The 57,671-nt window shown below is 36.3% G+C and carries 62 protein-coding genes and 2 pseudogenes (1 of these 64 running past the window's edge); 23 read left to right on the top strand and 41 right to left on the bottom strand.

Features of this window, described 5'->3' with window-relative positions; genetic code table 11:
- The 5 genes from fabF to ACXVYO_RS03815 all read right to left on the bottom strand — a co-directional run.
- Positions 1-104, bottom strand: partial view of a beta-ketoacyl-ACP synthase II gene (fabF, locus tag ACXVYO_RS03835; protein WP_000412652.1) — the beginning only. Its footprint begins 1,135 nt before the window's first position; only the first 104 of its 1,239 coding nucleotides appear in the window; the start codon lies at positions 102-104; its stop codon lies off the left edge, out of view.
- Positions 105-135: 31 nt separating this feature from the next.
- The gene (gene fabH, locus ACXVYO_RS03830) at positions 136-1,068 is read right to left on the bottom strand and encodes a beta-ketoacyl-ACP synthase III (protein ID WP_001100534.1); all 933 of its coding nucleotides are present in this window, start codon (positions 1,066-1,068) and stop codon (positions 136-138) included.
- A 229-nt stretch (positions 1,069-1,297) separates the two neighbouring features.
- Positions 1,298-1,474, bottom strand: a complete 177-nt coding sequence (locus ACXVYO_RS03825; RefSeq protein WP_001986215.1) for a ComZ family protein — start codon at positions 1,472-1,474, stop codon at positions 1,298-1,300.
- 53 nt (positions 1,475-1,527) lie between these two features.
- The gene (locus ACXVYO_RS03820) at positions 1,528-2,400 is read right to left on the bottom strand and encodes an NAD-dependent epimerase/dehydratase family protein (protein ID WP_458466079.1); all 873 of its coding nucleotides are present in this window, start codon (positions 2,398-2,400) and stop codon (positions 1,528-1,530) included.
- A gap of 29 nt (positions 2,401-2,429) precedes the next feature.
- Entirely contained in the window at positions 2,430-3,164 is a 735-nt protein-coding gene (locus ACXVYO_RS03815) for a lipase family protein (protein WP_147807464.1), read from the bottom strand.
- 156 nt (positions 3,165-3,320) lie between these two features.
- On the opposite strand from ACXVYO_RS03815, the gene ACXVYO_RS03810 reads away from it, so the two are divergent.
- Positions 3,321-3,503 (top strand): YjzD family protein, encoded by a 183-nt coding sequence (locus ACXVYO_RS03810; RefSeq protein WP_001211113.1) that lies wholly within the window; start codon positions 3,321-3,323, stop codon positions 3,501-3,503.
- A gap of 37 nt (positions 3,504-3,540) precedes the next feature.
- On the opposite strand, the gene clpB is transcribed toward ACXVYO_RS03810, so the two are convergent.
- Positions 3,541-6,141: an ATP-dependent chaperone ClpB gene (gene clpB, locus ACXVYO_RS03805; protein WP_073517551.1), complete on the bottom strand. Its 2,601-nt coding sequence runs from the start codon at positions 6,139-6,141 to the stop codon at positions 3,541-3,543.
- A gap of 211 nt (positions 6,142-6,352) precedes the next feature.
- A complete protein-coding gene (locus ACXVYO_RS03800) occupies positions 6,353-6,532 on the bottom strand; it encodes a YjzC family protein (RefSeq protein ID WP_000531421.1) in 180 nt (59 codons plus the stop codon).
- Positions 6,533-7,024: 492 nt separating this feature from the next.
- Here ACXVYO_RS03800 and ACXVYO_RS03795 point away from each other — a divergent pair, with 492 nt between their 5' ends.
- The 3 genes from ACXVYO_RS03795 (at position 7,025) to ACXVYO_RS03785 (ending at position 8,277) form a co-directional block, all read left to right on the top strand.
- Positions 7,025-7,834, top strand: coding sequence for a Cof-type HAD-IIB family hydrolase (locus tag ACXVYO_RS03795; RefSeq protein ID WP_458466077.1), 810 nt, complete (start codon positions 7,025-7,027; stop codon positions 7,832-7,834).
- A gap of 104 nt (positions 7,835-7,938) precedes the next feature.
- Positions 7,939-8,079, top strand: coding sequence for a hypothetical protein (locus tag ACXVYO_RS03790; protein ID WP_000516816.1), 141 nt, complete (start codon positions 7,939-7,941; stop codon positions 8,077-8,079).
- Complete coding sequence (locus tag ACXVYO_RS03785) at positions 8,080-8,277, top strand: DUF3813 domain-containing protein (RefSeq protein WP_458466076.1); 198 nt, start codon at positions 8,080-8,082, stop codon at positions 8,275-8,277. It abuts the gene before it with no gap.
- A 25-nt stretch (positions 8,278-8,302) separates the two neighbouring features.
- Here ACXVYO_RS03785 and ACXVYO_RS03780 read toward each other — a convergent pair whose 3' ends face one another.
- A complete protein-coding gene (locus tag ACXVYO_RS03780; protein ID WP_098682216.1) occupies positions 8,303-9,160 on the bottom strand; it encodes a YitT family protein in 858 nt (285 codons plus the stop codon).
- A 100-nt stretch (positions 9,161-9,260) separates the two neighbouring features.
- On the opposite strand from ACXVYO_RS03780, the gene ACXVYO_RS03775 reads away from it, so the two are divergent.
- Together ACXVYO_RS03775 and prsA are read left to right on the top strand one after the other, a co-directional pair.
- Positions 9,261-9,392, top strand: coding sequence for a DUF3941 domain-containing protein (locus ACXVYO_RS03775; RefSeq protein ID WP_001120851.1), 132 nt, complete (start codon positions 9,261-9,263; stop codon positions 9,390-9,392).
- 128 nt (positions 9,393-9,520) lie between these two features.
- The gene (prsA, locus tag ACXVYO_RS03770) at positions 9,521-10,378 is read left to right on the top strand and encodes a peptidylprolyl isomerase PrsA (protein WP_458466075.1); all 858 of its coding nucleotides are present in this window, start codon (positions 9,521-9,523) and stop codon (positions 10,376-10,378) included.
- A gap of 54 nt (positions 10,379-10,432) precedes the next feature.
- Here the strand turns inward: prsA and ACXVYO_RS03765 are convergent, their stop codons facing one another.
- Complete coding sequence (locus tag ACXVYO_RS03765; protein WP_458466074.1) at positions 10,433-11,287, bottom strand: CvfB family protein; 855 nt, start codon at positions 11,285-11,287, stop codon at positions 10,433-10,435.
- 359 nt (positions 11,288-11,646) lie between these two features.
- Here ACXVYO_RS03765 and ACXVYO_RS03760 point away from each other — a divergent pair, with 359 nt between their 5' ends.
- Positions 11,647-12,138: a YajQ family cyclic di-GMP-binding protein gene (locus ACXVYO_RS03760; RefSeq protein ID WP_001040146.1), complete on the top strand. Its 492-nt coding sequence runs from the start codon at positions 11,647-11,649 to the stop codon at positions 12,136-12,138.
- A 603-nt stretch (positions 12,139-12,741) separates the two neighbouring features.
- On the opposite strand, the gene ACXVYO_RS03755 is transcribed toward ACXVYO_RS03760, so the two are convergent.
- The 3 genes from ACXVYO_RS03755 to ACXVYO_RS03745 form a co-directional block, all read right to left on the bottom strand.
- Entirely contained in the window at positions 12,742-13,623 is an 882-nt protein-coding gene (locus tag ACXVYO_RS03755; RefSeq protein ID WP_458466073.1) for a helix-turn-helix domain-containing protein, read from the bottom strand.
- Between the two features lie 215 nt (positions 13,624-13,838).
- Entirely contained in the window at positions 13,839-14,117 is a 279-nt protein-coding gene (locus ACXVYO_RS03750; protein ID WP_458466072.1) for a hypothetical protein, read from the bottom strand.
- Positions 14,114-15,415, bottom strand: a complete 1,302-nt coding sequence (locus ACXVYO_RS03745; RefSeq protein ID WP_458466071.1) for an alpha-amylase family glycosyl hydrolase — start codon at positions 15,413-15,415, stop codon at positions 14,114-14,116. The genes ACXVYO_RS03750 and ACXVYO_RS03745 overlap by 4 nt, the downstream gene beginning before the upstream one ends.
- Before the next feature lie 213 nt (positions 15,416-15,628).
- Between ACXVYO_RS03745 and ACXVYO_RS03740 the strand changes: the two genes are divergently transcribed.
- Complete coding sequence (locus ACXVYO_RS03740) at positions 15,629-16,861, top strand: ammonium transporter (protein WP_458466070.1); 1,233 nt, start codon at positions 15,629-15,631, stop codon at positions 16,859-16,861.
- 204 nt (positions 16,862-17,065) lie between these two features.
- On the opposite strand, the gene ACXVYO_RS03735 is transcribed toward ACXVYO_RS03740, so the two are convergent.
- From ACXVYO_RS03735 to asnB, 4 genes are all read right to left on the bottom strand, one after another.
- Positions 17,066-17,299 carry a hypothetical protein gene (locus tag ACXVYO_RS03735; protein WP_458466069.1) on the bottom strand — a complete coding sequence of 78 codons (234 nt, stop codon included), beginning with the start codon at positions 17,297-17,299 and terminating at the stop codon, positions 17,066-17,068.
- A gap of 95 nt (positions 17,300-17,394) precedes the next feature.
- Complete coding sequence (gene katB / locus ACXVYO_RS03730) at positions 17,395-18,861, bottom strand: catalase KatB (protein WP_063260220.1); 1,467 nt, start codon at positions 18,859-18,861, stop codon at positions 17,395-17,397.
- 58 nt (positions 18,862-18,919) lie between these two features.
- Positions 18,920-19,879 carry a ferrochelatase gene (hemH, locus tag ACXVYO_RS03725; protein ID WP_458466068.1) on the bottom strand — a complete coding sequence of 320 codons (960 nt, stop codon included), beginning with the start codon at positions 19,877-19,879 and terminating at the stop codon, positions 18,920-18,922.
- A gap of 187 nt (positions 19,880-20,066) precedes the next feature.
- Entirely contained in the window at positions 20,067-21,914 is a 1,848-nt protein-coding gene (gene asnB, locus ACXVYO_RS03720; RefSeq protein WP_458466145.1) for an asparagine synthase (glutamine-hydrolyzing), read from the bottom strand.
- Positions 21,915-22,153: 239 nt separating this feature from the next.
- On the opposite strand from asnB, the gene ACXVYO_RS03715 reads away from it, so the two are divergent.
- On the top strand, positions 22,154-22,708 hold the full coding sequence (locus ACXVYO_RS03715) for a DUF2777 domain-containing protein (RefSeq protein ID WP_458466067.1): 555 nt from the start codon (positions 22,154-22,156) through the stop codon (positions 22,706-22,708).
- A gap of 54 nt (positions 22,709-22,762) precedes the next feature.
- Here ACXVYO_RS03715 and ACXVYO_RS03710 read toward each other — a convergent pair whose 3' ends face one another.
- Positions 22,763-23,131, bottom strand: a complete 369-nt coding sequence (locus tag ACXVYO_RS03710; protein ID WP_458466066.1) for a YisL family protein — start codon at positions 23,129-23,131, stop codon at positions 22,763-22,765.
- A gap of 150 nt (positions 23,132-23,281) precedes the next feature.
- Between ACXVYO_RS03710 and rocD the strand changes: the two genes are divergently transcribed.
- Positions 23,282-24,472 carry an ornithine aminotransferase gene (gene rocD / locus ACXVYO_RS03705; protein ID WP_000616654.1) on the top strand — a complete coding sequence of 397 codons (1,191 nt, stop codon included), beginning with the start codon at positions 23,282-23,284 and terminating at the stop codon, positions 24,470-24,472.
- A 110-nt stretch (positions 24,473-24,582) separates the two neighbouring features.
- Entirely contained in the window at positions 24,583-24,867 is a 285-nt protein-coding gene (locus ACXVYO_RS03700; protein ID WP_458466065.1) for a hypothetical protein, read from the top strand.
- A 33-nt stretch (positions 24,868-24,900) separates the two neighbouring features.
- Here the strand turns inward: ACXVYO_RS03700 and ACXVYO_RS03695 are convergent, their stop codons facing one another.
- Positions 24,901-25,800 carry a fumarylacetoacetate hydrolase family protein gene (locus ACXVYO_RS03695; protein ID WP_458466064.1) on the bottom strand — a complete coding sequence of 300 codons (900 nt, stop codon included), beginning with the start codon at positions 25,798-25,800 and terminating at the stop codon, positions 24,901-24,903.
- Between the two features lie 246 nt (positions 25,801-26,046).
- Between ACXVYO_RS03695 and ACXVYO_RS03690 the strand changes: the two genes are divergently transcribed.
- From ACXVYO_RS03690 to gerPF, 7 genes are all read left to right on the top strand, one after another.
- Positions 26,047-26,226: an aspartyl-phosphate phosphatase Spo0E family protein gene (locus ACXVYO_RS03690; protein WP_000462840.1), complete on the top strand. Its 180-nt coding sequence runs from the start codon at positions 26,047-26,049 to the stop codon at positions 26,224-26,226.
- Positions 26,227-26,322: 96 nt separating this feature from the next.
- Positions 26,323-26,544 carry a spore germination protein GerPA gene (gene gerPA, locus ACXVYO_RS03685; RefSeq protein WP_001111187.1) on the top strand — a complete coding sequence of 74 codons (222 nt, stop codon included), beginning with the start codon at positions 26,323-26,325 and terminating at the stop codon, positions 26,542-26,544.
- A 14-nt stretch (positions 26,545-26,558) separates the two neighbouring features.
- Positions 26,559-26,765, top strand: a complete 207-nt coding sequence (gene gerPB / locus ACXVYO_RS03680; RefSeq protein ID WP_001012508.1) for a spore germination protein GerPB — start codon at positions 26,559-26,561, stop codon at positions 26,763-26,765.
- Positions 26,766-26,832: 67 nt separating this feature from the next.
- Positions 26,833-27,447, top strand: coding sequence for a spore germination protein GerPC (gene gerPC / locus ACXVYO_RS03675; protein WP_458466063.1), 615 nt, complete (start codon positions 26,833-26,835; stop codon positions 27,445-27,447).
- Positions 27,448-27,453: 6 nt separating this feature from the next.
- Positions 27,454-27,648, top strand: a complete 195-nt coding sequence (gerPD, locus tag ACXVYO_RS03670; protein WP_001052807.1) for a spore germination protein GerPD — start codon at positions 27,454-27,456, stop codon at positions 27,646-27,648.
- Between the two features lie 15 nt (positions 27,649-27,663).
- Positions 27,664-28,050, top strand: coding sequence for a spore germination protein GerPE (locus ACXVYO_RS03665; RefSeq protein ID WP_088095504.1), 387 nt, complete (start codon positions 27,664-27,666; stop codon positions 28,048-28,050).
- Positions 28,051-28,092: 42 nt separating this feature from the next.
- Positions 28,093-28,308 (top strand): spore germination protein GerPF, encoded by a 216-nt coding sequence (gene gerPF / locus ACXVYO_RS03660; protein ID WP_001141570.1) that lies wholly within the window; start codon positions 28,093-28,095, stop codon positions 28,306-28,308.
- An 81-nt stretch (positions 28,309-28,389) separates the two neighbouring features.
- Here the strand turns inward: gerPF and ACXVYO_RS03655 are convergent, their stop codons facing one another.
- From ACXVYO_RS03655 to ACXVYO_RS03630, 6 genes are all read right to left on the bottom strand, one after another.
- The gene (locus ACXVYO_RS03655; protein ID WP_458466062.1) at positions 28,390-28,677 is read right to left on the bottom strand and encodes an RNA polymerase alpha subunit C-terminal domain-containing protein; all 288 of its coding nucleotides are present in this window, start codon (positions 28,675-28,677) and stop codon (positions 28,390-28,392) included.
- A 12-nt stretch (positions 28,678-28,689) separates the two neighbouring features.
- Entirely contained in the window at positions 28,690-32,415 is a 3,726-nt protein-coding gene (gene addA / locus ACXVYO_RS03650) for a helicase-exonuclease AddAB subunit AddA (protein ID WP_458466061.1), read from the bottom strand.
- Positions 32,412-35,927 (bottom strand): helicase-exonuclease AddAB subunit AddB, encoded by a 3,516-nt coding sequence (gene addB / locus ACXVYO_RS03645; RefSeq protein ID WP_458466060.1) that lies wholly within the window; start codon positions 35,925-35,927, stop codon positions 32,412-32,414. The genes addA and addB overlap by 4 nt, the downstream gene beginning before the upstream one ends.
- A gap of 116 nt (positions 35,928-36,043) precedes the next feature.
- Positions 36,044-36,607, bottom strand: coding sequence for a signal peptidase I (gene lepB, locus ACXVYO_RS03640; RefSeq protein ID WP_048567025.1), 564 nt, complete (start codon positions 36,605-36,607; stop codon positions 36,044-36,046).
- Between the two features lie 56 nt (positions 36,608-36,663).
- Positions 36,664-37,257 carry a TVP38/TMEM64 family protein gene (locus ACXVYO_RS03635; RefSeq protein WP_242242232.1) on the bottom strand — a complete coding sequence of 198 codons (594 nt, stop codon included), beginning with the start codon at positions 37,255-37,257 and terminating at the stop codon, positions 36,664-36,666.
- Positions 37,258-37,644: 387 nt separating this feature from the next.
- Positions 37,645-38,226 carry a competence protein ComK gene (locus ACXVYO_RS03630; protein ID WP_458466059.1) on the bottom strand — a complete coding sequence of 194 codons (582 nt, stop codon included), beginning with the start codon at positions 38,224-38,226 and terminating at the stop codon, positions 37,645-37,647.
- A gap of 283 nt (positions 38,227-38,509) precedes the next feature.
- On the opposite strand from ACXVYO_RS03630, the gene ACXVYO_RS03625 reads away from it, so the two are divergent.
- A complete protein-coding gene (locus ACXVYO_RS03625; protein ID WP_458466058.1) occupies positions 38,510-38,695 on the top strand; it encodes a hypothetical protein in 186 nt (61 codons plus the stop codon).
- A 317-nt stretch (positions 38,696-39,012) separates the two neighbouring features.
- Positions 39,013-39,225, top strand: coding sequence for a hypothetical protein (locus ACXVYO_RS03620; protein WP_458466057.1), 213 nt, complete (start codon positions 39,013-39,015; stop codon positions 39,223-39,225).
- A gap of 151 nt (positions 39,226-39,376) precedes the next feature.
- Here the strand turns inward: ACXVYO_RS03620 and ACXVYO_RS03615 are convergent.
- Positions 39,377-39,543 (bottom strand): annotated as a pseudogene (locus ACXVYO_RS03615) (IS5/IS1182 family transposase); the annotation flags it as partial.
- 109 nt (positions 39,544-39,652) lie between these two features.
- Complete coding sequence (gene cspA / locus ACXVYO_RS03610) at positions 39,653-39,856, bottom strand: RNA chaperone/antiterminator CspA (protein WP_000301522.1); 204 nt, start codon at positions 39,854-39,856, stop codon at positions 39,653-39,655.
- 365 nt (positions 39,857-40,221) lie between these two features.
- Here cspA and ACXVYO_RS03605 point away from each other — a divergent pair, with 365 nt between their 5' ends.
- Positions 40,222-41,013, top strand: a complete 792-nt coding sequence (locus ACXVYO_RS03605; RefSeq protein WP_458466056.1) for a phosphotransferase — start codon at positions 40,222-40,224, stop codon at positions 41,011-41,013.
- Between the two features lie 121 nt (positions 41,014-41,134).
- Here the strand turns inward: ACXVYO_RS03605 and aceA are convergent, their stop codons facing one another.
- The 13 genes and pseudogenes from aceA to ACXVYO_RS03540 all read right to left on the bottom strand — a co-directional run bounded on the left by aceA (position 41,135) and on the right by ACXVYO_RS03540 (position 53,264).
- Entirely contained in the window at positions 41,135-42,412 is a 1,278-nt protein-coding gene (gene aceA / locus ACXVYO_RS03600; RefSeq protein WP_458466055.1) for an isocitrate lyase, read from the bottom strand.
- A gap of 22 nt (positions 42,413-42,434) precedes the next feature.
- Positions 42,435-44,024, bottom strand: a complete 1,590-nt coding sequence (aceB, locus tag ACXVYO_RS03595) for a malate synthase A (protein ID WP_458466054.1) — start codon at positions 44,022-44,024, stop codon at positions 42,435-42,437.
- 189 nt (positions 44,025-44,213) lie between these two features.
- Complete coding sequence (locus tag ACXVYO_RS03590) at positions 44,214-44,876, bottom strand: S-layer homology domain-containing protein (protein WP_458466053.1); 663 nt, start codon at positions 44,874-44,876, stop codon at positions 44,214-44,216.
- Between the two features lie 339 nt (positions 44,877-45,215).
- Entirely contained in the window at positions 45,216-45,875 is a 660-nt protein-coding gene (locus tag ACXVYO_RS03585; protein WP_458466052.1) for an S-layer homology domain-containing protein, read from the bottom strand.
- Positions 45,876-46,394: 519 nt separating this feature from the next.
- Positions 46,395-47,051 carry an S-layer homology domain-containing protein gene (locus ACXVYO_RS03580; protein ID WP_458466051.1) on the bottom strand — a complete coding sequence of 219 codons (657 nt, stop codon included), beginning with the start codon at positions 47,049-47,051 and terminating at the stop codon, positions 46,395-46,397.
- Positions 47,052-47,139: 88 nt separating this feature from the next.
- Positions 47,140-48,048 (bottom strand): DMT family transporter, encoded by a 909-nt coding sequence (locus ACXVYO_RS03575; RefSeq protein WP_458466050.1) that lies wholly within the window; start codon positions 48,046-48,048, stop codon positions 47,140-47,142.
- Positions 48,049-48,259: 211 nt separating this feature from the next.
- The gene (locus ACXVYO_RS03570; RefSeq protein WP_458466144.1) at positions 48,260-49,051 is read right to left on the bottom strand and encodes a methyl-accepting chemotaxis protein; all 792 of its coding nucleotides are present in this window, start codon (positions 49,049-49,051) and stop codon (positions 48,260-48,262) included.
- A 156-nt stretch (positions 49,052-49,207) separates the two neighbouring features.
- Positions 49,208-49,987, bottom strand: a pseudogene (locus tag ACXVYO_RS03565) (HAMP domain-containing protein); the annotation flags it as partial.
- A 136-nt stretch (positions 49,988-50,123) separates the two neighbouring features.
- Entirely contained in the window at positions 50,124-51,392 is a 1,269-nt protein-coding gene (locus tag ACXVYO_RS03560; protein WP_458466049.1) for a M48 family metallopeptidase, read from the bottom strand.
- A 134-nt stretch (positions 51,393-51,526) separates the two neighbouring features.
- Positions 51,527-51,715 (bottom strand): hypothetical protein, encoded by a 189-nt coding sequence (locus ACXVYO_RS03555; protein WP_427266561.1) that lies wholly within the window; start codon positions 51,713-51,715, stop codon positions 51,527-51,529.
- 11 nt (positions 51,716-51,726) lie between these two features.
- Positions 51,727-52,026 carry a hypothetical protein gene (locus ACXVYO_RS03550; protein ID WP_458466048.1) on the bottom strand — a complete coding sequence of 100 codons (300 nt, stop codon included), beginning with the start codon at positions 52,024-52,026 and terminating at the stop codon, positions 51,727-51,729.
- A gap of 31 nt (positions 52,027-52,057) precedes the next feature.
- The gene (locus ACXVYO_RS03545) at positions 52,058-52,414 is read right to left on the bottom strand and encodes a hypothetical protein (RefSeq protein WP_458466047.1); all 357 of its coding nucleotides are present in this window, start codon (positions 52,412-52,414) and stop codon (positions 52,058-52,060) included.
- A gap of 1 nt (position 52,415) precedes the next feature.
- Positions 52,416-53,264 carry a CPBP family intramembrane glutamic endopeptidase gene (locus ACXVYO_RS03540; RefSeq protein ID WP_458466046.1) on the bottom strand — a complete coding sequence of 283 codons (849 nt, stop codon included), beginning with the start codon at positions 53,262-53,264 and terminating at the stop codon, positions 52,416-52,418.
- A gap of 140 nt (positions 53,265-53,404) precedes the next feature.
- Between ACXVYO_RS03540 and ACXVYO_RS03535 the strand changes: the two genes are divergently transcribed.
- Together ACXVYO_RS03535 and ACXVYO_RS03530 are read left to right on the top strand one after the other, a co-directional pair.
- The gene (locus ACXVYO_RS03535) at positions 53,405-54,109 is read left to right on the top strand and encodes a response regulator transcription factor (protein ID WP_458466045.1); all 705 of its coding nucleotides are present in this window, start codon (positions 53,405-53,407) and stop codon (positions 54,107-54,109) included.
- A 9-nt stretch (positions 54,110-54,118) separates the two neighbouring features.
- Positions 54,119-55,861: a sensor histidine kinase gene (locus ACXVYO_RS03530; RefSeq protein ID WP_458466044.1), complete on the top strand. Its 1,743-nt coding sequence runs from the start codon at positions 54,119-54,121 to the stop codon at positions 55,859-55,861.
- A 146-nt stretch (positions 55,862-56,007) separates the two neighbouring features.
- On the opposite strand, the gene ACXVYO_RS03525 is transcribed toward ACXVYO_RS03530, so the two are convergent.
- Together ACXVYO_RS03525 and ACXVYO_RS03520 are read right to left on the bottom strand one after the other, a co-directional pair.
- A complete protein-coding gene (locus tag ACXVYO_RS03525; RefSeq protein ID WP_458466043.1) occupies positions 56,008-56,373 on the bottom strand; it encodes a VOC family protein in 366 nt (121 codons plus the stop codon).
- Positions 56,374-56,433: 60 nt separating this feature from the next.
- On the bottom strand, positions 56,434-57,336 hold the full coding sequence (locus tag ACXVYO_RS03520) for an AraC family transcriptional regulator (RefSeq protein WP_060489268.1): 903 nt from the start codon (positions 57,334-57,336) through the stop codon (positions 56,434-56,436).
- Positions 57,337-57,671: the final 335 nt, after the last annotated feature.

Genomic DNA, 57,671 nt, shown 5'->3' with positions numbered 1-57,671 from the left:
ATTCCAGATACACCCTTTTTAATGTTTTCCCACGCTGTTTCAACATCTGTACCGACCGGTGTAACAGCTCCTAATCCTGTAATTACGACCCTCTTTTTTTCCATACAAAATACACTCCTTTTTTTCTCTCAGTCCTTATTTACCCCAACGAAGAGCGACTGCTCCCCATGTTAATCCGCCGCCAAAACCAACAAGTATAATTAAATCACCATCTTGAATACGTCCGTTTTGCAATTCCTCTACCATTGCAATTGGAATTGAAGAAGCTGATGTATTACCAAACTTTTCAATTGTCATACTCATTTTTTCTTGTGGTAAATTTAATCTCTCTCTTGCAGATTCCATAATACGAATATTCGCTTGATGCGGTACTAAGAAATCCACATCCTCTTTCGTAAGACCAGCCTTATCCAGCACGCGAAGACAAGATTCACCAAGTTGACGAACGGCAAATTTAAAGACTTCTCTGCCATTCATCATAACATACTCGTCTTGATATAGATGCTTACCGCCACTTCCATCTGCTCCTAATTCGAAAGATAGAACGCCTCTTCCTTCTGAAACAGCCCCCATTACGATAGCACCGGCTCCGTCTCCAAATAGTACTGCTGTATTGCGATCATTCCAGTCTACAATTTTAGAAAGTTTATCACTACCAACTACTAATACATTTTTATAAGTTCCCGTTTGAATAAATTGCTGCGCTGTAATCATTCCGTACATAAAACCAGCACATGCTGCACCTACATCCATTGCAGCTGCATGTTTCGCTCCAATCGCTTCTTGAATGACACAAGCTACCGCTGGAAACGCACGATCTGGTGTTACTGTCGCCACTAAAATAAGATCGATTTCCTCTCCACTAACCCCTGCATCTTCAAGTGCTTTTTTAGCAGCCTCTACGGCCATATATGAAGTATCTATTGTATCATCGGCAATGCGTCTTTCTGCAATTCCCGTTCTCGTACGAATCCATTCATCGGATGTATCCATTATTTTCTCTAAATCGTGATTTGTGACTACTTTTTCCGGCACATATCTTCCGATCCCTAAAATGCCCACGTTCACATCGCAGCCCTCCGTTTTATATCAATTATTATGACTTGGTACTAATTTTAAAACATAAATGTATTTTTGTCTAGAATATATTTCAGCTAAAACATAAAGCTAGGCATTATTCACTTTATTGTTTATTAAAAGAAACAGAAACATACCTTTCCTGTTTCTTTTGAAATATAAAAAAGCCCGAACCGCTTCTACTTACGGTTCGAGCCTCTCTTCCCTCAAAAAAAAGGTTTTATTCTTTATCTGCTTTCCCAAGCTCATATGCTTCGTTCATAACTTTCATCAATAACTCTAATACTGGTTGTGCTTTCTCCATATCAAGCGCAATTCCATTATCATCTAAAATGGCCTTTGCTTCTGGTAAATGCTTCATTGCGATTTGTAAAAATTGCATGCTTTTCTCATTCATATTATGTTCTTCCTCTCCATTAAAACTTTCACATACATAGTGTAACACGCTCGCTATCCTTCGTATAACTCTTTATATTTTTTCATATGTGCCAATTGTTTATTTAAACCGTATTCTAATGGGGTATTTCTTTTTATCGAAATAACCTCTACAGTTGAATCTCTTTCTTCCTCATTCTCTTTATTCACTTTATCCTCTGCACGTAAAAGGTTCATACCTTTTTTCCATAATGATTTTTTACCACTAAGTAAATTGTATATACCGAGATGCTCCTCGCTCATTCCATTTTCCCATAAGTATTCACATACATCTTCCACGTACAGTAGATCACTTCCGTTTTCCTCACTCGCATAATGGCATTCTTTCTCATCCAGTTCTGATAAAATGAGCTGATGGTACATCATAAAAGATGGTTGCCATGGCCCATATAATGTAGGAACTCGAAATACACTATATTGTAACTCTCCTTTTTTCAATCCTTCTTCCACTTTCGAAAATAGACGTTTATTTTCGGACTCATCTGTGTTTCCTACTTCAATAGAAGAAATTAGATTTAACTTCACTTTATGTTCTTCACACAGTCTTACAATTCGCTTTAAATACTGTAATATGACCCTTTCATTCCGAAAGCCACTTTGTTGATTTGGCTCATACAAGCAAAAGTAAACCGTATCGAACTTCTCTCCTTCTACTGATCTCCATCCATCTTCATCTCTTATCGAATAATACGTAAATAACGCATTTCGCCCAATTAACAATAACTTCTCTTCATTAATTTTTGTCATATTCTCGAATTCATCAAAATCAAGACCGTACACTTCTACTTCTTCTGCAATCATTTTATTCACAAGGTGATAACCTACAAACGTAAGTGCACCTATAATTAGCACGCGCTCCATACCACCAACCCTTTCTCCTTGAAACAAATAGCTCCTCATTTATGTATATGGGAGCTTCACAATTCTTCTTCATATTTTTTAAAGAAATCAGTCGTTTGCCTAACCATTTTATATTTCACATCTTGCAGATGGAATAAAACAGAAGTATCGCATTGATTGAATTGCCTCATTTTCTCATATTTACGTAACAACTGTTTTCTTCCTCTTTTTTCTTGTGTTGATACGAAAACTTTAACAGGTACACAAGACGGAAGAAGCGTAAATGATTTCTTATTTATTTTGGATTCTAACTCCTCTTCTTTGGAGTCATACGCTAAACTTAATTCCTTCACTAATCTTTTGTAAAAAAACTTATGCTCTTTCTCAAACTCCACATATTCTGGTAAATCTAAACACGGATTTAACATAATGACTGAGCGTATACATTCAGGGTATTTGTTCATCATTTCAAGTGCTACAAGTGCACCCATACCATCTGCCATAATGTGCATTTTCGCATTTAATGTCTCTTTTCTCAAAACAACGTCATATAAGCGTTTTGCTAGACGAACAGATTGGTCGTTTCCCCAATGTCTTCCGTATAAATTAGAAGAAAAGACCGTGTAGCCTTTCTCAATAAGGCCATGTAAAAAATAGGATCTACCTGCATGCTGTGTCCATAAACTTGTACCATTCTCAATAAAGTAATTGTAATCACCAAGAAGCATTACAGAAAATCCATTTGGCTTCTCCGGTAAATAAATGACACATGGTTCTTTTTCTAAATAAAAAAAACGTTCTGTAATACTCATTTTTCCCCCGCCTTATTTTCTAAACGTATAAAAGTACTCTTCTATAATGTATGAACGGAATGCAAATTTGCGTTGAAAAATCTACAAATATTTTTCTATATTCTTTTTTCAATTGTGTTACAATAAGGACAGATTGAACGAATAGAGGTGTAAAATATGCGTTTCATTTGGGCATTAATTTGGTCGTTCGCGCTTGTACATATGATGAGCTACGTAATCGGCTCTATGACTGGCGGTACATACGATTTTAACCAAGCGTCTATTTTCTCAGTTGTTCTTGCGGTATTAGTACTAGCAATTTCAGCTACAATTCCAAACGAGCCAGTAGAACAACACTAAAAAAAGAGTCCGGATTTTATCCGAACTCTTTTTTATTTTATTTTACATGAACGACTAATTCGTTATTTTCTACATCAACCACTACGTGACTGTTATCAGTAATCGTTCCTGCAATTAATTCTCTCGCTAATTTCGTCTCAACTTGACGCTGTACATATCGTTTTAACGGACGAGCTCCGTACATCGGATCAAAGCCAGCTTCTACAACAAATTCTTTCGCTGCGTTTGTTAATTCTACTGTAATATGACGGTCAGCTAAACGACCTTGTAATTCTTTTACAATTTTATCCACAATACCTTTAATTTCATTCGTTGTAAGAGGTTTGAATAAAATAATTTCATCGACACGGTTTAAGAACTCTGGTCGGAAATGTCCTCTTAATTGACCCATTACAAGTTCTCTTGATTCCTCTTTAATGGAGCCATCTGCTTCTAATCCATCTAACAAATGAGCAGATCCAATATTTGAAGTCATAATAATAACCGTGTTTTTAAAGTCTACTGTACGTCCTTGCGAATCTGTAATGCGTCCATCATCTAACATTTGTAATAAAATGTTGAATACTTCTGGATGTGCTTTTTCAATTTCGTCTAACAAAATAACTGAATACGGTTTACGTCTTACTGCTTCTGTTAATTGACCGCCCTCTTCATATCCAACATATCCAGGAGGCGCACCAATTAAGCGTGACACAGCGTGTTTCTCCATATACTCAGACATATCGATACGAATCATTTGCTCTTCACTATCGAATAAAGATTGCGCTAACGTTTTTGCAAGTTCTGTTTTACCAACACCTGTCGGTCCTAAGAAGATGAAGGAACCAATTGGACGGTTCGGGTCTTTAATACCAGCGCGTGCACGAAGAACTGCGTCTGATACTAAACTTACCGCTTCCTCTTGTCCAATGACACGCTCTGATAAAATTTGCTCTAAGCGTAGTAATTTCTCGCGTTCACCCTCAACGAGTTTTGCGACAGGAATACCAGTCCAGCGTGAAACAATATCAGCAATCTCTTCTTCACTTACTTCCTCACGTAATAAACGATTTTCTTGCTTATTATGCGCACCCATTTCTTCTGCTTCTTTTAATTCTTTTTCAATAGCAGGAATTTTCCCATGGCGAAGTTCAGCTGCTTTATTTAAATCGTAATTACCCTCTGCTTCTTCTAATTCACGGCGCAGACGCTCTAAATGTTCACGCAAGTCACGAACTTTGTGAATATCTTCTTTTTCTTTCTCCCATTTCGCTCTCATACCACTTGCAACTTCTTTTAAATCCGATAATTCACGTTGCAACGTTTTTAGACGTTCTTGGCTACCAAAGTCCTTCTCTTTTCCAAGAGCTGCTTCTTCAATTTCCAGCTGCATAATGCGGCGCGTTACTTCATCTAACTCTGTTGGCATAGAATCAATCTCTGTTCGAATCGTTGCACACGCTTCGTCAACAAGATCAATTGCTTTATCTGGTAAGAAACGATCCGAAATATATCGATCTGATAAAACTGATGCAGCTACAATCGCGCGGTCATGAATATTTACACCGTGATAAATTTCAAAACGCTCTTTTAAACCACGTAAAATGGAAATTGTATCTTCAACAGTTGGTTCTTCTGCTAATACTTGTTGGAAACGTCTTTCTAGCGCTGGATCTTTCTCAATATATTTACGATATTCATCTAACGTTGTCGCTCCGATACAATGCAGTTCACCACGCGCAAGCATCGGCTTTAACATATTTCCTGCATCCATCGCACCTTCTGTTTTACCAGCGCCGACGATTGTATGAAGTTCATCAATGAATAATAAAATGCGGCCTTCACTCTTTTTAATTTCATTTAATACAGCTTGCAGACGCTCTTCAAATTCACCACGGAATTTTGCTCCAGCTACAAGCGCACTCATATCTAATGCAAAGATTGTTCTATCTTTTAACCCTTCTGGTACATCCTTTTTCACAATACGCTGTGCTAATCCTTCAACGATTGCTGTTTTACCAACACCTGGCTCACCAATTAAAACCGGGTTGTTTTTCGTTTTACGTGAAAGAATGCGAATTACGCGGCGAATTTCACTATCGCGGCCGATAACAGGGTCAATTTTCCCCGCTCTTACTTCCGCCACTAAATCACGACCATATTTCTCTAACGCTTCATAAGTTGCTTCTGGATTTTGACTAGTCACTCTTTGATTCCCCCGAACTGTCATTAAAGACTGTAATAAGTTATCTTTCGTAATATGAAATTTTGTAAGTAATTGATTTATATCGCCTTTTTCCTCAGAAAAAGCAAGCAGTACATGTTCAACTGAAATGTAGTCATCTTGCAATTTCTCTGCTTCTTTTCCTGCTCTTACAAGCAGTTGTTGCAGAGCACCTGTTATATATAATTTACCTGCTTCTGCACCGCTTCCCGTTACTGACGGCTTTTTCTTAATTAAACTTTCGGCGCCTTGCTTTAACGCTTCTATATCGACATTCATTTTTTGAAAAATACGCACTGCTAACCCATCCTGCTCTTCTAATAATGTAAACAAGAGATGAACAGTATCTACTTCTTGATGATGATGAGATACCGCTAAAGATTGGGCACTCATAATCGCCTCTTGTGTTTTTGTTGTCATTTGATTTAAGTCCATCTTTACAGTCCTCCAAATGTTTGACTTTCTTTGACCTTTGATTTGATTATACGCCAACTGACTTTTTTATACAATAATTTTGCTTATGTATTTTCAAACTTATTATTGGAAAAAGAAAAAGAGTGCATTCATTATACAGGTGAAAAAGTTACGGTAAATGAAATTATAATGCCCCATAACAAAAAAGCCGCAATAATGATTGCGGCTTCTGTTACGGTTTTCTTTTATATGTCCACTGACGGTTATGATTTGTGTTATCTGGAAACTTTTCACCTGCAGTTAATTTCACCATTTGCGGATCTTTTACCATACTTCCTGTTTCACCAATTTCTACATAAATGCCATCATTTGGTGCTTTTTGTCCAGAACGAAACCTGCGATTTTGTCCCATTTCCATTCTCCTTCCATGACGTCTTTGCCTCATTAGTATATCCATTTTCAAAGAAAGCTTTTCTGTCATGTTTAGGAAACAAGTACTACATTTCGTTCTTGTACATATACATGAATGACACAAGCTTAGGAAGGAATTTCGTTCCTATTTGTAGAAAAAAAAGAAACCAACCTAATATAGGCCAGTTTCAAAGGAGAGTCAAACATATACGAGAAGATTACATGTTTATTATAAGCTTCCTCACATGAGCAATGTAACCCTTTTCACAATTTGTACATAATGAAAGAAACATTGTTTGAACTTTCTAAAAAGACGTTGACTTTTCGTAATTTCCAGCGAGAAATAGTAGACACCGTAGCACTTTGCGACGTAAGATGGGTATATAGTGAACTTTCCATCTTTGGTGGTCTCACCCAGTTTAACCTCTTATTTCTGCATATTAAAAACGGAAATACAGATAGAAACAAAAAAATTATTATAAGAGGTGAAATTATGAATAAACAACATTTAATCGCATTAGACTTAGACGGCACTTTATTGACAGACAACAAAATAATTTCCACTCGAACGAAACATACAATTGCAAAAGCAAAGGAACAAGGACATATTGTCGTTATTTCAACAGGGCGTCCATTCCGTGCTAGTTTTGATTACTATAAAGAACTCGGTCTGAATACACCAATCGTAAACTTTAACGGCGCTTACGTACATCATCCTCTTGATTCAAAATGGGGAACACATCACTCTCCTCTTGAGCTAGCAACAGCGCAAGAAATTGTCCGAGCTTGCTTTGATTTTGGCGTAAAAAATATATACGCTGAAGTAATGGACGATGTGTATGTTCGTGAAATTGATGAAGATAAAAAACATATTTTCGAATTCGGTTCTCCAAAGATTTTTACAGGAGACTTATTAAATATTTTAAACGATCATCCAACTTGCTTATTAATTGACGCACATGACGAACATTCTATTGCAATTCGTCAACATTTAACTGATATGCATGCTGAAGTAATCGACCATAGAAAATGGGGCGCACCTTGGCCGATTATTGAAATTGTAAAAAGCGGATTAAATAAAGCTGTCGGATTACAAAAAATTTCTAGTCATTACAACATTCCACAAGAGCGAATTATCGCTTTCGGTGATGAAGATAACGACTTTGAAATGATTGAATTCGCTGGTCACGGCATCGCAATGGGTAATGCTATTCCTGAATTAAAATCACTCGCAAACCATACGACGTTAACGAATGAAGAAGATGGTATTGCATTATATTTAGAAGAGGTTCTTGGATTGTAATCTAAAAATTCCCTGCTTATAGTTTCTCGCCAAACGCCCATACTATAATTAGACGCCGGATTATCGCGTCGAGTGTTTTCAGCTAAATAAAGGGGGTTTTTCGAATGGGTAAAAAGAACAAATCAAAACGTTTTATCCAACAAGGAGCCGATGCTGTAATGAAGCATGATGCAAGATTCCCGTACCGTGGTACATTAGCTGAGGCAGAAAAAGCGAGAAGTAACTCTTCTTTTGGAGGGGTTTAAATGGGGAACTTACTATTCCAACAAGCTAGAGATGCTGTTGCAAATGCCGTAACTTGTTCAAGCGGTGCTGAGCAACAAGATCTCGTATATAGAGCAAAAAACGCTTTGCATTCTGCTTATGCAAACTCTTCAACAGCTGAAAAAGCTCAGCTACGTGAAATGCAGGAGCAGTTGCAAAACATTACGAATTTGCATTAAAAAAGAGGACCAACTTTGGTCCTCTTTAATCTTTTCGAAACAACCCAAACACCCCGACCGTTTGCAGTACGTTTGTAAATGCACCTGGATCCACTTGTTTAATAACCCTCTCTAATTCATACAGTTCATAACGAGTAATAACAATCATTAACATTTCCTTATTTTCATTTGTATAAGCACCTGTTGCCGGTATAGTTGTGATCCCCCTCACTAAACGTGAGTGAATCGCCTTTCGTACATCCGCCCCATTCTTCGTAACGATTAATGCTGTAATCTTCACATGACGTGTATGAATTGCATCGATAATTCGCGTCGAGACATACAAAGTCACCAAAGTATATAATGCTTTTTCCCATCCATACACATAGCCAGCAGCGATAATGATCAGTGCATTAAAGAAGAAAAAATATGTACCGACAGGCTTGTCTTTTATTTTAGATAAAATCATGGCGATAATATCTAAACCACCTGTAGAAGCCCCCCACTTTAACGCAATCCCTACCCCAATTGCTGAAATAATCCCGCCAAAAATCGCATTCAATATGATGTCGTTCGAAACCGCCCTAACCGGGATAATTTCTAGAAACAAAGTCATAAAGATAACGCAAAGAAAACTAAAGAAAGTAAAGGCCTTTCCAACCTTTTTCCATGCTAAAATAACGACGGGAATATTAAACAAGCTAAATAATACGCCCGTTGATATGTGAATAGATAAAAAGTCACCTAATATTTGTGATAACAATTGAGACAATCCAGCAAATCCACTCGCGTACACTTTCGCTGGCGTTAAAAATAAATTCATTCCAATCGCGTTTAACAAACCTGCGATGATTACAACGATTAACTTCTTTATAAGTTCGGCATAATTCAACTTCAAATCCATTTCTAATCCACCCTTATTATTCATGAATGCACTGCTATACATAGTCTTTACGAAAAAGGAAATGATAAACGTACAACGTTTAGAAATGGAGTTGATACATATGCCACATACGAGTGACAACGACAAAAAAGCACGCGATAATAATGCAAAGCGTACGCAAAAAAATGAGCAAGAACAAAAAAATATTCAGCAAGGTAAACGTGCCTATTCTAAAAAGACCGATCACCTTTGATTCCATCGTACATCAACAGTATTGTTGATGTACTTTTTTACATTTTACAGGAAAAAACATTAAAAATTCACTTCATGTTCACTTCTATATTCTACAATAGCGATAACATATTCGGATGAGGTGTTGGCATGAGAGGGAAACACATTTTCATTATTACTGCACTAATAAGTATATTAATGCTAGCTGCTTGTGGACAAAAAAACGGCTCAGCTACAGTCGCGACGGCAACAGACTCAACCATTACGAAGAGCGACTTCGAAAAGCAGTTGAAAGATCGTTACGGAAAAGACATGTTATACGAAATAATGGCACAAGACGTTATCACAAAAAAATATAAAGTATCTGACGATGATGTAGATAAAGAAGTACAAAAAGCGAAAAAGCAATACGGCGATCAATTCACAGCTGTACTAGAAAACAATCGTTTAAAAGATGAAGCTGATTTTAAAAATCAAATTAAATTCAAACTTGCTATGAATGAAGCAATTAAGAAAAGTGTTACAGAAAAAGACGTGAAAGACCACTATAAACCAGAAATTAAAGCGAGTCACATTTTAGTAAGCGATGAAAACGAAGCGAAAGAAATAAAGAAAAAATTAGATGCTGGTGCTTCATTTGAAGAATTAGCAAAACAAGAATCGCAAGATCTACTATCAAAAGATAAAGGCGGAGATCTGGGATACTTCCATTCCGGTACAATGACACCTGAATTTGAAACAACTGCCTACAAACTAAAAATCGGCCAAATTAGCGATCCCGTCAAATCACCAAATGGCTATCACATTATTAAACTAACTGGTAAAAAAGATTTACAACCTTACGATGAAGTAAAAGACTCCATCCGCAAAAGCTTAGAAGCAGAACGTATTGCCGATCCTACATTCAGTCACAAATTACTACAAAAAGAATTAAAAAAGGCAAATATTAAAATAAACGATAGTGATTTGGAAGATACATTTACTCTTGCGCATGAGCAAGGGAATTAAAAAAGCACCGCCTTATTTTGTTATAACAAAATAAGGCGGTGCTTTTTATTTCATTTACTTCTTAAAGTACGTCCAACCTTCTTCTTGGTAAACCTTTTCTTCTTTCATCAACTTACCAAGCGCACGCTTAAACGCAGCTTTACTCATATTGAAACGTTCTTTAATGTCTTCTGGGTGGCTCTTATCCCAAAACGGCATTGCTCCGCCTCGTTCTTCCATATATGCATAAATTACAGCAGCATCGTCTTCCATTCCTTCTTCTTTACGAGGAAGAAGTGAAATGTTAATTGTACCGTCATCTTTTACGTCAATAATACGACCAGTTACACGTTCACCGATGCGGACTTGTTCTTTTCTTTCAGTATGGTGTAAGAAAGCACGGAAATGCTCATCAGTTAGTATGAATGAACCAACTTGAAGTGAACGATACACACGTCCATTTACGTTTTTATTACGCATAGATGGCGTCGCATCTACGATAATTTCTTGCATATCACTATCTCTTGCCGGAAGAGCAATAAGACGATCACGATTCGTTAATTTTAACGTACAATATAATTCGTCTCCAACTTCTGGCCATACTGGCATGTAAATCGGGAACTCATCAGCTGGGATTAGTATATCTTTTGATACACCAATATCAACAAACACACCTAAACTAGGGATAACTTCTACAACTTTTACCCAGTTCCAATCAAAAGTTGTAATAAGTGGCTCCTTCATTGTTGCTGAAACACGATTTTGGTGATCAAGGTATAAGAATACATCAATCGTACCGCCTTCTTCAATTTCTCCAACTAATTCGTTTTTATGTAGGAAAATTTCTTCTTCTTCATTCCCAACCATATATCCGATTTCCGTTTCACGTAAAACAGTTACCTGTTCAATCGCTCCTAATTGTAAATACATATTTTTTAATTCCCTTCTCTATATAAAGTGAAACTTTAGTCAGTGGGGATTTTGTTCATTCCCACTGATTGTCAACCCTCACCAATCAGGCGTTTACGGCAGTGGATCTCCCACTCAACTTCTTTGCTCTAACTGAATGCCCGTTAATGCGGGATAAAATTATCTTTTTTATCATTCCAAACAAAAGTTAATTATAACACGATTTCCCCTTTATTTGTCCAACTGCCCAAAATTCACTATAATAAAATGAGGTTACATGATTATAAGTATGAAAACACTTAAGTCTAAGCTCGTTTTCAGCTATACTTTAGTATGTACAGTACATAAAAAGATTAGAAATTTATTTGGAGGTGCTAACTATGGCAAAAGATAGTTCTTTTGACATCGTTTCGAAAGTAGAATTACCTGAAGTAACAAACGCAATTAACATCGCATTAAAGGAAATCCAAAACCGCTATGACTTTAAAGGAAGTAAAAGTGATATTAAATTAGAAAAAGAAGTACTAGTTTTAACTTCTGACGATGAGTTCAAATTAGACCAAGTAAAAGACGTTCTAATTTCTAAACTTGTAAAACGTAACGTTCCAATTAAAAACTTGGATTACGGAAAAGTTGAAGCTGCGACTGGTAACACTGTTCGCCAACGTGCAACACTTCAACAAGGTATCGATAAAGATAACGCGAAAAAAATTAACAACATCATTAAAGAAATGAAATTAAAAGTAAAAACACAAGTACAAGATGACCAAGTACGTGTTACAGCGAAAAGCCGTGATGACTTACAAGCAGTTATCGCAGCAGTTCGTAGCGCTGACTTACCGATTGACGTACAATTCATTAACTACCGCTAAAAAGAAAAACATCCTCTACACAGAGGATGTTTTTCTTTTTAGCCGGGAGGGAAACTCACAACCGGATAGTTAAAATGAAGATTTGATTATTATGCATAAATCAAGAAGGGCCTTTTGAAAATCAGCGCAAGACCACCCTCCCCGCTCAAATGTAACAAATTATGAGTATAAGAATATTTTCCACCCTTTCATGTAATGTAAAATGAGTAAGGAATTTGTTTTATGAAAAATATTCATTAAAAAAGAGTTAGAAGTGGTTATTTGAAAAAATTAATACTATGGTTTTTATTAGCTACATTCTGTCTACATATTGCAGGATGTTCTAATAATATGACTACACTCAAGGATAAATCTAAAACTTCAACACCAGCGAAGTGCAAACACATCAACAAAGCTTGGTATAAGAAACATATGTAATGCAATAATCGAATCATTTTAATTTTAATACTATATAGACGGAAATATAAATTGTTAACAGGGATACAAACTTCAAAAATGATTTTAGAATCAAGTTTATAGAAAATAATAAGATGTTTATAAGCGTAAAACCTACAGAGATTTTCCCTGTGGGTTTTGTTCTATGTATAAGTAATTTTCAAGAATTTATAAATGTTTTTTTAAATATTTTTCTTTAATCCTTTTTATATAATGCTCTTTTTCTGTTAGTTCAAATATAAATAATGCTTTTTTCATGTTATCAACAACATCTTCTTCATTATGTTCTTTAATCCTTAATAAATTCCAGCCCTTTAAATAGTATAGTTCACCTAATAGGTATAACGTGTTTAAATTAATAGCTAATTTGATGCCCTTATCAAGGTATTTCATCGCCTCTTCATGTTGATATGCCTGACCTAAACAGTTCGCTAAATTAAAAATGATTTTTAATTTAATTTCTCTATCTCTAGGAAAATCTAACCTGTTAAAGTTAGTTAAACATTTTCTTAATATATCAATACTTTTTTCATATTCTTTGTTTTCCGCATAAAATATAGACATTGTCTGCATAATATCTATTTCTCTTTCTGATAAAAAATCAGCATTGGTTAACGTTAATTTTAATGCATTATTTAAAAGATCTAAAGCCGTTTTTGTTGATCTATTCACCATAAATATAGCAATTGCTTCATGCCATATTAGAAATTGTTTATCTTCTTTTGTCTGGAAAGCATTTTCATCTTTTTCTTTTTTTACTATCTCATAAAGTTCTGTATATTGTTTTTGCTTTATGCAATCTCTTATTACACATTTTACATTTTCTACATATTTCAATCTTTTATTTTGAGTTAGTGCAAATATATTATTCGGATCAATACCAAGTCTTTCAGATAGTTGATATAACAATATACTTGATGGAAAAATCATACCTTTTTCTATTTTACTAATTTGACTTTGTGAACATATTCCATGACACAATTCAGATTGCGATATATTCTTTTTCATTCTAAGCTCTTTAATGGTAATACCCAAATCGTAAAATTCCATTTTTCCTCCTCAAATGTGTAACCCTTAATGAGTATAAGACTATTTCCCATCCTTTAATGTAATGTAAAATTCGTATAGTTGCAATTATTGTTTGTTCTAACGGGCTTTTCACTTCTTTGCTCAGCTGCATTTCGAGTTGAGAGTCTTACTTCACAGAAAAACAGACTAGGGAGAAAGTTTTCTCCTTAGCCTGCCCCACCGAGATTTCGCATTTATTAAAAGCAACACATTATCGCTTTATCAAATGATTTTTCAAGAATATATACTTTATCATTTTCGATTTTGTATTTAATATTATTTCTCTTTAGAATTGCTGTATCAACAGAATGAACACTATCGCCCCACGGAACAAATTCCCCATCATCACGGTTGTCCCAAAAATAAAAACTTACAAATACGATAAAAACACATACACATAGAGCGAACCAATTCTTTTTCCGTAAAGACCTCACCACCTTAAACTGAAGAAGAACTACTAAAAAAACGTTACTCATTTCCGTCTCTTTTTAACCGCAACTAAAAACGCAATAAATAATACATTCACACCGACGATTAAAGAGATAAATAGCCAATTCACACCTGTTTCTCCGTTAACTTTATACACATTTGATTCTTCACGCTTTAAAACAAGATAAAAATTCCCGTTTTCTTCTCTTATAATTTCATCTTCTAACAATCCTCGTAACTCTTGTTTTTCGCCAATTGCACTTACAGGTAAAGCAACTTTTTGTGTTTCTTTCGTATTATTAATCGCTACTACTGTCACTTCATCTTTGTACTTTCGCTTTAGTACACTCATTCCATCTTTATCGTATAGAAGCTCAAACGTACCGCGTCGTAGAGATGGTCTCGCTTGTCTAAGCTCACCGAGTTTCGTTATGTGCTGCATAAACTTCTCATCTGATTTGAAATCCATTAATCGTCTATTATCCGGAGTATCCCCTCCATCTAATGCAATTTCAGTCCCGTAATAAAAATTCGGAATGCCTGGTGTTGTTAATAAATATGTAAGAGCTAGTTTCAAGCGAGATGGCGGATAATTCATATTCTCTTTTGCAATACGAGTAAATCTTTTCGTATCTTGATCATCTAAAAATGTAGCTGATTCTCCGTCTTTTTTACTCACATCATATAAAGGTTTCACCGATACATCCGCTTTGGAAAACGATTCTACTATTTTTTCATTGTATTTACTATCTTCTTTTGTCATAATACGAAAATCTTTCTTTATCGCTTGCATATCTTTTTGCACGTCATCCCAGAAAGAACGCGATTTTTTTTCACTATGTATTACATAACTTGCATCTAAATCGACTTCTTTGATCCACCATTTCATCGCGTCGATGACTTGTTGTTCGTTCTCTCCAAGCGGAAATTGAAGTACAATTTTCATTCCTTTTGCGTGAGCTGCTTGTACAAGTTCTTTCACATCATTTTCTGTTCCGAAATGTCCATTTACCTTTTGAAAATTGTGCACATCTAACCCATCATACATTCCACTTTCAAAAAGCGGAGAAAGCATAACAGCGGTAAATCCTATTTCTTTTATGTAATCCAGTCTTTTTATAATCCCTCTTATATCTCCACCTTGATATCCTTCTAGATTACCAACTTCTAACTGTTTGTCATTTTTCGGTTCTCCATTATTAAAGCGATCAATCATAATGGAATATATGACTTCGTCTCGCCACTCTCTTTTTTCATCCGCAAACGTATGTATTGGTATAAACAAAACGACAGCTAAACAAAAACAAATAAATAGTTTCCTAGTCCGTATTTTTCCCACACGCATCCCCCATGTTTTTTAATTGTAAGAATATTATACCAATTATCCAAACGAATCACATACGTTGATTTCATTCTTCCCAAAATACTTCATGTTATATTTTCTAACATGAAGTATAAAGTTTTCTGAATTTTTAGTTGATTTTTTATTTCGTTTCGAATATGATATGAAACATAACAAGTTGATGTTATTTTTTCTAACATTATAGGAGGAGAGAGAATGAATACAGGAGATACGGTTTTTATGTTTGTAACGACAGTAATGGTCATGTTAATGACACCAGGATTGGCACTTTTTTATGGGGGCATGGTTCGTAGTAAAAACGTACTCAGTACGACAATGCATAGTTATAGCGCAATGGCTGTCGTTTCGATTCAATGGATTGTAATCGGTTATTCTTTATCATTCGGACCAGATTGGCACGGACTTATCGGTACACTCGATTGGTTCGGTTTAAACGGAGTTACCTACGCACCAAATCCAGACTACTCATCTACTATTCCTCACAACTTATTTATGATGTTCCAACTCATGTTCGCCATTTTAACTCCAGCTTTAATTTCAGGTGCATTCGCCGAAAGAATGCGATTTTCCGCTTTCCTTATTTTCATCCTTCTATGGACAACAATCGTTTACAATCCTGTCGCTCATTGGGTATGGGGCGTTGGCGGGTGGCTAAGAGAACTTGGTGCATTAGACTTCGCTGGTGGTAACGTCGTTCATATTACATCTGGCGTGGCTGGCCTTGTATTAGCTATTTTCCTCGGAAAACGAAAAAACATAAACGGTACTTCTCCTCACCATTTACCATTCACGATGTTAGGCGCCGGTCTACTATGGTTCGGCTGGTTCGGTTTTAACGTCGGAAGTGCATTATCTTTAAATGACGTAGCTTTAACTGCATTTATTAATACAAATATAGCCGCTGCTGCCTCTGCATTAACTTGGATGCTTTCAGAATGGTTCTTCCAATCAAAACCGACTGCGATGGGAGCTGCTTGTGGAGTTGTTTCCGGTCTAGTCGCTATTACACCAGCTTGCGGGTTCGTTACACCTTTCTCCGCCCTTCTTATCGGAGCAATTGGCGGCGTATTATGCTTCGGAGCAGTCTTTTTCTTAAAAACAAAATTCGGATATGATGATACACTTGATGCATTTGGCTGCCACGGTATCGGCGGAACTTGGGGCGGTATTGCGACAGGGCTATTTGCAACCACTACTGTAAACAGTGATGGCGCGAACGGATTATTTTACGGAAATGCCGCTTTACTGCTTAAACAACTGGTAGCAATCGGCGCAACATATGCATTCACGATCATCATGACATACGCCATTATTAAAGCGATTAACTTCTTCCTCCCTGTTCGGGTAGGTGAGCACGAAGAACATATGGGACTTGATATTTCGATGCACGGGGAGAAAGCTTATGAGTATACGGAGCGAGTGAACTAAAAAAGAGATGCAATCTATTGGTAGTAGATTGCACCTCTTTTTATTGTACTTGTCGGCGGTATACTCCACCTAGTATTGCAGTGAATATATCGGCGATTTTTTAAATATATCAACGATCATTTCAATATATCGACGTTTCGACACACCATATCGATTTACCAACAAATTCCAACATAGCGAACACGAAAAATACCCCGGTGCAACTTACGAATCACCGTACTTTCTTTTATTGGTACTTAAAATAATAAGAAATGCCACAGCTATTACAGCTAAAAAACGAACCGGATTAAACGGCGTTCCTACCGTTTCATTAAAACGATGATAGATAAACGGAATCATCTCAAGCACCATTAGCCCAATCGCTATAAACATTTTTATAATAGCAAACACTACAAATAAAAAGACACTTAACGCAATAATGAAAATTAAAACATCCATCAAAATACACCTCTTATATGTAAAACTTATTTGACAAGATTATAACATCTTTTACACATAAAAAAGACGACCGTTTAACAGTCGTCTTTTCCTACTTATTTCGGAGCATTTCCCACATATTGCGTAATATCAACATTTAAAGACTGCGCTAAACGCATTCCGTACTCTTGATCTGCACGGAAGAAGTTACAAACAGCTAGTAATTTCGTGCGCTCATTTACGTCTTTTAAGTCATTTGTTAAGTTTGCAATTAAGTTGTCTTGCTCTTCTTTAGAGAACGAACGGTAACGCTCACCTGCTTGTTTGAAATCATTTGGTTTGTCAATTTTTTCACGAGATACATAGCCTTCTACTTTCATAGTTGAATCGCGGTAAGTCGGGTCTTCAACTGGATTTTCAGTATGACGGCTCGGTTCGTAGTTAATTGTAGATGGATTTTGATTTATTTGCATCGCACCATCACGTTGTTGGTTATGAACAGCTGCGTACGGGCAGTTTACAGGAATTTGTAAGTAGTTCGCACCAAGACGGTAACGCTGTGTATCTGGATAAGAGAATAAACGACCTTGTAATAATTTATCTTCAGATGGTTCAATACCATTTACAGTTGCACTTGGAGAGAACGCCACTTGCTCTACTTCTGCGAAGAAGTTTTTCGGATTACGATTTAACGTCATCGTCCCTACTTCAATTAATGGGAAGCGATCTTCCGGCCATACTTTCGTTGGGTCTAATGGATCGAAATCTAAAGAATCCGTTTCTTCTAGTTGCATCACTTGTACGTGTAAATCCCACTTCGGATAATTTCCTTTTTCGATTGCATCGAACAAGTCACGAGTTGCATGGTTGAAGTCTTTTCCTTGTACTTCTTGCACCTCTTTTGCACTTAAGTTACGTACACTTTGCTGTGGTTTCCAGTGATATTTAATGTAGACAATTTTACCTTCTGCATTAATCCATTTAAATGAATGAACACCGAAACCTTCCATTTCACGATAACTAGCTGGTGTACCGTAATCAGAAAATACCCATGTCATCATATGTGTAGATTCTGGACTTAACGTCATGAAATCCCAGTAACGGTCTGGCGTTTGAACGTTTGTATCAGGTGCTGGTTTTAAAGAATGCACCATATCAGGGAATTTAATTGCATCACGAATGAAGAAGACCGGTAAATGGTTACCTACGATATCGTAATTTCCTTCTTCTGTATAAAATTTAACAGCGAACCCGCGTGGGTCACGAGCTGTTTCTGGAGAACCTTGACCATGAATAACCGTTGAGAAACGAACAAATACAGGCGTTTCAGTTCCTTCATTTTGTAAAAACGCTGCCTTTGTATATTGCTTCATGCTGTTTTTCGTTACGAATACACCGTGAGCACCTGCACCACGTGCATGTACAACGCGTTCTGGAATACGTTCACGATCAAAGTGAGCCAGTTTTTCTACTAAATGATAGTCTTCTAATAATACCGGTCCACGGCGACCAGCTGTACGAGAATTTTGGTTATCTCCAACCGGAGCACCTTGGTTTGTTGTTAAGCGATTATTTGGATTCATCAGGGGGATCCTCCTCTTTATCTTTTAGTAATTATTATTTATTTAAAATTATTACAAATTAATTATTATTCAAAATTAAATTCTTGTCAACTATTTCCTTCATTTTTTTGGAAACAATTTCAGCTAAGCAATCGATAAATACAGATTGTGAATTTGGCATATTTGGTCTAAAATATGCGACGTTTAATTCATCAGTTACAACTTTACATTCGTAATCGTTGTCATATAAAACTTCTAAATGTTCTGCCACAAAGCCGACTGGACAATATATGAAAGATTCATATCCATGCTCTTCAAATAAATCTCTCGTTAAATCTTGTACATCCGGTCCAATCCATGGATCCGGTGTATTTCCGGCACTTTGCCAACCAATTGTATAGTTTTGAATATTTGCAGCTGCTGCGATTAAATCCGCTGTATGTTGCAATTGCTCCACATAAGGGTCCCCTGCTGCAATAATTTTCTCTGGTAAACTATGTGCCGAAAAAATTACGACAGCTTTCTCTTTGTTTTCAATCTTTGTACATGTTTCTTTTATTTGCTCTGCCCAATAAGAAATAAATTTCGGTTCATCGTACCATTGTTCAATTGGTTCAATAACAGGACCACCGATTTCTTCCGAAAGACGAATAGCACGGTCATTATACGCTTTAATACTAAATGTAGAATAATGCGGCGCTAATACGATACTAATCGCCTGCTCAATTCCATCGCGCTTCATCTCTTCTACTGCATCTTCTATAAATGGAGCTATATGTTTTAATCCTAAATAACAAGTAAATTCATACTCTGTAAACATATTATTCATTGAATCTGTTAATTTATGCGCCTGCTCTTTCGTAATTTTTGCAAGTGGTGAAATTCCGCCAATCGCTTTATAGCGCCCGATTAAGTCTTGGAGTGCTTCTTCTGAAGGTTTACGCCCATGGCGAATATGTGTATAGTACGCCTCTACATCATCTAATGATTCTGGTGTTCCATACGCCATTACGAGTAAACCTATTTTTTTCTTTGTCATCTATATAACACCTCAATTTTGTAAATGAGAATCTTTTTCAAGAACATTTGTTTCCAATTATAACAATGAATAATAAGTACGTAAAGATAATTATTATAAATAAGTATTATTTCTAATATGATTTTGAATTTTATTTGACAATTTATTTAATAAAAAGCGACTTACTTTTATGTAAGTCGCTTTTCTTCTATTCTTTAATATTTACCCCATACTCTTTAAACCAAACGTGAATTTGCGCTAAATGAGCTAAAAGCTGAGGCCCAGTCATTAATTGACCGAACCAAGGGGATTGAAACGCACTACCGCCTGATTCAATCAATCCGCTCAATTGCTCTTTATCAAATAACTCGTGCAAAATTGAGCCTTTATCCGTTAATAAATCTTGTAGCCATACTGTTACGGCTTTCGTATAGTGCGGATTATGCGTTTTCGGATACGGACTCTTCTTTCTATATAAGATGTCATTTGGAAGTAATCCTTCTAACGCTTTACGCAATAGACCTTTTTCGCGGTTTTTATACATTTTCATTTCCCAAGGAATATTCCACGCATATTCGACAAGTCGGTGATCTGCAAACGGAACGCGTACTTCTAAGCTTGCCCCCATACTCATACGGTCTTTTCTGTCTAATAATGTTGTCATAAACCATACCATGTTCAAGTAAAATAGTTGTCGTCTCTTTGCTTCAATTGGACTTTCTCCCTCTAAAATAGGAACTTCTTGAATAGATTCTTCATAACGCTGCTGTACATATTGTTGTAAATTTAATTTATTTCTCCATTCTTTCTTTAGCAGTTGTTCACGTGCTTCTGTAGAGCGCATCCACGGAAATGCACCCGATTGTAAATCATCTTCTCTATAAAACCACGGATAACCGCCAAATATTTCATCTGCGCATTCCCCAGATAAACCAACGACAAAATCTTGTTTTATTTCACGGCAAAACCATAATAATGACGAATCGATATCTGCCATACCAGGCAAATCACGAACGAGTACCGCTTCTGTTAAATACTGCGCTAATTGTTCATTTGAAATGACGCAACGATGGTGGATTGTTTGAAACGTCTCCGTCATTAAATGAATAAATGGTGCATCTGAATTCGGCTGAAATGCATTCGCTTTAAAGTATTTGTCGTTATCTTCATAATCAACAGAGTATGTGTGTAATTGCCCTTTTCCTGACCTTGCGTATTCTTGCGCAGCAATTGCTGTAATGGCGCTCGAATCTACACCGCCTGATAAAAAAGTGCATAACGGTACATCCGAAACGAGCTGCCTTGTAATCGCATCTTGTAATAAAAATCGTGTTTTCTCTACTGTTTCTTCAAAGGAGTCTTCGTGCTTTTTACTTTCCACATTCCAATATCTCCATATACATAAACCGTTCTTCGAAAATGTCATCGCGTGACCTGGACGTAATTCTTTTATACCGGCATAAATACCGTGACCAGGTGTTCTCGATGGTCCAAGACCGAATACTTCGGATAATCCTTCTAACGTTACTTCCGCCTTCACATCTGGATGAGCCAGTATCGCTTTTAACTCTGAACCAAATAGTAATCGCCCACTATCATATTTATAAAATAGTGGTTTTACACCTAGTCGATCTCGCGCAATAAATACTTGTTCTTTCTGTTCATCCCATACGGCAAACGCATATATACCGTTTAAATGATCGACACACTCTTCTTTCCATTCCATATAAGACGCTAATAGCACTTCCGTATCAGAATGACCTTTGAACGTATATCCTCTTCTTAATAGTTCCTTCCGAATATCTTCCGTATTATACAGTTCACCGTTATAGCAAATTGCATAATTCGTTTCATCTTTTAGACAAGTCATCGGTTGTTTCCCACCCTCAGGATCAACAACGATTAACCGTTTATGCCCAAATGCGACATTGCCTTTAATCCAAACTTTATTATCATCTGGGCCACGCTTCGCTAACGTCTCAGCCATCTTCGTAACGACGTCCCGTTCTCCTTCTAATGAGCGTTTATAATCCACCCATCCTGTAATCCCGCACATACGAATCATCCTTCCATCCTATTTCTTTTCCTAAACGAGCAGTAATCCCCACCCTTAAAGGTGCGGATCAAAAAATGAAAAACTTGACGATAACCTACTATCCACATATGGAATAGCATTTTCACTCAGTAAAACGTGTTTTATTGTATGCCCAGCTATGTCTAGATGTGTCTAGTTATAAAGAATGCACGAACTGTCTATAACAGAAATAACTACTTTTCATAAAGGAGAAATCGTGTATGATACAACGTAACCATATTTTATATAACCAGCCTCGCGCTCATACAGTCGGTAATGTAGAATATATAAACAATGAATGGGTATTCTTTGATGATGAAAATGATGAAGCATTTTTATTAGAAGATATTGCCGAAGATGGCTTTGAGATTTTATATAACAACAACTGGCTACCAGCTCGTTTCTATGAACAAGATGTATTACAAATCGCCAACGAACAGCACCACCTGCAAAACGGGGAAATGATACGCATTCGAAAAAAATTACTTCTTAGCTATACGGAATGGCTTGAGGAATTACCTGACTCTGTTTTTGCATTATTAACGGAATCATTGCAATCACTTCATTACTCTTTATATGATTGCATGTATTGTCATAATTATTTATCTTTCTTACCGAAAGAGGAAGCATGCGAAGGAGTAAATATTCTTTTATTTGATAACGAAGAGATGATTTGTACATTGCAGCACCATTTCGTTCGTCACGCTACGTCAAATAAAAATATGTTCCGTTTTACGAAAGTAAACGGAGAAGAGTTGCATATTGATGCGACATAAAGTAAAAAACCACCTTATCTCCCAAACATTTGAGATCATAAGGTGGTTTTATTTTTATTTGAATACGTACCAGCCAATCGGTAATTTTAGTCCTAAGTATATTACCGCTACTAACGCAACAATAAATAAGCCCCAAACCGCCCCTGTTGGTTTGTTTTTGCTCATTTTTACAAGAACCATTTCCATTCCACCGATAACTAAAATACCGGCTAACATTTTCAGGCCGTACCACATGTGCATGCTACCTGTTGCTGTTTTCATAATACTCATGTACAACATGAATCCTGACACAATAATTAAGATATACATTAGGCGAAGCCCCATATGTACACCTTTACCTTTTCTCCCTGCTGAATAAAGTGAATACGCAACGAAGAATAAAATTAAACCTAACGCCCATGCCGTAATATGCATATGTACCATCGTATCCCTTACCTCCTCTTTTCACACTTTTTCACTCTATATGATAACATGTTCATTTATTTTCAGGAAATGTTTCGCTTTTTTACATTTAAATGATATAATATTTAGAGTATTTACAAACTTCTTGTAATAACAAAAGGGGGAACAATCATGATTCAAACTAAGGATATTATCGAACTTACAGACACATACGGAGCAAATAACTATCACCCACTTCCGATCGTTATTTCTAAAGCAGAAGGCGTTTGGGTAGAAGATCCTGAAGGAAACCGCTATATGGACTTATTAAGTGCATATTCTGCAGTAAACCAAGGTCATCGTCACCCAAAAATTATTAACGCTTTAATAGACCAAGCTAATCGTGTTACGCTAACTTCTCGTGCTTTCCATAGTGATCAATTAGGTCCTTGGTACGAAAAAGTTGCGAAACTAACTAATAAAGAAATGGTACTTCCAATGAATACAGGTGCAGAAGCTGTTGAAACTGCAATTAAAACAGCTCGCCGCTGGGCTTATGACGTGAAGAAAGTAGAAGCAAACCGTGCTGAAATTATCGTTTGTGAAGATAACTTCCACGGACGTACGATGGGTGCTGTTTCTATGTCTTCAAACGAAGAGTACAAGCGTGGGTTCGGTCCAATGCTTCCTGGCATTATCGTAATTCCTTACGGTGATTTAGAAGCGTTAAAAGCTGCTATTACACCAAATACAGCTGCATTCATTTTAGAGCCTATCCAAGGTGAAGCAGGAATTAACATCCCACCAGCTGGTTACTTAAAAGAAGCTCTTGAAGTATGTAAAAAAGAAAACGTTTTATTTGTAGCAGATGAAATCCAAACAGGTTTAGGCCGTACTGGTAAAGTATTTGCTTGTGATTGGGACAACGTAACTCCTGACATGTACATACTTGGTAAAGCACTTGGCGGCGGCGTATTCCCAATCTCTTGCGTAGCAGCAAACCGCGACATTTTAGGCGTATTCGAGCCAGGTTCTCACGGTTCTACATTCGGTGGTAACCCGCTTGCGTGTGCTGTTTCTATCGCAGCTCTTGAAGTGTTAGAAGAAGAAAAATTAACAGAGCGTTCTCTTCAATTAGGTGAAAAATTAGTTGGGCAATTAAAAGAGATTGATAACCCAATGATCACTGAAGTTCGTGGTAAAGGTTTATTCATCGGTATCGAATTAAACGAGCCAGCTCGTCCTTACTGTGAACAACTAAAAGCAGCTGGTCTATTATGTAAAGAAACACACGAAAATGTAATTCGTATCGCACCACCTCTAGTAATCTCTGAAGAAGATTTAGAGTGGGCATTCCAAAAAATTAAAGCGGTATTATCGTAATAATAGAGAGGTTGTCCTACATGTTGGGACAACCTCTTTCTTTTTATATTGATTTATACTAAAATAAAGTTGTAATTTTCTGGTTTTTAAAATTGTAAAGGAGATTCGATATGTTATTAAGGTACGGCAAACATATTAACTATTTGGCTACATCTTTTATTTTAGTTACATTCTTTGGCTTCCTACTTTCCACAACATTGCTTATTCACTACTCAACTTCTACTACATTCACACTGCTGAAAGCATCATTTTGGACTGCTGTTATTCTTACTATCATCGGTTTTGGACGAGAAAAAAGTGCACTTACGGTTATACTATTCGGCGTTTGTACACTTGCATTCATTGGTCTTTACACTTTTTCGGTTATCGATTACCTCTATAACCCAAGGCCATAAAAAAGAGCTATCTTCGATAAGATAGCTCTTTTTTCATTTCACTACATTTCGCAAAGTGCCAATGCCTTCTACTGTAATGACAACTTCATCACCAGCATGTAAAAACTTCGGTGGTGTGAAACCTTTTCCCACTCCAGACGGCGTTCCTGTTGCGATAATATCTCCTGGTTCTAACGTCATGCCTTTACTTATCGTTGAAATAATTTCTTCTATTGAAAAAATCATTTTATTTGTATTTGAAGTTTGCCTTACTTCCCCATTTACTACTGTTTCAATGTGTAACGCATTTGGCACACTAACCATTGATTTATGAATTAAATACGGTCCCATCGGACAAAATGTATCGAAACTTTTTCCAAGGAAAAATTGTTTATGCTTCCTTTGAATATCGCGAGCAGTTATATCATTTATAATGGTATAACCAAAAACATGCTCAAGCGCTTTTTCTTTTTTTATTTGTTTCCCTCGCTTACCGATGATGATAGCTAGTTCTCCTTCATAGTCTAGTTCATTCGTTGCATGGGGATGACTATTAATTTTTTCATCCATTCCAATAACTGTCGTTGGCGCTTTCGTGAAGATCATTATATTTTCTGGAATTGATTCTACTCCGCCCATTTCTATCGCATGCTCACGATAGTTTTTTCCAACGCATAGAATATTCTTCCTTGGCCTTGGAATTGGTGCTAATATTTTCACCTCAGTTAACGGATAATACGCCGCCCCTTCATTTTCCTTCGCCCAATTTACAATATCACATATTTTTTCAAAACATTCGGTTCCTCTCTCAATACACTCTAACATTGTGATTGGAATCGTAACCTTTTCCCCTTTTTGTCTTTGTGCTTCTCTTAAGTGCAATACCTTTTTTTCTTCTTCATCCACAATACCTACAAATACCTTTTCATCTTTTTTTGCCGTTACCAAACGCAATATTTCCACTCTCCATCCTAAAACTCATACCATTTAATTGTATTCGCATCCGTAAGAAAAAAACCTTCTCATGCACGCTAATTTTTACAATATTCTTCACCTATCCTATTCGTTACTCCTTTACATTTGACATAAAATGTAGAAAATTTACTTTTTTTAGCGAAAGCATTTCTTTTTTATGGAGTTTTTGTATAATATGTACTACATATATACTAAAAATTTCATTTAGAGATGGAGCCGATTTCAATGTTTGAGCAAGCGATTGAAAAAAAACGTGAAAAAATGATTTATTTTGCTGAACGCTACGGAATGACTTCTCAAAAAACAGTGGATTGTAGCCAAGAACTGGACAGGCTCTTAAATGCAATTTGGCATGTACATACGGATTTTCACCCTAATCAAACACTCGATACACACACGCAATAACGCGTGTGTTTCTTTTATTTCAAAAAAACACACATTTTATTGAAAACGCCCATACAATAGTAGAAAAGAAAATTTTAAAAACGAAAGGTGTTTTGTATGCCAGCTATGGTCGGACATATTCGTATCGTCAATATTGGATCAAGTGGTATTTTTCATATTGGAGATGTATTTGCGATTAGGCCTATTAGTTATTCACGCGCTTTTGCTGGGGCCGGTTCTTTTAATGTTGGAGATAACGTTTCTGTCTACAATTATCAAAGCGCAACGACTGTTAATGACTCCGATGTAATTGATCAAGCGATAATTGGTTCAACTTAGAGGAGGCGATTGCATTGAATTTTTACGTAAACCAAAGCATCATCATTAACAGCATTAAAATTGATAGCATTACAACCTCTTCTGTATTTCAAATTGGTACTGCTGGAAGTATTAAAGCTCTATCTAAGTTCTCTAATACTGGCGGATTTACAGAACCCCTTCGCCCATTACAGGCGAAAGGACAAATTATTTCTATCAAACCATCAACTAGTTCTTCTTAAGACATCCTTGTCATAAATATATAGCAGGAATATATTTACCCTCCCTATTGAAAAGGAGGTTTCACAAATGAATCAAGATATATATACTTACTTACACCAACTTCAGCAAGCTCTTCAAATACAACAAGCAGCCATCCTGAATTTAGAAGAACAAGTGCGTCAACTCCAAGAAGAGCTTAACGAATTAAAAAATCGCCCCTCCTCTTCTGTAGGAAAAGTGGAATACAAATTCGATCAATTAAAAGTAGAAAACTTAAATGGCACTTTAAATATTGGTTTAAACCCATTTTCAGCAAAAGGACAGCAAATTGAAGATTTCCAAGTGGATACAGAAACTTTGAAGGTCAATCCTGAGACTGACACAAATCCAGACTTTTACCAAGGGATTCTTCAAGAAATGCATCGTTACTTGGATGAAGAAGCATATAATCGAATTCTACATTTTGAACAAGAAGAGAGAACGCCGCTCGATGAAATGTATCGACAAATGATGGTTGATGACATAAAAAAACAGATGGAGCATAGACTTCCTTATTATTTAACACAAGCGCAATCATATGAAGGGATTTCAACAGATCCAGATTATTTACGAGATATTATTATTCAAGCAATGAAACATGATATCGACAAAGCTTTCCTCTCTTTTATTCAACACATACCGGGCAATTTCCGAAAGGAGTAAGTATGTATGAATCTTAACGTTGTAAATCGTGAATTAAAAGTCGGACAGATTAAAATGAACGGTGTATCGTCATCTGCACTCTTTTTAATTGGGGATGCGAATCTCCTCATTCTATCTTCTATTCTTGATACACCATTTGAAACTGTAACAGAGGGTCCGTTTGTACCGTTAGTAACAGATGTCCCTCCTACTCCAGGTTAAGGAGACTGAGAAATTATGTTACATCATGTGTCTGTTGTCCAAAATGTTTCTATTATTTCTTTAGGGATTACTGCCGTGTTTCAAGTTGGAGATGCAAATCAAATGGAGTTAAAAAGTAGGGCTCTTGCCGTCCACAGAGAAATTCCTTGTTATATAAAAGGCGAAGGTCGCTTAGATGCATTTGAAATTTTTACAGATGAACATGTCACAATCCCAAAACGAACGACAGATGTAAAATTAAACATTGTAAATGAATGTCCTTTTATTGAAGTGAATGACGTTGAATTACGAACACTCTTAAATTCTGGTTGCTTTCAAATCGGAAATGTTGATTATGCTTTCAATAACTCTCGTATTATGCAAATTCGCCAATATATCACTGATGAACCTTCCGCTCAATAATTCATATAGTAATTAAAAAGCTTAGTAAAGTAGGTGGATGGTATGCCTTCCGTTGTTGGAAATCTCGTCGTTCAAAACAGTAATGGTTCTTTTAATTTAGGGGATTTTTATAACGTGTCTCCGAAAGAAAATACGAAAGCTTATAATGGATCCGGAGCTTCCAATGTTGGATTTGTCGTGAACACTTTTAGCGGCGTTAGTGCAACAAATACGTTTGATTCTGATGTGGCCGATCAAGATCAGATCGGAACAGCGTAAAAAAAGTAGGAGATATTCTCCTACTTTTTTCTTTTATCTCATTCAAGACTATGAAAAGACTCCACTGTTTACTGCTTCATTTTATTTAAATGATAACCCGCTCTCCTCCAAAGCCTTTCTAAGCTTTGGCATAGACGCAGGCCCCATACCGTGCAGTTTTAAAATTTCTTTTTCACTATACTTTGAGAGTTCTTCTATCGTGTGAATGTCATGATGTTGCAGCGCATTTCGTGCTGGTGATGAAAGAAGTGAAAGAAATCCTGTTTTCGGTTTCTGTTCTTTCTCACAAGTTGGGCAAGTTGGACAATCGCTACTTTTATAGTATTCATGTCCATGTTCACACGTTCTTAACGTTTTTTCCGTGGCCATTTTCAAGTCCCTCTATTCTTCAATTTTTACAACATGGTTGCCATCAAAGAAATATAAGCATTTCTCTTTCACAGGATGTTGCAAGCTTTTCTCAAGTGCCTTTGCATATAAAGAAAGCTGCACTTTATATCGATCTTCTAAAATTGGTTTCGCTTGATCGAATCCGCCTGGGAACTTCCCTTCAATCGTATCTGTTTTAAAGTCGATTAACGTAATACCGTCTTCCTCTTCAATCATACAGTCGATAACCCCTTGGACAAGAATTGATTCCCCGCTCTTCCCTTGCCAATCTTGATATGCTTCTTCTGCTGCAAGCATCATTGTAAATGGTACTTCACGCTCAACGCTTTTCGCCGCTAATACTCTTTTACCTAGATCACTGTCAAAGAATGAAATCACTTTTTCAATTGCTATTTCTTCGGCTTGTTCGAATGTTAATAGTTCTTTATTAACCATGCCACTAATTTGCTCCCGAATTATTTCTTCTGTAATCGGCTTCTTCAAATCAACATGTTGCATGACAGCATGAACTGCCGTACCTCTTTCAGCGTAGGTTAGTCCTTTTTTCTCCATAAAACGAGGGCGTGTTTTAATTGGCGCACGCATTTTTTTAATAAAGGCGTTATCGCTACCTTCTTCAGATTGATAATTTCTCTTTATTTCTGTAACAGACTGCTTTGCACGATGAGATGTTGCTTCCTCATATCCGTACTTCCACATTAATCTGTCATATACTTCTTCTTTTCGTTCACTTTGCAGGGGAACAGCTTTTTTCTCACGAAGTGCTTCTAGTAATTCTTGTTTCTCTTCTTGAACCGGTTCTGGCGCGAGTAACGTACTACCGTCAACAACTTCTACTTTCCAGCTCGTGTCGTAGTCATAAATTTCACCTGGAATACTCCCTTGTCCTAATTCAAGAAGCATTTCACTATCATGATGTCTATATAATGAAGGTGCAATCCAATCTAAATAACAAGACGCTCCGGCACGTATATGATCTGGTAATAACCATTCACTATGCTCCCTCGCATCAAGCCATTTTTCCATTTCCTTATTTGCATCCTTAACTGTACCGATTAAAATTAACTTCTCTTTTGCACGCGTTAACGCTACGTATAATACGCGCATTTCTTCCGCGATTAACTCCATTTTCATTTTACGCTTAATCGCAAGCTGCGATAATGTCGTATATTTAATACGTTTACGAGGATCAATAAACTGCGAACCGAAACCGAAGTCTTTATGAAGTAAGAAGCGTTTCATTAAGTCCTGTGTATTAAAACGACGACCAAGTCCCGCTACGAATACAACTGGGAACTCTAATCCTTTACTTTTATGAATCGTCATAATACGAACGACATCTTCTTGTTCACCTAAAGCTCTCGCCGTCCCCATATCGTCACCGCGTTCTAAAATACGCTCAATAAAGCGTAAGAAGCGGAATAACCCTCTAAACGATGTTGCTTCATATTGTCTTGCGCGGTCATAAAGTACACGCAGGTTTGCTTGCCTTTGCTTTCCGGCTGGTAAACCGCCAACAAAGTCGTAATAACCTGTCTCCCCGTACACTTTCCAAATTAAATCAGAAAGTGACTGTTGACGCGCGAATTCACGCCATCCTTGTAGTAAATTATAGAACCACTCTAATTTATCATGTAGCTCTTGTTCTTCCTCAAGCGGTGCCCCTTTTAAGAATGAGCTCATTACTTCATAAAACGAACCTTTCTTCCCGTGAGCACGGAGCGTCGCAAGTTCCTCATCATTTAACCCTACGATTGGTGAACGAAGTACTGCGGCAAGCGGAATATCTTGCATCGGATTATCGATCACGCGGAATACGTTCATCATAATATTTACTTCTGTCGCTTCAAAATAACCAGTCGCAAGATCAGCGTATACTGGAATTCCTTGCAGCTTTAACTCTTCCATAATTTGCGGTGCCCACGGCATCGAGCGAAGTAAAATAACAAAATCGCGGTATTGTACAGGGCGCATACTATCCGTTTTACGATCGTACACTTCATAACCTGAATCAACCATCGCTTTAATGCGCTGCGCCATAAGACGAGCTTCAAGCTGCGCTTTTTCTACTTCCCCACCTTCTTCTCCGTCTTGCACTTCTTCTTCTGTTTGCTGAATGCATAGTAGTTCTGCCGCTACGTCTTCACCTTCTGGATAGCTAGCACCTAGCTTTAATTCAGCGTCTGCATCGTAGTCGATTTCTCCAACTTCTTCACCCATAATTTGTTTGAAAATAAAGTTCGTACCTGCTAGCACTTCATGACGACTACGGAAGTTTTTCGCTAAGTCTATCTTCATTCCGCCGCCCGATCCTTCTTGTGTGAAGCGTTTATACTTTCCTAGGAATAAACCTGGTTCTGCTAGTCGGAAACGATAAATCGACTGTTTTACGTCACCTACCATGAACAAGTTTCCTTCACTCTCAGAATCTTTCGTTACGAATTTAATAATGGATTCCTGTACGAAGTTCGTATCTTGATATTCATCGACTAGTACTTCAGCAAATTTATTACGATATTGAAGCGCTACTGCTGATGGCTTCATCTCACCATTTTCACTTTGTTCACTTAAAATTTGTAAACAGAAATGCTCTAAATCTGTGAAATCGACCATTCCTTTATCTCGCTTCATCGCTTGGAAACGCTCTGTAAATACTTTTACAAGCTGTACGAGTTTTTCTAATACAGGATGCATATCTTGAAAATCTCGTAAGAAACTTTCAGGTTTGCGGCTAAATAGCTCTTCTTGTAATTTCTTCACTTCATCTTTCGCTTTATTACGAAGAGAGTCTACTTGTTTTACAACATCTTCGTTGTAATCACTTTTCTTAATACGCTTTAACGTTTGCCACGATACGTTTTGCATCGCTTCATAAACGCTTGTCCACGATTCAAGAGCAGCTGATGATAACGTTCCGAGTAAAGCTGCATCAGCTTGCAGGGTTTCAACGCGAGGCGCTGGACCGTCAGGAAGCATTGCGAGTTCGGTCGCTTTACGAATATGCTGTTCTGCTGTTTCAAGCTGGAATTTCACATCTTCTAATAAGTAGGAAGCATACACTAAATCTTCAATTGTCTTTCCTTCCACGTCGTATGCTTCTACTAATTTATCGAGCCATTTTTCCGGATTTGGATGCGCTCTTGATTCGGTATGAAGCGCTAAAATCATACGCTGTAAGTCATCATCACTACGATCACTCGTATAACGATCAACGAGTTCAAAGAATATCGTATTATCTTCAATTCCATACTCTGCTTCTAATATGTCATCTAACACTTCTTCTTTTAATAATTCGTTTTCTGTTTGATTCGCAATGCGGAAACGAGGATCAACATCAAGCATGTAGTAGTATCCTCTAATTACTTGTAAACAAAAGGAATGGATCGTTGAAATAGAAGCCTTATTTAATAAGCTCAGCTGCTTTCTTACATGCTGAGAACCTGGCTCATCAATTAATACTTTTTCTAACGCTTCTCCAATTCTATTTTTCATCTCTTGCGCCGCTGCATTCGTAAATGTTACAACGAGCAGGCGGTCGACATCGACTGGATTTTCTTCATTTATAATCTTTTTAATAATACGTTCAACTAATACTGCTGTTTTCCCTGATCCAGCTGCTGCTGCGACTAAAATATCACGTCCGTTCGCTACAACAGCTTTCCACTGATCATCTGTCCACTGACTACCTTCTGGTTTTTCAGGCCAATTTTCAATCATTCTCCGCCAACCTCCTCTCTAATTTTCTCCATCGCTTCGCTATCTTTCATATCTTTTAGCGTACGGAATTGATTATCTTCAAGTGATTCATCGAACTGACAAACAGATTTGAAGTTACAGAACGTACATGCCGCTTTATTCCCCTTTTTGTAAGGGGCAATATCGATAACGCCTTCTGTAATGTCTTTTCCGATATTTTCAAACGTATGGTGTACGTATTTTTGCAATACGTTAAACTCTTGTTCACTTGCAATGCTCGAACGCGCACTAAAGCTACCGTCTTTTTTCAGACCAGCAGAAATAATATCAGAGCTTCCTGTTGAAAGTTTATTATCCATTAAACGAACAACGTCAGCATCGCCTAGTACGAGTCCTTTCATTTTAAATTTCTTTAAAATTTCTTTTTCGATTTCTGCTTCAGATGCGTCACCTTTCATCTCAACGATCGGGTTATGAATATGGAAGTACAGTACACCAGCTGGTGATGCCGTGCCGCCTTTTTTCATCCACGTATGTGCATTTGAAGTAACAACATCTAAATACGTTAACATTTGAAGTGCCAATCCGTAATACACTTCCGTTAAGTCTAACGCTTTTGAGCTTGATTTATAGTCAATAATACGTAGGAACGTACCACTTTCATCTTCTGCCTTATCAACACGGTCAATACGGCCAACTACTTCCATCTTCACACCATTTGGTAATGAGAATTCCATCGGCGGAAGTGATCCTGTACCGCCCATACCGAATGGCACTTCTAAATCAACTGGTACGAAACCACTTGATTTCGCGTGCTCACGAAGAATGATTGACGTACGGAAAATGATTTGTTGTAGTTTTTGTTTTAAATAGAAATGACGGTTTGAACTTAATAAAATTTGTCTTTGTAATAACGGTGCAATCTCTTCTATTACTAAAGCAGAAAGATGCTCACACTCTTTTATTGATAAATCTGCCCAAGTACGATTTTCACGTAATAGCCTGTCGGCAATTCTCTTCAGCGCTGCATGGAATAATTCCCCGATATCTGGCGCATCCAGTTTGAAAATATCACGCTCTCTTAACGATAATCCGTGCTGCGCGAAATGAGCATATGCGCAACGGTTAAATAGTTCCATACGAGAGACGCTTCCTTTTATTGTGTCTCCGTATAAATCTCTACTTACAACTGAACTTAGCTTTTGCGCACGATTTCGGTAGAATAAGCTTGATAATACGCGGCTACTTTTTTGCTTCCATTCATCTGAAGTAACGTAGAAATTATATACGTCCCACCAAAAGTCTAAATTCCCTTCAAATCCGTATCGCTTCCACGTTTGAAGTTGCTGCATTACATATGACAACGTTACTTCTGGCGTTGCTACGTATGAAATTTGTTCCGAACGGGATAAATCATTTACGTCATTCGTAATAAATGCATCTTTCACATCAGGAAACATTCTTTTTATTTTCTTAATAAAGCTAGACGCAAGTAACGTCTTTCCTTCTTCATCTGCTAGCGGACAAGAAATATATAATTTCTCAGTCGCTCTCGTTACCATTTGGTACATAACAAACTGTTCTTCTAATAAGGTTTGTCTCGTCGTTGGTGCTAATTCGATACCTGCAGCACTAAGAACATCTCGTTCTTCATCAGACAGCATACCTTCATCCATAGGTGCTGCTGGAATTACTCCTTCATTCACGCCAATGACAAATGTTGCTTTCACATTTGATAATCTAGAACGATCAATATTCGCAATTAACACTTGGTCTAATGACGGCGGAATGTTTGCGAATTGAAGCGCCTCAAGACCTGTCGACATAACGTCTGTGAACATAGAAAGTGACATTTTCTCTTCGCCAAGCATTTCAACGAACGTATCAAGAAGACTCATTACTTCTTCCCATACTTGCTCATGATCTGTCGCAAATAAGAAATCTCCGCTCTCTTCTGCACGAATACGTAATGCTTCTAGTTTTTTTGGAACGTCTAGCTCTTCTAAAAATAAGTAAACCGCTTCGCACATTTGCATAACTGTTCCCGCACGTTTCAGCCTTTTTTGCATACGAATAACAGGCGTTCTTACAACGTCGCGTAGTCGATTTATTTTCTCTTCCATTTCACGTTCACTGTCTGTAATCATCCCGTCTGTATCGTCAAGAGAACGATAGCGGCGATACATCCATGGATCTTCAGAAGTCCATCTCTTCCCTTGTACACCGTACGCTAAACAGTAGTTTTCAAACTCATCCATCTCTTCGCGCATCGTTTCTTTTCTTACGTCTAATGGATATAAAAGCTCTGTTTTTACGCAGCGAAACACTGCATCATAACGCCAATTCCCGCTAATAATCTCTAGTGCAGAACGAATACATTCTACTAGCGGATGATGTGACATCGGGCGTTTTTCATCGATGAAGTGCGGGAGATTATAATCTGTAAATAGCGTTCGCATCACATCGTAATAACTTTCTCCATTACGAAGAAGAACCGCAATATCTCGGTAACGGTAGTCTTCATCCGCCACAAGTCTACGAATTTCACGAGCAACGCCTTCTACTTCAGCTCGTAAATTCGCTGCTGTATGAATCGTTACACTTGCTTCCCCATGAAACTTTTCATTCGGACGCGCTTCATAATGCGTTTCTAAATGCGCTAATGCTTGCGAATGAAAACGTGGTTGTTCCATAAGCGGAATCGTTTTTTCAATTTCTATCTTCTCTTCACGTGCTACTTGTTTTATTTTTTCATATGTTAACGTCGTTTCATAAAATAAATCTAGTTCATTTACTGGCTGTGCTAACGTTTTTTCATCTAGTGTTAACGTGATTGTAACTCTCGCACCGCAAATCATAAGCCGTCTTACAATTTCTAGTTCTTGCGGTGAGAATGAATGAAATCCATCTATATAAATTTCAGCCCCATTTACATATTCAGATTGCGGAAGCTTTTCCACTAGCAATTGCAGGTAGTCTTCTGAATCTAAATATTTTCCAATTAAAGCACGTTCGAAATCATCATATAGTAGTTGTAAATCATACACTTTATTCGCTAATAGCTTTTGTTCGGCACTGCTACTATGTGCATCTAATTGTTGCCACATTTCATATACGTTAGATGGCGTCACGTTATAACGTTTAAACTCCGCAATCATACTCCCCAGATGTTCAAAGAAACCGTTTTGCTCCGCTGCTTTTTGGAACACTGATAATCCATCTTTACGAGACTCTACAATTTTACGAAGTAGCATATGTACGCCCGCTTCATCAATGTGAAGACGACTCGCTCCGCCAACTTCTTGCAGCACCTTCCACGCTAACCGTGAAAAACTAAAAACTTGTGCCCGAATAGAACCTCTAACATCCTCACTACCAATTAACGCCTGCTGCGTTTGGAATGTCATCTGTTCTGGCACAAGATATAATATTGTTTCCCCTCTTGGGCGCTGCTTTAACTCTTCTTGCACTTCGTGTAAACAAAGTGTACTTTTTCCACTTCCCGCTCTACCAATCACAAATCGAAGTGACATGTAACCCCACCTTTCACTTACATAACGAACGTTAGTTTGCTACTATAATTGTATTATAGGACACGAAAAAAGACAAACGGAGTAGTTTGTCTTTTACTATACTTCTACCTATTATATCAACCTTTTGAAAAGTTCGTTTGCACCTCTTGAATTGGCCAATATCGTAAATCAACTTTACCGACAACTGTATCAGCTTTTACAAATCCAAAGTGTCTACTATCCCAGCTCCCAAGGCGGTTATCACCTACTACAAAAATATATCCAGGTGGCACCGACTTTTCTTTCGTTAACTCTTCTAGTTTAAAATCACCTGTTAGTTGTCGTCCATTTATCTCTTTCTTATACGTCTCTAAATAAGGTTCATCCACGAATTGTCCGTTTATATATAGTTTATCATGCTTATATTCAATTTGATCCCCAGGTAAACCGATAATTCGTTTTACGTAGTCCTCTTTTTTATTCGCATGAAACACAACAACATCAAACCTATTCAAGTCCCCCACTTGATAACTCACCTTATTTACAACGAGCATATTGCCATCTTGCAATGTCGGCATCATTGACTTCCCCTCTACAACGTACGTCGAAAAGAAAAACGTTCGAAAAAATACAGCTAATAATACACCAATTAAAATTGTTCGTATCCACTCTATGCCTTCTTTTTTCAAAGTTTTCTTCATCCGCTTCTCCCCTTATCCTTTAATAATGAAGCTTTCCTTTACAAAGAAGACTATTCTTAATGTAGTTCTAACTTTACTTCGATTTTCTTACCGACATACCATAAAATAAAAATACCAATCACTACAATGACTGATTTCACCGGATTATGAATAAATGACATTAAATCATGACCGATATACGTTAAAATAAAAATCATCACAAGTTTTCCGAACGCGAGCGCAAGACCAAACTGTTTTACACTAATGCGAGATAAACCAGCAACAACATTTATAAGCGCGGACGGTGTAAACGGAAAACAAAATATAACGAAAATCGGCGCGAACCCTTTCCTTTCAATCCATCCCATTGCCTTTCGTACTCTCTCATGCTTATTTACAAAAGAAAAGAAACGACTTCGGCCAAAATGGCGGATTATGAAAAAGACAAGCAAGGCACCCATTACTGATCCAAGCCAGGAATAAAGAAAACCGAGCCAAAATCCAAATGCAACAGCATTCGCCAGTACAAATACGATGAGTGGCAATGCCGGAATCAACGCTTCTATCATCGGTAAACCAATACCAAGAAGTGGTCCGAACGCTTTATAACTTTCAACAATATGATCCATATTTTCTGGTGAAAAATACTCTTTGATTGTCTGAAAATCCATTCTACACTTTACCCCTTTACTCTAAGTACTACCTCTACTGTATCATTGCTTATATGAAAGAGGAAATGGTAGATACGACATATGGAGATGTAATTATTAAGTTTCCATACCTTTCATGAGAATTCCTTCATTATTATGCTATGATAATCTATCAATATTCGACAGGACGTGTCGCGATTTTGGAAGTGGTCCTTTTGTTTTGGTAGCAAATTCCTTGGTAACTGAAATTATATCGGCGATTTTCTTAATATATCGACCGTAACTCACTTTTTATCAGTGATTTTTCAAATTTATCAACCACAACTCGATTTTTATCGGCGATTTCTCGAATATATCGACTTACCGACAAAAACTGACAAACAAAAGGATGGGGGTTCCCCCATCCTCTCACACTTCGCCTTCCTTAACAAAATACACTTTCTCATATGCTGGTTTCAGTCTAGATTCTTCCGTTTTATCAATCTCTTTAAAACAAGGGCTCCCTTGTTTTTTCCTACGATTTTCATATTCAGTACGCAATTTTGCCGTACGATTTAGTTGATTTTCAAAACTACTTTTTGATATTTCTAATTTCACAGCAAAGCCATTTATAAATCTAACAATAACATTTCCGTCCTTTGACTCTTTATTACTTTCAATATAAAAATGAGACAACCAAGCGCACTCTTTTCTAGAGTATGAATAAGTAGGAAAAAAATAAAGTTGATCTGCCGGACTAATCGCAATTGGTGCTTTATGTGTAATATGAGTTAACTCTTTCGTTCCTTCTTTTCTGCCTAAGAAGCTAGAACCATGCTTGCGGCAACTTCTTTCTATAATATCTAGAGGCTTTTGAAATACGAAAAAGGAATCTTCCCTCTCAACAACTCGTGTAACAATTTTCTTCTCACTTAGAATAACAGGAAGTAAGGCCATTGTATTTTTATTTACCACATAGTTTTCAACATAACGTTCTACTTTACTTTCCATATTCTACTGTCTCCTTTTTTCCAATTATATTAGCAGCTGCATATGTAATTTTAGCATCTATGAAGAGGAAATGGTTTACAGATTCCGCTTTTTTACAATACTTTATCATTTGTCAAGTATCTTTTAAATTAAAAAATAACAATATAGTGATTATAAAATAAAAAACCTATACAAAATGTATTTATACTACCTATAAATATTTACAACTACTTCCTCATTTCGCATCATTACAACAATTAACTTTGCTATAATTAAAATAAAATTCAATATATGGAGGCCTATTATGGAAGAAAAAGAAATGCAACCAACGATTCAAATGAAAAATAGTAGCATTGTGATCGTGAAAAACTCAGCTAGCATTATATTCGGACTGTTTTTCATTCTGCTATTCTTCGCAAAGCCTTTTCGTAAATCGGAATGCTCTGAATGTAAGAAACGCGCAAAGAAAAAGATTGGAAAAGAAGAGTAAAAGGCCTTCCATTTTGGAAGGCCTTTTACTCTTCTTCCTATTTTCTTCCGAGTGTCCTCATATCCTTTTTTGAAAATATTACTACATACAAAAAATACGATGAAAAATTATCCACTACGTTAAAAAGTACTTGTACGTGTTACCCATTTTTATTTTTTATTAAGAACTTCAACTTTATACATCACTAGCAACTTTTTAATTCGTTAAATCTACAATATAAGTTTTGTATAGAATTCCATTTCAAAACACAAAATATGTAAGTGATTATTTATGATTACATTAGTTTTTTATCTAATTCCAAAAAGGAGCTGTATAATATGGAGAAAAAAAGTCTATTAAGACAACAGATTAATAGCGTCCCATCAGATGCTCTGAATACCCCTAGTAAAGAGCAAGAACAAATGTTAGAAACGTCATCTCAAGACGAACAAAATTCTAACAACAATACTAACAAAAAAGATGTTACTCAAAGCCTATATGGCGTAGATTTATCCATTTCGGATGTAGACAAAACAACAAATAAACAATGAATTGTAAAGAAAAAAATTAAGAACAAATAAACTTAATACTTTCTCATTTATAAAGTGAAACTTTAATCAGTCCTCAACAATTGGGCGTTAACAGACAGTTGGTCTCCCGCCGAATTTTGAGAGGAGAAACCAACTGCCCGTTAATGTGCATGATAAAAGGACGACCATTATTTTCACAGTTATAAGGACGTAATTTTTCTTCAATGAAATGAAAACGAATTGTTACTTCAATCGTACGTAGAAAATGATCCTGCAGAACTAATTCTTCTATAGAAACTGATACGCGTTCACCCGATGATTTTTGAATACCTCCATCATAATCTCCTTTTCCATCAATTTTGACATAAAAAAGAGATAGCAAGACTTTCTCCACAACAAAAAAAAGGATGGCAGCAGCCATCCCTTTTTTCCATAATAAACTATAAAATTATAGTTTGATTACGTTTTTAGCTTGAGGTCCACGGTTACCTTCTTCGATTTCGAAGCTAACTTTTTGACCTTCTTCTAAAGATTTGAAACCTTCAGTTTCGATTGCAGAGAAATGTACGAATACATCGTTTTCGCCTGGAACTTCGATGAAACCGAAGCCTTTTTCGTTGTTAAACCATTTTACTTGTCCTGTTACTGCCATGATTATTTCCTCCTAAGAAAATACAAATTTTTAATTTTTTAGTCTTCCTGTCTAAAAAAAGAATCCACACATTATCAAATACGAAACATAAACTAGTTCTCACATACTTTTTCTCGTTCGTTTTCAGCACTTGATAACATATGGATTGCTTAATTTAACTATTCAACTGGGACTATCATAGCACATTAAAATAAAATGTACAATCTTTTTTGAAAATAACTGACAAATTAAATTGATTGCACATTCGTAAATATTTGATTTTAACATGTGCGGATTTCACTTTAAAATGAACATACACATCATTTGAATGCGATTACATCCCTTGTTCTGAAGTGTTACAATATAATTGTATTGGAGGGGATTCTATGTCAAACTACGCCAACGAAGAAAAGCTTACAGGGGGAAATGTATCAAATGTATATCGTTCTGAAAATACTGTTCGGCGAGAATTAAAGCCTGGCAGTACAAAGATTCATAAGCTATTACAACATTTAGAAAACAAAGGGTTTCATCATGCTCCAAGGTTTTTAGGTGTAGATGAAAAAGATAGAGAAATTTTATCCTTTATTGAAGGAGAAGCTGGGAATTATCCGTTAAAAGAATATATGCGATCTAATGATGTTTTAAAAGAAATAGCAAAGATGCTCCGACTTTATCATGATGCCGTAAGTGATTTTCCCTTATCAGATGAATGGCAACCGATGGATTGTACTCCTAATGACATTGAGGTTGTATGCCACAATGATTTTGCTATATATAACATTATTTTTAATCAAGAACAACCAGTAGGCATTATTGATTTCGATGTTGCTGCTCCTGGTCCAAGAATTTGGGATATCGCTTATACGCTTTATACTTGTGTGCCTTTAAGTAGAACGTATTATACAAAATCGGGTGAGGCAGTTCATTATGACTCATCGCAACATGCTAGCCGTATGAAAGAAAGAGTGAAATTATTTGTCCAATCCTACGGTAAAAGTATGGACGAAGATTACTTAGGAATGGTGTTACTACGATTAGAAGCTTTATGTACATATATGAAAAGAAAAGCACAAGAAGGCGATGTGAATTTCCAAAGAATGATTGATGAGGGACATTTAGAGCATTATGAAAAAGATATGGAGTTTATTCGTGAGCATAGAGCTGAGTGGATTTAATCATATTGTCTTTTTTTGTCGGTAAGTCGATATATTTAAAAAATCGTTGATATATTTTCATTTACTCTCGCATCGTTCAGAAAATAACAAGGGGCACCCTTCAAAAAGGGGCCCCTTCCTTTTATTTCGTAAATTGTGCTTCTTCTGTAGATCCTTTTAGCGCTGTCGTTGATGAAGTACCGCCTGTAATAACTTGTGCTACTTCATCAAAGTAACCTGTTCCTACTTCGCGTTGGTGACGTGTTGCGGAGTAGCCGTGTTTTTCTGCTGCGAATTCTGCTTGTTGTAGTTCAGAGTACGCTGCCATGCCGCGCTCTTTATAGCCACGTGCTAATTCAAACATGCCGTAGTTTAATGAGTGGAATCCAGCTAGTGTTACGAACTGGAACTTATAACCGTAAGATGCGATTTCTTTTTGGAAGCTCGCAATTGTTTTCTCATCTAGTTTTTGTTTCCAGTTGAATGAAGGTGAACAGTTATATGCAAGTAATTTCCCTGGATGCTCTTTATGAATTGCGTCTGCAAATCGTTTTGCATCTTCTAAATTTGGTTCAGATGTTTCGCACCAAACGAGATCTGCATAAGGAGCGTATGCTAAACCACGTGCAATCGCTTGATCAAGACCTGCTTTCGTACGGTAAAATCCTTCTGGAGTTCTTTCTCCTGTAATAAATGCTTTATCAACCGGATCAATATCGCTCGTAATTAAATCTGCTGCATCCGCATCTGTTCTTGCAACAATAATGGTCGGCACTCTCATTACGTCTGCTGCAAGACGTGCCGAAATTAAATTACGCACCGCTGTTTGCGTAGGTAATAATACTTTTCCGCCTAAATGACCGCATTTTTTCTCTGAGGATAATTGATCTTCAAAGTGCACACCTGATGCACCCGCTTCAATCATACCTTTCATTAGTTCAAATACGTTTAATTGTCCGCCAAATCCAGCTTCTGCATCTGCTACAATCGGTACGAAATAATCTGTATCATCGCTTCCTTCCATATGCTGAATTTGATCCGCACGTTGCAGCGTTTGATTAATTCGTTTTACTACAGCAGGTACGCTGTTCGCTGGATATAAACTTTGATCTGGATACATATGTCCAGAAAGGTTCGCATCCGCCGCTACTTGCCACCCACTTAAATAAATTGCTTTTAGCCCAGCTTTCACTTGCTGCATCGCTTGGTTCCCTGTTAATGCGCCAAGTGCGTTAATGTAATCTTCCGTATGAAGCGATGACCAAAGCTTTTCTGCACCGCGGCGCGCTAACGTATGTTCAATATCAATTGATCCGCGCAGGCGAATTACATCTTCTGCCGAATATGGACGTGTGATCCCTTTCCAGCGCGTATCTAGTTCCCAGCTCTCTTGTAATTTCTCGATTCTTTCGTTTTTCATTTGTTCCATCCCCTTTTCATTTTTATAAAATTTCATAACCCGGTAATGTTAAAAATGGTACGAATTCATCATTCCGAACGAGATTGGTAAACAACGTTGTCGCCTCTTGGAATCTCCCTTTCTTAAAGGCTTCTTTACCAATCTCACTTTCTATTTTTACTAGCTCTTCTTCTTTTAGCGCTTCCATCAGTTCAAGCGTAATATTACGACCGTCATTTAGCGTTCCACCTTCATGACGAATCCATTGCCATACTTGCGCTCTAGAAATTTCCGCTGTTGCCGCATCTTCCATTAAGTTATAAATTGGTGCTGCTCCCCGGCTGCTTAACCAAGATGCGATATATTGAATGCCTACGCTAATATTTAGGCGGAGTCCCTCTTCTGTAATCGTTCCCACTGGCACTTCTAATAAATCCTTTTCTGTAACATGTATTTCTTCACGTTTTCTAAAAATTTGATTCGGTGTTTTCATAATGTGATTAAATACTTCCATCGCGACTGGTACAAGTCCCGGGTGGGCAACCCAAGTCCCATCATGGCCGTCTAAAGCTTCGCGCTCCTTATCTGCACGCACTTTTTCAAAAGCCGCTTCATTTGCTTCTGGATTGTTTTTAATCGGAATTTGCGCTGCCATTCCTCCAATAGCTGGTGCATTACGGCGGTGACACGTTTGAATGACTTTCAAAGAATACGCGCGCATAAATGGCGCCGTCATCGTGACTTGCGCTCTATCTGGAAGTAAAAATTTATTATGATTACGGAAACTCTTTAAAAAGCTGAAAATATAATCCCATCTTCCGCAATTTAATCCAGCAGAATGATCTTTAAGCTCATACAAAATTTCATCCATTTCAAACGAAGCATGAATCGTTTCCAGTAACACCGTTGCTTTGATTGTTCCGTTTGGAATACCGATATATTTTTGAGCAAATACGAAAACATCATTCCATAATCTTGCTTCTAAATGACTTTCCATTTTCGGTAAGTAAAAGTATGGACCGCTTCCTTTTGTTAAAAGAGCTTTCGCATTATGGAAAAAATAAAGTCCAAAATCTACTAAGCTACCAGACATATTCTTCCCGTCAACTTGCATATGTTTTTCTTCTAAATGCCATCCTCTTGGACGCACAATGAGTACAGCTGTTTTACTATTTAAATGATATTCTTTTCCGTTTTCATTTTTATGTGAAATCGTTCCCCGTACTGCATCTCGTAAGTTTATTTGACCTTCAATCGCATTCTCCCAAGTTGGTGAATTCGAATCTTCAAAGTCTGCCATAAAAAGATGTGCTCCTGAATTTAAAGCATTAATAACCATCTTTCTATCTACTGGTCCAGTAATCTCTACGCGACGATCCTCTAAATCTTTTGGCAATTTGGCAATTGTCCAATCCGCTTCACGTATGTGCTTCGTTTCTTCTAAAAACCTCGGAAACTCACCTGCATCAATTCTCTTTTGTTTCTCCGCACGCTTTTGTAAAAGTTCTATGCGGCGCTCATTGAAATTTCCATGTAGTTCCTTCAAAAAACTAAGCGCCTCAGGTGTCAATATTTCGTTGTACGCTGGCAACATTTCTCCGGGCAATGTAACCCGTGAAGTTTGCGTCGACATATTAGCATCCCCTTCTTAAACTGTTTTATAACAGATTTGATTTTATGTTTATATTATATAACAAATCTTCAGAAAAGGAAGTTTTTTTTGGAAATTTTATCGCTTTTTTTTACAAAACTGTATTCTTCCACCCGTATTACACATAAAAAAGAAGCTAGTGTTATATAACACTAGCTTCTTTTTTATTATTTATTCAAAAATTGTTTTAAATAAGAACTGCGCATATTGTTCACGCGTTACTTTCATGTTCGGAGCGAAGTTACCCTTGCCATCTCCTACTGAAATACCATTTGAACCTACTGCATTAATCGCATTTTCTGCCCAATGTCCTTTTGGTACATCTTTAAATTTTGCTGTTCCTTGTACTTGTAATCCAAATGCTTTCGTAAGAACTTGCGCCATTTCTGCACGTGTTAACGTAGCTTTTGGTCTGAAGTTTCCTTTCTCGTCACCTGTAAAGATACCTAATTCTGTTACTGCTAACACTTCAAAAGGAAACATCGTTGAGTTATCATCAACAATATCATTATACGGACTCTCTAATACCTCATCTTCGCCAAATTCTTCATCAAGATCAAGTGCACGATAAATTAAAGCAGCTACTTGTTCACGAGTTACGTTATTTCCAAAACCGAACACACCATTTCCATAACCAAGCATAATTTCTTGTTCTGCTAAAGTTTGAATTGCTTCATAAGACCAATGTCCTGCTGGTACATCTTTAAAGATAACTGGACTTGCTTGTTGTGGCTTTGCAGCTAATTCAGCTTTTACTGTAGTCCCCTCAGCACTAAATGCTACTCCACCCATAATTGTTAAAGCTGTTGCTACTTTTAAAAACTTTTTCTTCAAAGTACTCTCTCCCTAAAAACATATTTTTTTCTAATATAAAGAATTAATGGAAGCGTAACAATACAATTCCCATGTGATTTTTGTCTAATTTATGAACTATATTTCATATACTTTCATTTACACTCTATTAATAATAAAGTTACTAAATCGTATATTTAACTAATAAAAAGTTACTTTATCCAACTTCTTATTACCCATTAAATTCCAAAAACTAAATTACGAATAGCAAATCGATATACTTAAAAATAATTTAAAATAAGAAAAAAGCGTGGAATTCCCGCGCTTTTTTCTTATTTTAAATTATATTGATATAATTTAAACATCCTTATATTTTAACTTTCATTCATAATCCTCATCTTTTACTGGAAAATAAAAAACAGCTTTATTTAAAAACGTTGCATATTGCTCACGAGTTACAACTTTATTCGGTTCAAATTTCCCATTTCCTGTTCCTACTATGACATGATTAGACTGCAGTGCACTAATCGCATTTTTTGCCCAATGATTATTTGGTACATCTTTAAATGTATGGTTCTTCTTCACCTCAAATGTAAATGCCTTCGTAAGAATTTGCGCCATTTCTGCACGTGTTACTGGTGCGGCTGGTCTAAAGTTTCCTTTTTCATCGCCTTTAAAAATACCATGCTCTGTTAATACTAAAATTTCATCTAAAAACATTGTTGCCCGCTCAGAAATATCTTTGTATGGATTTTTTAAAGGTCCTTCTTTTTTCAAATTCAATGTACGATAAAGTACTGCCGCTACTTGTTCTCGTGTTACATTATCTCCTACACCAAACTTACCATTTCCATAACCTAACATTACTTTATTGTATACTACGTCCATTATATCGTCATATGCCCAGTAATTTACTGGAACATCATCAAACACAATCATTTCTGGATATTCTTCTGCTTTTACGTTTGGAACATTTGTACTTACAAACAAGCCGCCCATAATAGTCACCGTTGCCATTATACGTAACATGTTCTTCTTCATTGCCCTCTCCCCTTTATCTCCATTTGAAAAAACGGAAAATAATAGACTGAAATCCTTTCCAATATTACATATGTTTCCTTTGCACCCATTATGCAATATATTACATTTAAAAAATCTATTATTGTGAAAATCACTACTAAAGGAGAGCCAATTCGCTCTCAATTTCAATTTTTATACCGAATTGTACGCAAATCAATTTTCTTTCCTGTATTCATGTAAAGGTGTTTCTATAATATAAATATTCTACTTTTTTTAAAAGAAATCCTTCACATTTTAAGAGTTCATTTTCTAGACAAAAAATGCAATTATATCGACTTAACTACAACATACGACAATATTAACCTATCTATTAATAAAAGCTCATAATGAGCGGAGGATGTCTCCTCTACAAATTATGAGCTTTCACTTTATCCCGCATTAACGGGCAGTAAGACCCCCAAAAGCAAAGAGATTGTGATGCACGCAAATGCCCGATTGGTGAAGGATGATAATCCCCCACTAATTAAAGTTTCACTTTATCTATTCCATTTTCCCTGGAGAATTATCAATGGATCGTTTTAAAAACTTCGCAAATTGCCCGCGTGTAACGAGCATTTCAGGCTCGAACTTGCCATCTCCCGTTCCAACCACAACTTTATTAGACTGTAATGCGCTAATTGCATCTCTTGCCCAATAGTTTTCTGGTATGTCTGTAAATGTATGCGGATGCTTTGTTTTCAACTCATATGCTTTCGTTAAAATTTGTGATAATTCTGCACGAGTCAGTGTTGCTTTCGGACGGAAATTTCCATTTTCGTCTCCTTTAAAAATACCAAGCTGTGTTAAGCGTAAAATTTCGTAAGGGAACATGGTTGATTTCACACTTATATCTCTATATGGATTCTCATTAATTACAGTTCCTTTTACATGAAGTGCGCGGTATAATACTGCCGCCGCTTGTTCACGTGTTATATGATCTTCTACACCAAACTTACCATTTCCATATCCAAACATAATTCGATGATATACTAAATATTTAATATCATCACACGCCCAATGATCTGTTGTTACATCATCAAACTCTATCATCTGACCAGACTTTTGGATAACATCTGCATTTGCAGACACACCATTTACACTTACAAATATTCCTCCCATTAAAGTTAATGATGTCATTATCTTTACTAGCTTTTTCATCTCTCTCACCCGCTTTTTCCTTTATTTCCCTACAAATTTTATTGTACAAAAAATCAGGAAATTATCAATAGAAGGTAGGTTAAATAATTTAAAATTCTGAATGTAAATTTTCTTTTATCGCTATTTTTTCTTCCTCTGTTTTTCGAAAAGTAAATGCCATCCCTACAAATATAAGAACAATCCCTACTACTTGCATACTAGTCGGTCTAAACCCGGTAAAGACTGTATCTAATAGGATTGCAACAGCAGGATCTAAAAATACTAATACCGAAATTAATCTCGTCGATAAATCTCTTAAACTGTCAAAAAATAAGTAATATACAAATCCCGTATGTATAAGTCCTGTCGCTGTGATCATCATCCAGTTCATCTCTGTTAACCCTTGAAACTTGCCAAAATCTACGAATGGTAGCAATAAAAATATTCCTAAAAACGTTTGCAAAAATGTCATTGCATATGCGCTCGTATGCTGAATCCCTTTTCCTAATAAAGTGGTAAAAGCATAAAATACAGCTGCAAGAAGTGCCCATACCATTCCAGATGACATCAGTTTTTCAAGCGATAGACTTCCATCTACTCCAGCTACTAAAACTGTACCGATAAAACAAATCACAATGGACATAACAGCAAACACTGTAAGTTTCTCTTTAAATACAATACTACCAATCATTAATACGATAATAGGTGCAAGGTGGTACACTGAAATCGCAATTGTAATCGACATCACTTCAAACGCTTTAAATAAAAATACCCAGTTAAAAACGAGAAATACACCGCATGCTAATATTTGTATAACTTCTTTTTTATTCCATTTCTCACTTTTATACTGTCCTGTTACGAGCCAACATAATGCTAAAAATATAGTCGCACAAATGCAACGAACGAATACTAATTCAAAAGACGGTAAACCTGTTTGAACAGAAAAAAATCCAATTGATCCGAAAATAGACATCGAAAGGATCATTTTTATAGCCGGCATTGATTTTTTATTGAACACCCTTTCTCTCCTCCTATAACCTATCTTTTACAAATGAGAAATCTCCAAAACATTACGTATTATTATATATTACAATCGGAAAATTGTAAAAAATTAGAATATAACAAGTGACAGCCGCACAAAATTCCCATAAAAAAATCATCCTTTTTTATATAGGATGATTTTTTTATTATTGAGAGGAATTTCTCTAGATTAAAACTTAAATATACTACTACTTTTGAAGAGTAAATTGGGCAACTATTTGTTTTAATTCCCCCGCTGCGTTATGCATCTGTTCAATTGAAACCGAAATCTCTTGAACAGATTTTTCTTGTTGTTGAATAGACTCTTTTACCCTATCAGTTCGGTCAGATGATCTTTGGGAAATTTGAGCTATGTCTTCTGCAGAAGCCGAAATCTCCTCACTGCTCGCTGCAATTTCATCTGTAGACATAGATACCGTTTGAATTTGCTCAGATACTTGCTGTACTTTTTCTGTAATTTTTCCAAATACTTTTTCTGTATGCATTACTACTTGTGTACCTGCCTGTACCTCATTATCTACTTTCCCCATCATATCTACGGTATGACTCGTTGTTCCCATAACTTGAGTAATAAGCTTCTCAATTTGTTTTGCAGAATTACTAGATTGTTCCGCCAATTTCCGCACTTCATCTGCCACAATTGCAAACCCTCTACCACTTTCCCCAGCACGGGCAGCCTCAATTGCGGCATTTAATGCTAATAAGTTAATCTGAGAGGCAATAGCTTGCATAACATCAATGATTTCGACAATTTCTTCTGATTGTTCTTTCATAGTCTCTACTTGTTTAACACCGCTATGTACTGAATTTTGGATTATATCCATCTGTTGAATCATTTGTTTCATTAACTTATTACCACTCTCTGCGTCTAATGCCGACTGAGCAGACAATTCATTTACAGAGGATGATGTATTCACTATACTCTGCATTCCTTGTGTCAACTCTTCCATCGCACCCGCAGTTTGTTCCATTGCTTGCATTTGGCTCTCTGCACCAGTTGCAACTTCTTCAATATCTATAGTGATTTTCTTCGCTGCACCACTAGATACTTCCGATGCAGATACTACTCCGTCTGCATGTTGGAATAAAAACTGAATATTATTCTCTACTTCTTGCATATTTGTTCTTAGCCCTGCAATCATCTCGTTAAAATCACTTACTAATACACCTAATTCATCCTTAGCATTATACTCACCATGTACAGTTAGATCTCCTTCTTTTGCTCTTTCCATCATACGACTAACCGTTTGTAAAGGAGCAACTATAAGCTTGCTAATAATATAACTTACTATACATATAATGACTGTAGTAACTACTACAAGAATGATAAAAGTAATAACGGACCGATCTATCATTTTTTGAGAATCTTTAAATACTTGGTCAGCTAAATTTGAAACATACGCTTCTAGATCTACAGCATAACTAGCTAACTCTACTCCCTTAGGTTTTAATTCCTTATGAAATTCGTTTACCATTTGAGATTCATTTGTTACCTTCGCTTTATCAAACAACTTCTTATATGTCTCCATATAACTTGGCAAAGATTTCTTCATCTTCTGAAACAGTTCATCCTCTTGCTTACTTAAATTGAAGCCATCATCATATTCTTTTAATAAAGAATCATATTTTTCAAGATCCTTTTCAACATTACCAATAATCCCCTCTTTATTTGTTCCCTCATTTGGTGAAGCTGTAATTAATTCTAATAAGTTATATTCTAGTGAATTTTGTGTACGAAGCATTCCTTCTAATAAAATTGCAGAATATTGATAATCATCTACTACAACCTCTGTATCGCGCTTAATCTTATTAATAGAATTAATTGCTACACAGCTCATAATTACCATACCTAAAATTGCTAATGAAATAAGCGATAATAATTTATATTTCACTTTTAAATTTTGTAAAAAATACATATTTCCACCTTTATTCCTTTATATATAGATTTTTAGAATTTTATAGCTTATTATTTACAAAATCACAATAAAAAGCAATGATAAATATTCCCAATATCGAACTTATATCTCTATAAAAAAAGAAGTAGCATAATAGCTACTTCTTTTTGCTTTGTTTCTCATATTGTTCAAACGTATGAATTCTTTCAAAAATTGGTGGATGTGTGTATAAGAAAAACTTCACTAACGCAGGCGGATTTACTTGGCTTAAACTCGTTTTTGATAAATATTGAAACGTTTTTACACCAGATTTCCCGTCCTTCGTCATATCTAAAGCATATTGATCTGCCGCTCGTTCTTCTATACGAGAAACATAGTTTGTTGCTGGCTGCGATGCAAAAGAAAGTACAGAAGAAATTAAGAAAAATAAAGGTAAAATTGAGAAACATGCTACTTTTGAAACTTGCAGCGTATCTCCCCATTTTCGAATACACATATTTATAATACGACTAATGAGATACATCCCTATGAAAGATAGCAGCACATAACTCGCAACGCCCCAATATATATGTTTCATAACATAATGCCCCATTTCATGGGCCATTATAAATAAAATCTCTTTATCTTTTAATTGCTTAAGCGTTGTATCCCACATTACAATACGGGCGTTAGGGCCAATTCCTGTTACATATGCATTTAACGCATTCGTTTTCTCTGACATATTTACTTCATACACGTGTTTAGCAGGAATGTCAGCTTTGTCTGCTATCGCTAAAATTTTCGTTTCTAATTCTTTATTTTTCAGCGTCGAAAAATCATTATAAAGTGGATCAATAACGACCGGCTGTATAAATGTTAAAAAGATTGTAAATGGAACAGAGAGTGCCCACCCTGCTATCCACCATCTCTTCGGAAATTTACGGATAAGCCATAGAAGTACGGTAACTACGATTAACATCGTCGCATAACTTTCCCAAAAACCGATAACATGATCTTTTATCCAGCTTTGTGTACTTTGCGTTGAAATGCCGTAATCAACGGAAACTTTTCGGCTAATCCATTGCATCGGCAGGGCAAGAACTGTTGTCAGTAATGATAAATAAAAGAAATAAATCGCAACTTGCAGGACACTTATTTTCGTCGTTTCCTTCGACCATTTCTCAAACTTTCTTGAAACACCGAGCACAAGTACAAATAATAAAATAATCCATTCTAGAGGCGTCGCTAAAAAGTAAAGTAAATTTTTCACGCGCGAATAATCTTGACTTAGCGTAAGCTCTCTTGCATTCATAAACGTTTCTGGATCTGCCTTTGTTCCTTTATATATGTCCGGAATCAGTTCATGATTCCATCCAAATAAATACCAATATATAAGCAACGCAAACCCAACGTACAAAAAAAGCGACCACCCAATAACCTTCCTCACGCTATTCCCTCCTCTATGCTGCCTGTCTATTATTATTGTAAGTTCGTACATGCTAAATTAGAACAAGCTTATTATGCGAATTGCTCGCGAGCCTTTTATTTACATAAAAAAACTCTTCTACAAATAGAAGAGTTTTACCTACCTTTAGACACTTTCTTCGGTTCATACTCTGGGATAAGAAACGTACTTACAACCCAACATATTAAGCCAGCGCCTTTTACATAGCGTATATATTCATAGTCTTGAAAAAATAAAGTCGTTACAATAAGCGTAAAAAATCCAATTAAAACTAGTACGTATCCTATTTGCTTCTTAGATAACATAACGTGCCCCCTTAAGGAAGTACATCCACTAATAAACTAAAATCTTGTAAAGAAAAAGAACTATATTTCATAATACCTTGTACAGCCAAAAGTAAAATAAGACCGGTCACACACATATAATTAATGCTTTCTTCACTCTTTTTTTCAGCAACTATTCCGCCGCTTATACATAATATTCCTAACAAATGGAGTGCTAAATACATAAAGAAATAAGCTTCCTCCCAGCGAATAATAACATTGACTGTCGTTATCAGCACAATACTAAGCAAAATCAAATAAAAAAACTTATTTGATGATATTGTTTCATTCATATAATTTTATACATCCCTTTCAAATTTAGAATTAATGATGTTTCAAAGCTATAAAGTAAATAATTGTTTTCATACTATAAAACAAAAGGAAAGCCACTATTACTTTCTCGAATATTTTATGAACCCACATATACTTCTCTTCATTTCTTCTGAAGATGCGCTTCATCATTTCTTCTACAATTAGACCAAATATTAATAAAACCCCTAACACAATAAGAAGAGAAATAATATTTTCTTTTAAATGAGTACTAGAAAATAAGTAATACTCTGGAAACACAATCGTATCTACTACAGGTTGCACCCAATGACAAACGCTTTTATCACACATATCTGTAAGAGACGTAGCATCTATAATGTCTTTCAATATTTTTTCAATCGTCTTCTTCATCTCATTTACTCTCCACTACGTCTGAAAAACTCTTTTCCTGCTCTACATATATAGCTGGCATTTCTTTACTCCAATATTTGCGGTTAACAAATAAAAAGATGAGTACTAAGTTTAATCCTGTTATAAAAATAATAAGCCCTGGAAAGAACGTCGTATAATTTGAGAAGTCTGCAAAACTCATGATCTCTTCTTTATTTATTAAAAAAGAAGCACCGATTACAAATGCATTATTTAACATGTGAATCGCAATTGGCATAAGTAAACTATTCGTACGAATATATACGATTGATAGTACAACGCTAAATACTACTGCGCCTAGGAAATCAACATGTAGCAACGCAAACAACATCGCTACTACAATGATCGCTATACTCGTTCCCCATTTTGCTGCAAAGCGTTGCAGTAAAAATCCCCGAAAAACAAATTCACCAATAATTGGTGCGATGAATACGACCATAATAAACTGATATACAAATCCCCCTGTGCTATCTATAATCGGTTCACGTAACGCGTTCATAATAAATTCCGGTGTAATCCAAGCAAAGCTATACATGTACAAAATAAGATATCCGTAACTAAATACGCCTAACATAAGTGCAATGTATAAAACTTGCACCAGGTTAAATGTTTCCTTTTTATTAATAAATAATGAAAAGGAAACACGGTGTTTTCTATACTCAAAAAAAATCCACGTAATCGGAAGGATATAGAATATAAGAATATTTATAAAAGTAGAATTTTGCATATGAAATGTATTTTCTATCAATTCATTACTGACTCTTGCAACTAAAGTTAATAGTGCAAATACAATTAAAAAATATCTAGCTCGCATCGTTTGAAACGGATTCACACTCATCTCCTCCCCTATGTTACTTTTATCATATCATTTGATTCTTAATTTTTTGCGAAAGAAAACCTTAAAATTTCCTTAAAAATTCCATAAGTTACAGAAAGATGATATGATATTCGAGGAAATTAGGAGGGATTTTTATGTATGAAGCAAATATTTTGCTCGTTGATGATGAAACAGCAATTTTACAATTACTAACTACCATTCTTGAAAAAGAAGGTTTTTCTCATATTACAACTGCAACATCCGCTGAAATAGCTTTATCTCTCACTCAGCAAAACAATTACGATTTAATTATTTTAGATGTCATGCTTCCTGGACAATCTGGTTTTGATATTTGTCCGATCATTCGCCAAAAAACAGATTGTCCTATTTTCTTCCTCACAGCTAAAACATCTGATTTAGATAAAATATCCGGATTTTCACATGGTGCAGATGATTATATTACGAAGCCATTTAATCCACTTGAAGTAGTAGCTCGTATGAAAGCACAACTCCGTAGACATATGAAACAAGCAGTACCACACGAACAAAAAGCACACTCAAGTTCATTTGGCAGATTTGAAATTGACCGATATTCTGCAGAGCTTACAGTAGGTGGACATGTTGTCGAATGTTCCGCCCAGCTATTTCAGCTATTACTCTTCTTTTGCGAGAATCCGAACTACGTATTTTCGAAAGAAGAAATATACGAAAAAGTTTGGGGAGCACCTGCCTACAATGGCGATGACAATACCGTTATGGTCCACATTCGAAAACTACGTGAAAAAATTGAACAAGATCCAAGTAAACCAGAATATATAAAAACTGTTCGCGGACTTGGCTATAAGTTCATTACAAAGTAGGGTGACGATATGAACTTTAATAAACGACTTATTATCCAGTTTATTCTGCAACACGTATTTGTTTTGGTTACACTACTAATTGCTGTAGTAGCTGCTTTCACTTATTTAATTTTTCTTGTTACGAGCACTTCATACGAACCGAACATTCCAGACTCTGATAATTTTGTGATTGCAAGATATATCTCTTCAGAAGATGGCGATATTTCATTAAAAGCTGAAGTAAAAGACTTAATTAAAGAGAAAAATGATTGGATTCAAGTTGTAGAGGAAAACGGAAAAGTTCTCTATCACTTTAATACGCCAAATGACGTACCGACATCTTATACGAAAACATCTTTATTCTCATATATACAGAATCACATAGAAAGCCCTTATACATTTACATATTGGGAAATTGAATTAGAAGAAAAAAACGTACTTGTTATTTACGGTGGTACGTTAAAAAGCAATGGATTACTGAAATCAATCCAGAAAGAGCACCCTTCTGTATCTACGGATACATTCACATTAACAGAAGAAGAAAAACAGTTACTTTCTAAAGAAAAAGCAACGCTTCAAATCTTTAATAGTGGCGGCGAAGAAGTATTCTCCTATCCAAATGGAAAGAAAAAAACGTTTTCTGCCATACAAGCTGCTCTTAACGCAAAAGAACCGTGGAATCACAAAGAAAACACGTCTAGCTTTTACGACACAAATAGCAATCATCTTCTCGTTGTAACAGCCAAAAATGAGCACTACTACCCAGATGATGAAATAGAAGATGTATTTGCTAAAAAGTTTCTAATCGGATGTGGATTAATCCTGCTTATCGTATTTGTTTATTTAGTCATTCTTTCTATTTGGTACGGTAATAAATTTGGAAAACCGTTATTGCATGCGATGCGCTGGCTTAAGAATATAGCTGGTGGAAAGTACGAAGAACCTGTTAGTAAAAAAGGGAAACCTGTCAGGTTCCGGCGATCCGGTAAAGAAAAATGGTCATTCCGCTTATTTAGTGATGTGACAAATTCACTAGAGCATCTTTCTATTACACTTAAAAAAAATGATGCAATGAGGCAAGTACTGCAGCAAACACGCGAAGAATGGATTACCGGTCTCACACATGATTTAAAAACACCACTTAGCTCTATATATGGCTACGCATTATTACTAGAATCACAGCAGTACAACTGGACTGATCGTGACATTCAACAATTCGGCAGCGTTATGAAAGAAAAATCTCAATATATGACGACATTAATTGATGACTTAAGCTTAACGTATCAAATAAAAAATAACAGTCTTCCTGCGCAGCACGTAAATATTGAAATGAATCAATTCGTCCAAAAAGTATTATTACAATTTATTAATAATCCGACACTCCAAAATCAAAATATTGAATTCGTACCAAGCTCAAACAATATTCAATATTTCATTGAAGAAAAATGGTTCCAGCGTATTATCGAAAATTTACTCGTAAACGCTGTAAAACATAATAATGAAACGACAAATGTCAGCGTAAAACTTTCCCAAAACGCTACTTCATTTACACTCTCTATTTCAGATAATGGAAAAGGAATGGATGACAAAACGAAAGAACTTCTCTTTGAGCGATATTACAGAGGAACAAATACAGAAGAAAGCAACATCGGGACTGGACTTGGCCTTGCCATTACGAAACAGCTCGTTCATGCTCATAATGGAACAATTTCTATTGATAGCGAAATTGGAAAAGGAACGACGATTATACTTGTGTTCCCGTTTCATTCGTAGGAAAAGCGCTATGTGGCGTCTTTTCTTATGGGGGAGTTTGGTGGTAAATGAAATTATATCAATTTACCACCAATAACACTCCTTTCTCCTTACCATACAAAATAACCTTTCACAACTCACTATGAAAGGTCATCTCCATATTTTAGCTATTTCCCTACTAACACAAACACATTCTCATCAGGTGCTTCCATTACTGCAACATGCCCTGATTCTGTTGGAAATGGTTCGCGAATCCATTTCACATCTTTATTATCTTTTAAACTATCATACGTTTGTTGCACATCTTCTACTAATACTTCGACTTCCATAAAGTTAATACCTGGATGATTGCTTATTACTAACTCCGAACTTTTCTCATCTGGAAACTTCAATCCTATTAACGTCCAAATAACCCCTTCTTCTAATTCTCTTTCTATAATCCAGTTTTGCTTCATTCCCATTTCTTTATAAAAAGAAACTGATTTTTCTATATCCTTCGTATGTATAGATACACATTCTATTTTTTTGAACATCTTCCCATTTCCCCCTTTACAAAAAAGCGAACCATCTCCCAATGATTCGCTCTTATCCTATTACTTCTTCTTCACCGGTATCCAAAGTTCAATTTGAGCGAACTCACTTTTATCTGCATGGGAACGCTCATCGTATAGCTCAAACTCATTAACGCCGCAATGTTCGTATCCTGAATGCGGGAACCATTCTGAGAATACAGCATTCCACGTTTGGTGAATAGACGATACCATTTCTTCATGAGGAACTTTCGGCGTTGTAAATACAGCATATGTCGCTGCTGGGAAAGTACGCTTCGCAACTTCATTTGGTACATTTTCAAAACCTGTAACTTCCATTCCGATAATATAAGTGAAGTCGCCCGTTTCTAAATTAAAATCAGTACATAATCCAAGCTCTACCCATTGGCTCGTATCTTTACGATTCGGAATCGTTGTTCCAAGGTCTTTCTGTAAATATTCTTGCCAAAATGCTGGGATGTCTTGATGGTTTTTCCCTTCTTTACTTGTCGTCTTCAGTTCATAACCCGCCACTAAAAATTCTGGTTTATTTACAATACGATATTCCATTTGTATGCCTCCTAAATACGGATTTAATTTTCTTTGCTTTACATTCACGCTGTAATACATCGGTGTTTCAATTTCTTGTTTTCTATATTCACTCGGTGTCATTTGAAATATTTTTTTAAAGGCTCTCGTGAACGTTTCGTGAGATTGAAAGCCATGCTCAAATGCGATATCAATAACTTTTTCATCCGTATGAGAAAGTTGATACGCTGCCCGGGCTAACCTCCTCTTTCGAACATACTCCATTACTGTATCACCTACTAATGCCTGAAATACACGATGAAAATGCGACTCAGAAAAACCTGCAATACGTGCTAAATTACGCAACGTCTGTTTTTCCATAACATCTTCTTCAATATAATCAATTGACCTTTGAATTTGTGTTTCATAGCTTTCCATCTCTGTTCACCCGCCTTATATGTATTATGATAAAAGAGAATCCTATCCACTTCTTGACGTTTTTTACTATAATTCCATAAAACATTGTAACTTTTTTATATGTATTTCGTTGTTATGTATGAAGGGAGGGAAATGTAGTGAAACGCAGGCAATCACTAGAAGAAATTTACTCCGAGCATATGCAAGATTTATCCCGCTTTAATGGGCAGTAAGACCCCCACCTCAAAATGCAGCGAAAGCAAAGAAGTTAGGTGGGGGATCAACTGCCCATAAAAGTCCGATTGGTGAGGGCTAATAATCAGTGGGGGGATGAAGAAAACCCCCACTGATTAAAG

It is taken from the genome of Bacillus sp. BC08, assembly GCF_054326875.1.
This window is presented reverse-complemented; position numbering and strand designations above follow the sequence as displayed.

What these genes read in the sequence shown, in the direction of transcription:
- ACXVYO_RS03530 (WP_458466044.1), top strand. Translation starts at nt 54,119, where the DNA reads ATGAACTTTAATAAACGACTTATTATCCAGTTTATTCTGCAACACGTA.
- ACXVYO_RS03775 (WP_001120851.1), top strand. Translation starts at nt 9,261, where the DNA reads ATGCCACATACGAGTGACAACGACAAAAAAGCACGCGATAATAATGCA.
- ACXVYO_RS03625 (WP_458466058.1), top strand. Translation starts at nt 38,510, where the DNA reads ATGGAAGAAAAAGAAATGCAACCAACGATTCAAATGAAAAATAGTAGC.
- gerPA (WP_001111187.1), top strand. Translation starts at nt 26,323, where the DNA reads ATGCCAGCTATGGTCGGACATATTCGTATCGTCAATATTGGATCAAGT.
- ACXVYO_RS03525 (WP_458466043.1), bottom strand. Translation starts at nt 56,373, where the DNA reads ATGTTCAAAAAAATAGAATGTGTATCTATACATACGAAGGATATAGAA.
- ACXVYO_RS03750 (WP_458466072.1), bottom strand. Translation starts at nt 14,117, where the DNA reads ATGAGTAACGTTTTTTTAGTAGTTCTTCTTCAGTTTAAGGTGGTGAGG.
- asnB (WP_458466145.1), bottom strand. Translation starts at nt 21,914, where the DNA reads ATGTGCGGGATTACAGGATGGGTGGATTATAAACGCTCATTAGAAGGA.
- ACXVYO_RS03635 (WP_242242232.1), bottom strand. Translation starts at nt 37,257, where the DNA reads ATGGATTTTCAGACAATCAAAGAGTATTTTTCACCAGAAAATATGGAT.
- ACXVYO_RS03760 (WP_001040146.1), top strand. Translation starts at nt 11,647, where the DNA reads ATGGCAAAAGATAGTTCTTTTGACATCGTTTCGAAAGTAGAATTACCT.
- ACXVYO_RS03735 (WP_458466069.1), bottom strand. Translation starts at nt 17,299, where the DNA reads ATGGATGTTTTAATTTTCATTATTGCGTTAAGTGTCTTTTTATTTGTA.
- ACXVYO_RS03555 (WP_427266561.1), bottom strand. Translation starts at nt 51,715, where the DNA reads ATGTTATCTAAGAAGCAAATAGGATACGTACTAGTTTTAATTGGATTT.
- ACXVYO_RS03745 (WP_458466071.1), bottom strand. Translation starts at nt 15,415, where the DNA reads ATGCGTGTGGGAAAAATACGGACTAGGAAACTATTTATTTGTTTTTGT.
- ACXVYO_RS03580 (WP_458466051.1), bottom strand. Translation starts at nt 47,051, where the DNA reads ATGAAAAAGCTAGTAAAGATAATGACATCATTAACTTTAATGGGAGGA.
- aceA (WP_458466055.1), bottom strand. Translation starts at nt 42,412, where the DNA reads ATGAAAAACGAAAGAATCGAGAAATTACAAGAGAGCTGGGAACTAGAT.
- katB (WP_063260220.1), bottom strand. Translation starts at nt 18,861, where the DNA reads ATGAATCCAAATAATCGCTTAACAACAAACCAAGGTGCTCCGGTTGGA.
- ACXVYO_RS03780 (WP_098682216.1), bottom strand. Translation starts at nt 9,160, where the DNA reads ATGGATTTGAAGTTGAATTATGCCGAACTTATAAAGAAGTTAATCGTT.
- ACXVYO_RS03630 (WP_458466059.1), bottom strand. Translation starts at nt 38,226, where the DNA reads ATGGAAAGTAAAGTAGAACGTTATGTTGAAAACTATGTGGTAAATAAA.
- hemH (WP_458466068.1), bottom strand. Translation starts at nt 19,879, where the DNA reads ATGACAAAGAAAAAAATAGGTTTACTCGTAATGGCGTATGGAACACCA.
- addA (WP_458466061.1), bottom strand. Translation starts at nt 32,415, where the DNA reads ATGATTGAAAATTGGCCTGAAAAACCAGAAGGTAGTCAGTGGACAGAT.
- ACXVYO_RS03655 (WP_458466062.1), bottom strand. Translation starts at nt 28,677, where the DNA reads ATGGCCACGGAAAAAACGTTAAGAACGTGTGAACATGGACATGAATAC.
- rocD (WP_000616654.1), top strand. Translation starts at nt 23,282, where the DNA reads ATGATTCAAACTAAGGATATTATCGAACTTACAGACACATACGGAGCA.
- ACXVYO_RS03545 (WP_458466047.1), bottom strand. Translation starts at nt 52,414, where the DNA reads ATGAAGAAGACGATTGAAAAAATATTGAAAGACATTATAGATGCTACG.
- ACXVYO_RS03715 (WP_458466067.1), top strand. Translation starts at nt 22,154, where the DNA reads ATGATACAACGTAACCATATTTTATATAACCAGCCTCGCGCTCATACA.
- cspA (WP_000301522.1), bottom strand. Translation starts at nt 39,856, where the DNA reads ATGGCAGTAACAGGACAAGTAAAATGGTTTAACAACGAAAAAGGCTTC.
- ACXVYO_RS03795 (WP_458466077.1), top strand. Translation starts at nt 7,025, where the DNA reads ATGAATAAACAACATTTAATCGCATTAGACTTAGACGGCACTTTATTG.
- ACXVYO_RS03800 (WP_000531421.1), bottom strand. Translation starts at nt 6,532, where the DNA reads ATGGGACAAAATCGCAGGTTTCGTTCTGGACAAAAAGCACCAAATGAT.
- ACXVYO_RS03815 (WP_147807464.1), bottom strand. Translation starts at nt 3,164, where the DNA reads ATGAGTATTACAGAACGTTTTTTTTATTTAGAAAAAGAACCATGTGTC.
- ACXVYO_RS03620 (WP_458466057.1), top strand. Translation starts at nt 39,013, where the DNA reads ATGGAGAAAAAAAGTCTATTAAGACAACAGATTAATAGCGTCCCATCA.
- addB (WP_458466060.1), bottom strand. Translation starts at nt 35,927, where the DNA reads ATGTCACTTCGATTTGTGATTGGTAGAGCGGGAAGTGGAAAAAGTACA.
- ACXVYO_RS03700 (WP_458466065.1), top strand. Translation starts at nt 24,583, where the DNA reads ATGTTATTAAGGTACGGCAAACATATTAACTATTTGGCTACATCTTTT.
- lepB (WP_048567025.1), bottom strand. Translation starts at nt 36,607, where the DNA reads ATGAAGAAAACTTTGAAAAAAGAAGGCATAGAGTGGATACGAACAATT.
- gerPC (WP_458466063.1), top strand. Translation starts at nt 26,833, where the DNA reads ATGAATCAAGATATATATACTTACTTACACCAACTTCAGCAAGCTCTT.
- ACXVYO_RS03810 (WP_001211113.1), top strand. Translation starts at nt 3,321, where the DNA reads ATGCGTTTCATTTGGGCATTAATTTGGTCGTTCGCGCTTGTACATATG.
- prsA (WP_458466075.1), top strand. Translation starts at nt 9,521, where the DNA reads ATGAGAGGGAAACACATTTTCATTATTACTGCACTAATAAGTATATTA.
- ACXVYO_RS03710 (WP_458466066.1), bottom strand. Translation starts at nt 23,131, where the DNA reads ATGGTACATATGCATATTACGGCATGGGCGTTAGGTTTAATTTTATTC.
- ACXVYO_RS03790 (WP_000516816.1), top strand. Translation starts at nt 7,939, where the DNA reads ATGGGTAAAAAGAACAAATCAAAACGTTTTATCCAACAAGGAGCCGAT.
- gerPF (WP_001141570.1), top strand. Translation starts at nt 28,093, where the DNA reads ATGCCTTCCGTTGTTGGAAATCTCGTCGTTCAAAACAGTAATGGTTCT.
- ACXVYO_RS03605 (WP_458466056.1), top strand. Translation starts at nt 40,222, where the DNA reads ATGTCAAACTACGCCAACGAAGAAAAGCTTACAGGGGGAAATGTATCA.
- ACXVYO_RS03585 (WP_458466052.1), bottom strand. Translation starts at nt 45,875, where the DNA reads ATGAAGAAGAACATGTTACGTATAATGGCAACGGTGACTATTATGGGC.
- ACXVYO_RS03755 (WP_458466073.1), bottom strand. Translation starts at nt 13,623, where the DNA reads ATGGAATTTTACGATTTGGGTATTACCATTAAAGAGCTTAGAATGAAA.
- ACXVYO_RS03570 (WP_458466144.1), bottom strand. Translation starts at nt 49,051, where the DNA reads ATGCAAGCAATGGAACAAACTGCGGGTGCGATGGAAGAGTTGACACAA.
- ACXVYO_RS03765 (WP_458466074.1), bottom strand. Translation starts at nt 11,287, where the DNA reads ATGTATTTACAATTAGGAGCGATTGAACAGGTAACTGTTTTACGTGAA.
- aceB (WP_458466054.1), bottom strand. Translation starts at nt 44,024, where the DNA reads ATGTCGACGCAAACTTCACGGGTTACATTGCCCGGAGAAATGTTGCCA.
- ACXVYO_RS03665 (WP_088095504.1), top strand. Translation starts at nt 27,664, where the DNA reads ATGTTACATCATGTGTCTGTTGTCCAAAATGTTTCTATTATTTCTTTA.
- ACXVYO_RS03550 (WP_458466048.1), bottom strand. Translation starts at nt 52,026, where the DNA reads ATGAATGAAACAATATCATCAAATAAGTTTTTTTATTTGATTTTGCTT.
- ACXVYO_RS03825 (WP_001986215.1), bottom strand. Translation starts at nt 1,474, where the DNA reads ATGAATGAGAAAAGCATGCAATTTTTACAAATCGCAATGAAGCATTTA.
- ACXVYO_RS03690 (WP_000462840.1), top strand. Translation starts at nt 26,047, where the DNA reads ATGTTTGAGCAAGCGATTGAAAAAAAACGTGAAAAAATGATTTATTTT.
- clpB (WP_073517551.1), bottom strand. Translation starts at nt 6,141, where the DNA reads ATGGACTTAAATCAAATGACAACAAAAACACAAGAGGCGATTATGAGT.
- ACXVYO_RS03535 (WP_458466045.1), top strand. Translation starts at nt 53,405, where the DNA reads ATGTATGAAGCAAATATTTTGCTCGTTGATGATGAAACAGCAATTTTA.
- gerPD (WP_001052807.1), top strand. Translation starts at nt 27,454, where the DNA reads ATGAATCTTAACGTTGTAAATCGTGAATTAAAAGTCGGACAGATTAAA.
- ACXVYO_RS03520 (WP_060489268.1), bottom strand. Translation starts at nt 57,336, where the DNA reads ATGGAAAGCTATGAAACACAAATTCAAAGGTCAATTGATTATATTGAA.
- ACXVYO_RS03740 (WP_458466070.1), top strand. Translation starts at nt 15,629, where the DNA reads ATGAATACAGGAGATACGGTTTTTATGTTTGTAACGACAGTAATGGTC.
- ACXVYO_RS03785 (WP_458466076.1), top strand. Translation starts at nt 8,080, where the DNA reads ATGGGGAACTTACTATTCCAACAAGCTAGAGATGCTGTTGCAAATGCC.